Source organism: Nostoc sp. (genome assembly GCF_036917095.1).
GTDB lineage: Bacteria > Cyanobacteriota > Cyanobacteriia > Cyanobacteriales > Nostocaceae > Nostoc.
Map to the genome: position 1 here is coordinate 173015 of NZ_JBALFH010000045.1, position 57671 is coordinate 230685.

Sequence of the window (57671 nt, forward strand, 5' to 3'; positions counted from 1 at the left end):
TTGACAGGCACTCAGTACAAGCAATTCAATAGCTTCAGGTCGGTTTTGCTCGATAGTTTGTACTAACTGATTAAACTGCTTGACATAAATACGGTCTTTCCAAGCGACTATAAATGTCTCCTCAGCTTTGGAGCTAAACTGACCATGAGTTGCAAGATGAACGACTGGGAAAGGTAGAGAATTAATTTGGTTTTGCAAAGCCAGTCTGGTAAATTCTTGATTGAGAAGTATACTGCTAGGTATCTGAGAGCGAATTTCTTCTAATTCACGCTTGACGTTGGGTAGTGCAGAAAATCCGGAACTTGGTTCGCTCAATCCTGCGGCTATTACCTTTAATTCTTTTTGTAATGGTTTGGGTTCAATCAGTTGCAGACCTGGGGTCAGGGCAATGCTATACTTCTCAATCAAATACTGTTTGCCATCATACAGAGCTGCCATCGGGATATTCCGCAACCACCCATCCAGCACAAATACTAAAGTAGGGGTTTTACTTTCAGCTAAAGCAGCTTCAGCAGGTTGAATCAGCCAGTTGTATACCTTTTGCGATAAAGACTGAACTTGTCGTAGTGTGTGAGGCTTTGTTATATTTTGCTGTAATTGTTTTAAAGTAGTTTGCACTTCATCTTTACTTACAGCAGTAGCATAGTGCAGCCAACGCTTTTGCGGTAACTGGAGAATTACCTCTAGTCGGTCTGGCAAAATAAATGGATAGATGACTGTAACACCCGTTTGGTCTTGTTTTTTAGTCTGAATCTGTGCATTTAAACAGGTGTTGCGAAAAAAGTTATCGAGTTCTGCGACTTGCAGCAATTCGATTGTTTCGCTTGCTTTTTCGATGTTTGCTGGATTTTGTTGGGAATTTTCCCCAGGTTGTAAAAGTAAATCTACTAATTCGCGGTATACAGGTTCGACTTCATCCCGAAAGGAAAACTTCACCTCTGGATTGACGGCAGCTAAATCATAACGGAGAGACTGGAGGCTATTGACTGCTTCATTGTAAGCTGCGATCGCACCTCCCATATCTCCCTTAGCTCTTAGCAAACGTCCTAGCTGCCATTGCCAGCGATAGCTAATATCTTTAGCATCAATAGCTTGAGCCATCACCAACGCTTGTTGAGTGAGGTTTTGAGCATCAGTCCACTGTTGAGTTTGTTCGTACAGCCCACCCAAAACACCAAGAGCATAAGATTCTGTGCGTCTATCTTGCAGGCTTCTGGCTTGCTCAATCGCAGGTGATATTAGTTGGGCAATATCCAACCATGAGGGATTATCTGTGGTGGTTTTTTTTCTAAATTGCGTTAGAGTTTGGGCAAAGTTGATACGCGCAGAGATTGCTGTGCGGCTGGGGGGTAAGTCGGCAAGCTGTGTTTGGATTTGGGAGGATAACGCTGGGAACGTATCAAATTTATCGGTTTCCACCATTAGTCTGAGTTGATTAACTTCAGCTTGAATGCGGGTAGTTGGTGAATTGGCAGTTGTGGCAGCTTTTCGGTAAAACTCCATAGCTGCTGGCACATCTTGTTGGGCACGGGCGGTGTTGCCTAAACTTAGTAAAATATCACCTATTGCTTGCTTCGCTGGCAACGATGAAGCTATTTCTAAACTTTGCTGCAATATCTGCCGAGATGTTTCTAAATCACCTGTGACTTGCACGACATTACCTAGACTACGCAACCCTGCGACTTTCAAAGGCGAGTTAGGTTGATTTTGCAGTATTGTATTAGTTTCCTTTAAACTTTTTTCAGCTTGACGATAAAACCCCAAAGCTTGCAAAGCTTGCGCTTGGTTAATGCGGTTACGAATAACCGCTTTATTATCTCCTATTTTTTTGTAGATATCACCTGAGAGTTGCCAAGTATTTAAGGCATCTTCAGCTTTGTTTTGAGCTAATTGCAAGCGTCCTTTAATATCTAAAACTTGGGCGAGAATTTGTGAGGAATCTTTGCTATCTATATTTTGTGAGGTTTGTAATAAGTTGAGACTTTGAGCGATCGCATTTTCTGCTTCACTCCAACTTCCAAGTTGCTGATAAGCTAATGATAAATCGCCCAGCGTCATCGCTTGTCGTAGTTCATCTCCATTGGCTTTGAATCCAGAGATAGCCTGCTGCCATACTTTAACAGCCTCAGCAAACTGTTCGGCTTCATAGAATTTTCTCCCCTGTTCGTACCAGTTTTGAGCATCGGGCAAGCTTTGAACGCTAGAGTTTTCCGAAGTTATCTGTGCGAAAGTAGGCGGCAATAAAAGAGCACCTAAGAATATAGCCAAAAGCAGCAGTATACTTAAAAACCGTTTGAGTTTCCGTAATCTAGATTTTTTTGTCACCATCTTTTGCCTCACTTGCACTGCATCTTGACTGAAAATAGACAGTGTAAGTTGCTATATCAACCTCCCTGGTGTTGATTTAAGGCAGGGCAATCGGCTGTCTTTTGCCAGGAAGAATGAGGTGTGATGGGGGCAGAGCTAGTGAGAATTATATCGCCATTAGCAAAGGGTAAGGGATTTAAAACCTTTCCCCCTGCCCCTTTATCTCGCAAAGTTGTCTTGAGCGCAAGTACCCAAGCGGCAAGTCGAAGAATTAGCGCAAACAAGTACAGGTAACTTTGACCAGTTTTATAAATACCAACAAGCACAATTAAAGCAATTAGAACAGACCAAAGAAATCATCGTCAACGCCTTGAGTTCTGACTGTGCTTGAGTTCTCAACCCCTTAAATACTGATTAGACAGCCGAGGCTCTGTCTGCAAAGACGATTTTATAAAGAAATTTTAAGAAATTAACATCCTTCAGAAAAGGAAAGAATTAATGCTGAAGTAATCCTCAAAAGTTCAGAATCATAGATTTTGTAGTTTACAGACACGCCCTAGTGTTAGGAGGTAATTATGGCATCAGGAATGATGATCGAAGGCAAATGGACAACCGATGAGAATAAATCAGATAAGGGCAGTAAGTTCAATGAGACACCGACAACGTTTCGCGATCGCGTAACCGCCGATGGTTCTAGCGGGTTTAAGGCAGAAGCAGGACGCTATCACCTCTACGTTTCCTTATCGTGTCCGTGGGCGCATCGCACCTTAATTATGCGAGAACTTAAAGGTTTGAATGATGCAATTTCTGTCTCTATTGTCGATCCGATTATGAGCGACAAGGGATGGATGTTTAGTGAAGCACCGGGAGCTATTCCTGACTGGGTGAATCACACTCAATACTTGCAAGATATTTATCTGAAAGCCGATCCAAAATACACAGGACGAGTTACTGTTCCAGTGTTGTGGGATAAGCAAACTCAAACAATCATCAATAACGAATCTCGCGAAATCATGCGGATGTTTGACGTAGAGTTTGGGGAATTTGCAACACAAAAAATAGACTTATACCCACGCGATCTACAAGAGAAAATCGATCGAACGATCGATGCAATTTATCTGCCAATCAATGCTGGTGTATATCGCTCTGGTTTTGCCAGAGAGCAAGTAGCCTACGAAAATGCGGTAAGTGAACTTTTTGAGAGTTTAGATCGTTGGGAAACCGTTCTGAGCAAGCAGCGCTATTTATGTGGCGATCAACTCACTGAAGCCGATATTTGTATGTTTGTAACTCTGTATCGCTTCGACTCAGTATATTACGGTCACTTTAAGTGCAATTTGCGGCGAATTATCGACTATCCAAATCTCTGGAATTATCTACTAGACCTATATCAGTATCCTGAGTTCAAAGCGACTTGCAATCTAGACTATACTAAGCGCAGCTATTACATGAGTATGACTGATATTAATCCAAATGGAATTGTGCCGAAGGGGCCGATTGTTGATTTTGACCAACCGCACGATCGCGATTGCTTCGCTAAGACTCCCGTTGCGATCGCAACTTATTCGCAACCATAGCATGAAAGGAAATTGCCCAATCTAACTGGAGTAACGCTATGAATCTTGTATCAGGTATTCACCATGTTGCAGTGGTAACAGCAGATATCGACCGATTTATCGACTTCTATACTGATGTATTCGAGATGCCAGTAATCTTTCAAGAGACAACCCCAGCCTTTCGTCACGCACTTCTACGGGCTGGCTCACAGTGCGTGCTTCACGCAGCAGAGATGCCTGATAATGTCCATAGCTTTGGGTTGCCGGATATGTTTGCACGAGGACACATCGACCACTTAGCTTTGAATGCCTCAACAGAATCAGCATTCCAGATTATCCGCCGCAAACTCATAGATCGGGGCGTGACTGATGGCGCGATCGCCGACCTTGGCCCAGTACTTAACCTGTCATTTTCCGATCCTGATGGTATGCATATCGAAGTTTGCCTCATCGTCGATGCCTCACTTCAGGGTTTTCACCAACCGCGACCATATGTAGAAACTGTCAACCAATAGGATAAAAATCAGACTAAAATGACTTGCATTGAGCACTATCGTTTGCGAGAAGCTTAGAATAGCACCTCGCAAACTATACCGCTTGGTAATGGCAGAGTGCTAATAAAGATTAAACAACCACAAAATTCTTTTCGCTTACTGACAATCCAACAGATAATTGTGCAAATTGTACCTGAGTAAACCCAGACGCACTGCCATCAAGGTCAAAATACAGTCCACCTGTAACACTGTTGTAAATAAATCGCTGAGTGTTAGTAGTTGCAGATGTTCCGATGGTAAACTGAGTTGCCTGAAGTGAACCTATTGATAAGCGGCTATCAAACCCAGCAGCCGATACTTGAATGAGTTCATTAGTCGCGTTGAAGTCATAAAGATAATCAACACCTTCATAATCATTCCAACTATTGAAAACAAAGGTATCAGTACCATCCCCTCCATAAAGTGTATCGTTATCTGAACTGCCAGTATAGGAAGTATAATCGCCATAACCATAGCCCCCGGAGAGCGTATCGTTGCCATTACTCCCCACAATATTGTCATCGTAGGCTGTACCTAAGATATATAATCTTTCGATATTGTTGTAGCTAACCTGATTCGTTCCCGCCGTAATCGATCCAATATGACTAGTGGCATCAAAAGTCGAAGTGATTCCCTTGGCAGTACCATAATAGTTATAGTACAAAAACAAATCGTCACCTGTATCCCCATTTATCGTATCATTGCCACGATTGCTACCATAATCATAGCCCACGGAGAGCGTATCATTCCCACTACTCCCCACAATATTGTCATCGTAGCTTGTACCTGAGATATTCAATCGTTCGATATTGTTGTAGCTAACCTGATTCTTGCCCGCCGTAATCGATCCAATATGACTAGTGGCATCAAAAGTCGAAGCGATCCCTCCTGTTACATTACGGTAATTGACGGACAACACATCGTCACCCTTCTCTCCATCTATCGTATCTTTGCCACCATATCCCGTGGAGAGCGTATCGTTCCCACTATTCCCTACAATGTTGTCATCGTAGCTTGTCCCTGAGATATTTAATCCTTCGATCGACTTATAGTTAACCAGATTCGTGCCCGCCGTAATCGATCCAATGTTAGTAATGGCATTGAATGTTGTTCTAATCCCCTCACCAGCATTGGTGTAATCAACGGACAAAAAATCGTCACCCTTACCCCCATCTACTGTTTGAGTCACTAAATAAGAGACGCCAGAACGATACGAGGATGGGGCGCTTACATAGATGGAATCATTCCCATCGCCCCCAGAAAGTAGGTTATTGCCTGTTGAACCGCTAGCATCCAAGGTATCGTTACCAGCGCCACCGTCAAGGGTATTATTGCCTAAGGAGACAGTTTCGTAGTATGAATCGTAAATATATTTAGGAAAGCCAGAGACAATAAGAGAATCATTGCCATCGCTTCCAGAGAGGAGGTTATTGCCTTTTGAACCGCTAGCACTCAAGGTATCGTTACCAGCGCCACCGTTAAGGGTGTTATTGCCCAAGGTGCGAGTGTCTTTGTACCGGAAGTAGTCACCACCAGGTGATGAGTAATAGCCAAAAACAGAGACAGAATCATTGCCATCGCCTCCAGAGAGGAGGTTATCGCCTGTTGAACCGCTAGCACTCAAGTTATCGTTACCTGCACCACCGTTGAGGGTGCTATTGCCTAAGGTGCGAAGGTCACCGCCTTGTTCGTTGTAGCTGGAATAGTACTGGTAGCCAGAGGCAAAGAGAAAGTCATTGCCATCATCACCATCGAGCAGGTTATCGCCTGATGAATAATCCGCATTCAAGGTATCGTCACCAGTACCACCAGTAAGAGTATCATTTCCCGCACCACCTCTGAGAATGTCGTTGCCACTCAAACCGCCAATAATGTCATCACCCTCTTGACCATTGATTACATCATCTGAGTTGTCAAAGCCGTTGACATTGTTGGAGAGGTCGTTAAGAAAGGTGACTGTGTTCTTTTTAAAGATAGTGCTTTGAGTGGAGTTGGCATTGAAAACATCAAAGTTGTCCGTGATGCTAGGAAGCCCATCAAACAGGATATTACCTAAATCTACAGTGGCTCCTGTCGATTTGCTGAGGTTATTCAGATTTTCCAGAGCAAAGTTTTGCAGAATGACTTTGGCATCATCTATACCTTCAAAGGTGATTTCCAAATTGTTACCATTCTGGGTAAGCAGCATATTTTGGGCAGTAAAACCTGCACCTTGTTGGAATTTTATGCTGTCCACTTCGGCAATGATTCCTGCCGAGGGATTTACGCCTTTACCTACGCCACCGAAATCAGTAATGGTATCAATCCCGGTGTCGTAGTTGTAAATAAATTGATCTTTGCCACCGTTACCAGTTAAGGTGTCATCCTTAGTTATGTCCGTCCCGTCACTGCCCTTCAAGGTATCATTACCGTTGGTTCCAATGATATTTGCCACAATTTTTACCTAACTAATATGAACCTATCTTATTATTCTAAAAATCCATACTTATTTTCATAAAATGTGCTTGAAAATCTTGATTTTTAGTTTTCAGTTCTCAATAAGCTTAAGCTTTGTAGCACAAATATCATTAGTGGGATAGGCTCAATATGGAATGCATGGGCTGAGAAAGTTGAGCTTACTATTAACTTATTTACTTTTTAGGTTACAAAATGCTGCTTGGTTTGATATGATGTCCGGCTGATTAGTTATGATTCCTCCATCTGTGCAAAAATCTGAAAACTCTTTCTCCCCTGCCCCCTTGCGGTCTTAATGATAAGTCTTTAACCGAACAAACACGATATGATGGGAGTGAGGACGGTGGCAAGCTACGTCCCAAAGATTGGCGAGGTGCTCGGCATTGCTGACGGTGAACCATTTTGGAACGGGTTCGCGGCTGGCCCCCGGTGCGATCGCTCACAAAACCGCAAACCCAAAGACTAGTGGCGAACTTCAGTCCGTGAATTATTGATTTTAAATTCTTTTTTAAAACTTGAGTATTTCCCAATTATAGTTGTCGGGAAAAGGTTCTATTTCCCAGACTATGCTTTCTCCTGCTTCTAAGGCAACCTCTACGTAGAGTTGTTCTACAGCCGTTGTGGCTACATCTTCGTTATTGGGGAAAGGCTGTAAATCTTCGGTAAGTAAGCGGAGTTTAAAACCACCGGGAATAGCTGCACCGATCGCAGCGTTACGTAATTCAAAACGCCAAATAGTTGCATCTGGCTCATCTTGTGGTATGATCAAAAATTCGTAAATTTGACCTGCGATCGCCAACTGACGAGAGAGAATAGTATTTGGTTGTGTGTCTTCCACACCCCGCGCCCCAGCAACACTGAGTTGTAAATCAAAGCTTCCCCAACCAACAGCCTCAGCAACTTGAGAAACACCGCTTTGCAACCATTGGAGAACTGACCACTGTTCTGGTAATCCTAAGCGTCGTTGATATAAGTTTTGTCGCCAACCGCCATGTTGAATTAATCCGCCCCACAGTTGAAAAGGGATTTCTTGGCGGGGTGTAAGTATTTCCGGGTTTGCCAGACGGGCAATTAAATTTTCTGCTTGTTGTGGCGATAAGCTGGGAATCTCTGCAATTACGCTACGAGTGGGTTCTTCTGGACACAATTGACGCGCCATCGCTAAAACGCTGATGTCGTTGATTATATCAGTAGCATCCAGGGAATAAGTGCGATCGCTGGCATCATAACTGCCTTGAGTTTTCAGTTTTTCATGGCTACAATAACCCCAAATCCTGACATACCCTTCATCTGGTTCAACTTGCACAGCTAAATAATAATCACCTACCCAACTAGGAATATCCACCCATTCTTGGGGGACTCGCAATTCACTTAAATCAATTGCTTCACTAGGAACTAAGACTAATCTTGTTGTATCAAACGTGAGTGCAATTCCATTAACCAGTTCCCAGAAACTGGGTAAAGCAGTGGTAGTTGGCCAAACTTTTGTCTGTGGTGTCCAGTCTTCTTGCAACCATAGCAAGATAGCACCCAGGCAAAGTTGATTAATATAAGCTTGATAGCGAGAATTAGCATTAGAAAAAGCTTGATTATTTAAATCCGCTTGGTTTTGGGTAATTACAGGGATTTCCAAAACCATATCTGTTGGGTTAGTGAGAGTAAATACAGTAGTCATAAAGATTGGGGATTGGGGTTGGGCAGAAGGCATTGGGCAGGAGGCAGAAGTTTTTTAATTTTTAATTTTTAATTTTTAATTTATTTCTCCCCCACTCCCTTGTCATACACCATAGTAATTTTTCAACCATTCCTCCATTAGTATGTTTATATTCTTGAGTAGGTCTGAAGTAATGGAAATATGCAAACTATCTTTACTCCAATTAGCTAAAAAGCGTAACAAAGTTTCTTGGGCTTTTTTTAGTCGCCGTGAGACAGTATATTGCTGTATTTGTAATTGTTTGGCAATTTGGTCTTGAGTTAGTTCTTTAGCATAATAAAGTTGCAACATTTCTTGTACTTGCGGTTCAAGTTGAGCGATCGCAGCCACTAAAACTTTGTTAATCTCAGTTTGTTGAAAGTTTCTTGTTTGTTCTTCTTCTTGAGCAAGAATTTCATTAATTAGAGATTCTTGTTGTGTTCCGGGAATATTATCAAGCCACTCCCACGAATCATCGCCCCCTTTAGGGATATTGAGAGAGTCAACAGGAAAATAACGATAGCGGCGTGCGGCTTTAGCAGCAGTTAAAAGCCACTTTTCTAGGGTTTGGGAATTGACTTGCTGACCACTTTGTGAATTATAAGCTTTAGCGATCGCCTCCCAAATCTCGTTATCTGGTTGAGGAATTTGGCGAGAAGTACCTTTTTGTGTTGGGATATATAGAGTTTTGAAACAGTTCCAAGCGAGAACGTAATCGTTAATATCTTTTAGCAACAAACCTGCATTTTGTAAAGACTCCACCAAAAACTTTTTAGTAATTTTTCGTAATAATCCCCAATCTGTACAAATATCAATTTCACGATTTTGGCGTAAATTTTCCCGAATAGCACTGCTAAAGAGGGCAGTAGCGTAGTTTTTTAAAATAAAGCCTCGATCTGGATTAAATCCTTTGAGGACTTTATCAACTTGAGCGATCGCAATTTGAAAACAGTCTGATAACTTATACTGAGTACTCGCAAAACTGTTAACTGTTTTTTGGGATGCCCAATAACAGGATTCTTGCAAGTAAGCTACCAGATGCTCTTTAGCCAGTAGCTTCGTTTCAGATATCAGCCAAAATTTATACCAATACAAAGCCCAAAAATGTTCTGAAGTTTCTTGAGGCGTGCGGTTGAGACAACTTTGCATACTGCGACGTAGCTTTGATTCCGTCGCCCAACCACTGAAGCGATCGGCGTCAAATTGCACAAAAGTTGAAAATATTTCAATGATGCTTTGCCGAGGATGCATAAAAAATTGTCACCCAACCTATAGGAAGACTGAAAGCGTTAGACAATACCTACACAAACTTTACTACAAGGGGTGAGGATTATATTTCGACTTCACAGAAATTTTGAGTATTCGGTATATTTCTCTTCTTGTGCATAGGTTTGAGGTTTTTCTGCCTCATAAATGTTTAATTACCGTTAGAAAATTCAAGTATTAAACCTCACTTATGTGGGGTTTTTATGTTTACAGTCAAATTGAATTGTTCCAGGAAAAGAACTTTGATAAAATTCTCAAAAAATTTCCAAAGACTGCATAAAAAAATCAAAGTAAACCTATTGGTTAAGTGAAAGGTGAAAAAGCTGAAACGTAAGTAGCCTTTCAAACTTGACAAATTCAGTCACAGTAATAAAAACAAGAAATAAACTTCAAGGAGAATCAGAATGAAAATTACAAGTTCAACTTCTACACGTTTAGCATTAGTAATGGGTTTAGCAATTGCTAGTTCAATTATTAGTACTGTAGCTAAAGCTGAATCTATCCCAGATTTAGTAAATTCTCATACTAGCATATCCAATAAACCTTTTATTAGCAATGCTGTCCGTCGCGATACTCTTCATAATTTGAACCAACGACCGTTGAATAGTGTATTAGACACTGACGGTGGTAAAACAAAAGAATCCAGCGATAAAGGCAAAGATGCTAGTGATAAAGGTAAGGATAGTAAAGAGACTTGCGAAAGTGGTAACTGTGGTGGTGGTCTTATAGATAGAGTTAATCCAGTTATTTTACCAGCAGAGCAACTGAAAATTCCTGTACTACAAAATGTGCGTCCTCAAACTTTAATTAAAGTTAACAAGCCAATCTTCTAAAGAATAGAGATTGTGAAAAAACAGATTCTCGACTTCTTCAAAAAGTCGGGAATCTAAGCCTCCGATGAGAAAAATGATGGACTAAATATTATGGATTTATTAATTATTGGTTCAAGTGATGACATTTTTTGCCAAGCAGTTAACGAATTGGTTAGAGAAAAAGGTTATACGAGTGCAGTTTTAGATGTTTGCAATGCTGCAAGAATGTTTTCTATCAGTGTTACTTCTGAAAAACCAGATATTACACCAGAAATCCCCGTTATTTTACGAATTCCGCCACAGATGCCCATTCGCACTAGTTTTGATGATTCTTTTATTTATGATGAGTGTCTTGCTACTTTATGGGCAGCGATGACATTATCTAAATCACCAGTAATTAATCGTCCAACTGCAAACAGTCTTTGGGGTAATTTATCATATTCTTCTAACTTGACTAAATTAAAGGCTGGTTATACTAGCAATTTAGAAGTATTCTCTTCGCAAGTTCCACCATCACCGCAAGCATTACTCGATAAACAATGGTATCTCCAAGATTTAACTACTTATAATACTGCTGCATATCCAGAAATCCCTGAAGGGGTGGGGCCATTTCGCGCAAGTTGGGTTTCGGCTAACCTGGAATATGAAATTGTTGTTGTTTTAGAAGATAAAGCATGGCGTTGCACCAATACATCTCTAGAACATTTGCAGCTAGAAGAAAAAAGTATTTCGCTGCTGAGAAATTTAGATTTGGTATTTGGCACTGTAACTTGGAGTATTGATAGCAACCTAGAGAGTGCCAATATTGCTCGTATTAACCCTTATCCATCGCTGGAAGAAATACAGTTTGTTTGGTCAGATTTTGCTCCCGCACTTTTGGAGACTATTTTCTCATGATTTATGCAATTGGTCTTGATTCAGATCGTACTTTTTGTCATTTTGTTAACTATGCTGAATCTCGTGGTGCCGAAGTCCAAGTAATTAATTTACGCGAAGTGATTCAAAATGGAGATTGGAGACTAGCATTACCCGATGATAATCAAAGCTGGATAAGTTGTTCTAGCCAAAAGTATCTATTAAATCCTCATGGTTCTTATTATTGTCGCTTGATTGACCTTTCAACCGTACAATCAGATGTACAAGATGCGATGCGATGGAAAAGTCTTCTTGCTGCACTTTGCTGTTGGCTAGAACATATTCCCGGTAACGTAATTAATCGTCCTGGTGCTGGTGCAAATAATTTCTCAAAACCGCTTCATGAATTTCATCTAAAATCTTTAGGTTTTCAAGTTGCTGATAGCTTTACTAGTTCCAATCCAGAAGTTCTAGCTGAGTTTGCTAACGCTGGATTAACAATTGTTAAGACAACATCGGGTGTTCGTGCCGATAGTAGACTGGTAAAATCAGAGGAGTTTCTCGATTTCCACCCAGACGCTGGCCCAGTTCATTTGCAAAGATATATAAAGGGCGCTGATGTGCGGGCGCATGTAGTGGGTAATAGAGTTCACGCAGAATTGATAAAATGTCCACAGGTAGACTATCGCAATTTTCATGAAGAAGCTGAGTATATTGAGTGGGAGTTACCAGAAGCTTTACACCAAAAAATTATTAATGCAACAGCTGCGTTGGGGTTAAAGTTTGCAGGTTGGGATTTTAAAGTTACTGACTCTCTAGAGTACTGGTGTTTAGAAGTTAATCCAATGCCGGGATACGATGGATATGATATTCGGGCAGATGGGAAAATCACAGACTCGCTATTAGCTTTGATTACAGAAGATATTACAGGAAATAGTATTAGTTGGTGTACAGATTCGAGTGATGAAATTTTCTCAGAACAAATTGTGACATTTGAACAGTGTAATGATATTTGTTCTGTAATTCATAGTTTAAGAGAATTATGGATAAAACGAGGAAACTCCCCAAAGTTTTTCTATACTTTAGGCACAGCTAGTTACTTAGATTTTTTAAATCAACCTAATTTTTCTAAGGATTATTATACTATAGCTCATGAATATAATCTAATTCTAGAACTACACTTAGGTTGGCTTTATAAGTTAATCAAAGAATATTTAGAGCAGACGCTTAAAAACCCTGTAATGTATAAACCAGATGCAGCGTTGCCCGGTTTTCATATTTGGCAAGATTCTAATCTGATCACGAAACCAAATGCTACCACACACTTCGATTTGCAATACCGAAACCTGAAATGGGATGAAGATAAACTCGATACTGTAAACACAATATCCTTTACTTTACCAATTAAACTGCCTAAAAGTGGGGGTGGGTTGAATGTTTGGGATTTTAACTATATAAATGATTATAGTCAAGCGATCGCAGGTGATGTAGAGATTCTTAAACGATTTAGAACCAAAACTTTTCATGATTACAAAGTTGGTGAAATTGTCTTGCACAGTGGACACACACTTCATCAGATTGCACCAACTACTTGTATTTATCCTGACGATGAAAGAATAACTCTGCAAGGTCATGGATTGTTTTGCGATGGTCAATGGTTACTTTACTGGTAATACGACACCCCAACATCCGACAAGTGTTTGTATAGAAAATTTATCGGTTTAGGATTGCAATTCAGTTATTATTAATTTTGTATAGCAATCTTATCTGAGTTGTAGTTTTATCCTAAAGTATAAGTCACAAATCGTTAGGAATGAAAGACTTTTTGATCAAATTTTGGCATCTTTGCAAATATTTTGCTGTTGTTAAGCGGTTATTTAGCTTCTTGAATAATTATCAACAATTTTATTTTCCTAAGTTACAACAGTATCTACCTTGTTTACCTGACTTTTCACGGTATCTGGAAAACCTCTCTCTAAATCTCTCTCCTTTTAGGAGAGAGACTTTGAATTTTCCCCCTTCCCGCGTCGGGAAGGGGGTTAGGGGGTTAGGTTAATCGTTGGCTTTTCCACATAATGTGAAAAGTCAGCCTTGTTTACAACGCATTTAGGACTACTATAATGCCACCAATTGGGATCGCTAGTCGCTCAACTTCAGTCAAACAAACTGCAACTCCTAAGCTATGGCTAATCTTGGTGGGAGTCAATCAATATCAAGATGACGGATTACCCAGCCTGAGTTATTCAACAGTAGATTGTCAGGGTTTAGCAGAAGCATTGGTAGATGCATCTGCACAATTTACTCAAACAGAGGTAACAATACACCATGATTTTGCACCGCAACCACCATCTTTAGAAAACATCCGTGCTAGTCTGCGGCAAATTACCACTGCGGCTCAACCTATTGATACTATTCTATTTTATTTTTCTGGACATGGAATTGTAGAACCAAACACGCAGCAAGCATTTTTGTGTTTGGCAGATACTGAAAAATCTCATCTTCAAAACACAGCTTTAGCTTTGCAAGAACTTTTGCTGTTGTTGGGTAATAGCGGAGCGCAAAATCAGCTTGTTTGGCTAGATGCTTGTCATAGTGGCGGTATGACACTCAGAGGTACAACAATAGAATCATTGCTGAATGCTACACCAAAAATGGTTGAAGTATTACAGCAGCGTGCTGCTAAAAGTAAAGGTTTTTATGCCTTGCTTTCCTGTGATGCTAACCAGCAATCTTGGGAGTTTCCCGAATTGGGACATGGGGTGTTTACTTATTATTTAATGAAAGGATTGCAAGGTGAGGCAGCAGATAGCCAAGGCTTAATTTATGTAGATAATTTGTATCGATATGTATATCATCAAACTCTCCAATATATAGATAAAAGTAATCAACAATTGCGGCTGATTAATCAGCAGAAAAAAACTAAAGGAGAAACTCAACTTTTTCGAGAATATCCGTTGCAAACTCCTAAACGAATTGTTGAGGGAGTTGGGGAACTAATTGTAGGGAAAAGATTAACCCAGGCAACTCTTGGAGTGCATCGCCGGATAGGAATAGTAGTAGAGGGATTATCAGTCAGCAAAATAACACTAGATATTAGCAAATTTCTCGGAAGTACTGGAGATTTTGCACTAGAGTATTTGCCAGCAACAAAAGTATCTGCCGATCGCATCAAAGAAGCGATCGCTCGTCATTTACAAAAACCAGCATCAGAAGTGATTCTCCTTTATCTGCGGGGACGAATTGAAGAAACCGACGCAGGCGAATGGTTATTGCTGGGAGAAAATATCCGCATCAAGCGTTCCTGGTTGAAACAACAGCTACGCCTCTGTACCGCTCAACAAATTATTATCCTCGATTGTCCTGTAGCTAATACATCCTTGCAAAATTGGGTAGAAGATTTGCACATTGACTCCCACCAAGGACAATGTTTAATCGCCTACGCCTCACCTGCTGAGGAACCAGAACGCTTTGCCCAAAAATTTCTTGATACTTTGATGGCGGCAACACATACAGATGGACTCTCAGCCGCCGGGGCGATCGCTCAACTACAATTATCCTTGGCAGGTAGCGGTGTTCCTCTTTACATCTGGCTATCAGGCACGCAAGGCATTATAGAAATTCTCCAAGCAAAAACTTACACGAACACATCAGAACCAGCCACAGGATTGGATTTGGGGGTATGCCCATATATGGGACTAAATGCTTTTTTGGAAGAAGATAGTCAATATTTTTACGGCAGAGAAGCTTTAACTCAGCAGTTAATTCACCAACTACGCGATCGCTCTTTTCTAGCCGTCATCGGTGCTTCTGGAAGCGGCAAATCTTCAATTGTGCAAGCTGGTGTAATTCCCCAACTGCGATTGGGCAAACAAATACCCAGCAGCGAACAATGGTGGATTAGAAGTATTCGTCCAGGGGGAAATCCTCTGGAAGCTTTAGCGCGGCGGCTTGGGGGAGCGGAGGGGCAGGGGAGCAGAGGGGCAGAGGGGCAGAGGGGCAGAGGGGCAGAGGAGCAGGGGGAGCAAAAGAATTATTCTTACCCTTTTGCCAATCACCAGTCCCCAATCACCAGTCCCCAATCCCCCTATCTCTTGTTAGAGGGAATATTTCACCAAGGGGTAGAGGGATTTGTTTACTGGATACGCAACCAACCGCATCGAGTTGTGGTGCTAGTGGTAGATCAGTTTGAGGAACTCTTTACTCTAGCTGCAACCGCAGACAGAGAGCTATTTTTAGAATTATTGCTGGGAGCGGTGCAATATGCTGGCGATCGCTTCAAATTAATTATTACTTTACGGGCAGACTTTATTGCCTCCTGTTTAGAAGTACCAGCACTGGCTAAAGCTTTGCAGGATTTGAGTGTGTTAGTTCCACCGAAGCTAAGTTTGGATGATTATCGGCGGGTGATTCTTAACCCGGCTCAACAAGTCGGGTTAAAAGTAGAACCAGAACTGGTGGAAGTATTGTTGCGGGAGCTAAATCACTCGCCAGGAGATTTACCGTTATTAGAATTTGTTTTAGAGCAATTATGGCAATATCGAGTTGCTGGTGAGTTGACTTTACAAACCTATCAAGAGCAACTAGGCGGAATTCAAGGAGCATTAGAGCGATCGTCTCAGGCTGTTTACGAAAGTTTAGATGCCCAAATGCGAGAGTGTGCTAAATGGATTTTTTTATCCTTGACGCAACTAGGTGAGGGTACAGAAGATACCCGCAGACGGGTACATAAATCAGAGTTAATAGTCAAAAAATATCCCGCCGCATTGGTAGAAAAAACCCTCAACGCCCTAACTGCTGCCAAGTTAGTGGTGATGAATTTAGAAGAAGAAGTAACAAAAGGACAAAGTAGACAAGGAGAACCAGAAAACATTTCTCCCCCTGCCTCCCCTGCCCCTCTGCTCCCCTGCCCCTCTGCCTCCCCTGCTCCCCTGCTCCCCTTCTCCCCTTCTCCCATCACAGTAGAAGTCGCCCATGAAATCCTCATCCGTCATTGGTCAACTTTACGCTGGTGGTTAGAAGAAAATCGCGATCGCTTGCGAAAACAAAGGCAAATTGAACAGGCTTCCCAATTGTGGCTGCAACGTAGTCAGCAAGCTGATTTTTTGTTGCAAGGAGTGCGACTAGCAGAGGCAGAAGATATCTATATTAAATATACCGACGAACTTTCTGCTGATGTACAACGGTTTATTGAAGCTTGTTTAGTACAAAGAAAACAACAGCAACAACAAGAGAAAAGAAGACTCAAGCAAGCCCAAAGGGCTGTAGTTGCACTCAGTGTTTTGGGATTAGCGGCAGTCTGTTTTGGCTCTTTAGCCTATTGGAAATCCCAAGCAGCTCAATTGCGAGAAATTGAAGCATTAAATGCCTCATCTCAAGCTAATCTTTTATCACATCAGCAGCTAGAAGCGTTAATTGCCAGCGTCAAAGCAGGTAAACAGCTAAAAAACACTTTTGGCGCACCAGCCGAGTTGCAAACTCAGACTCTCAATGTTTTACAACAAGTAATTTCTGGAACCCAAGAACGCAACCGTTTGGAAGGGCATAGTGCTGAAGTATCGAGCGTGAGTTTCAGTCCTGACGGCAAAACAATTGTATCGGCTAGCAACGACAAAACGGCCATAATTTGGGGACGGGATGGCACAAAGTTACGAACATTAACAGGGCATACTGATATTGTGCGGAGTGTCAGTTTCAGCCCAGATGGTCAAACGATCGCAACTGCTAGTTTCGATCGCACCGTCAAGCTGTGGAGAACTAGCGACGGTGGTTTAATTAGAACACTAAAAGGTCATACTGCGGAAGTTCTGAGTTTATCTTGGTCTGCCAACGGTAAGACGATCGCCACTGGTAGCGCCGATCGCACTGCTAAAATTTGGCAAGTTAGCGATGGTCATTTGCTGAGAACTTTTAGTGGTTATAAAGATTTTGTTAATAGTGTCAGTTTTAGCCCTGATGGTGAAACTTTGGCGATCGCTAGTGCAGATAAGACTGTTAAACTTTGGAGGGTTAGCGATGGATTGTTGCAAAAAACTCTACTTGGGCATAGCGCCGGAGTTTCCAGTGTCGCTTTTAGCCCCGATGGTCAAATAGCTTCAGCCAGTGAAGATAAAACCGTGAGACTCTGGCGCAGAGATGGTACCCTGCTAAAAATTATTGCAGCGCACAATGCAGGAGTTCTCAGCGTCAACTTCAGCCATGATGGTCAAACCTTAGCTTCCACCAGCGCTGATAGCACAATCAAACTTTGGAGTTCTAAGGACGGCTTTTTACGCCAAACTTTACTAGGACATAGCATTGCAGTCTATAGCGTCAGTTTTAGCCCAGATGACCAAACTTTAGTTTCGGCTGGCGCTGATAAAACTGTTAGACTTTGGCAGCGAGATAATCCTTTATTCAAAACTCTCACAGGATATCAAGGTCAACTCTATAGTGTGAGTTTTAGCCCCGATGGGCAAACTCTAGCCACCGCAGGTCTTGATACTACGATCAAACTTTGGCGAACTCGTGACGGAACTTTGCGCCAAACTCTGGAAGGTCATAGTACTTCAGTTTATGGACACAGCGATGAAGTCTACGGTTTAGCCTTCAGTCCTGACGGCGAGACATTAGCCTCAGCGAGTCTTGACCATTACATTAAACTTTGGCGGACTCGTGACGGCTATATGATTAAAACCCTCCAGGGTCATCGCAGCAATGTCAATAGTCTCAGCTTTAGCCCTAATAGTCAAATTCTGGCAAGCGCCAGTGCTGATATGACCATTAAACTTTGGAATATTCAAAGAAAAGCTTTAATTAAAACTCTCCAAGGACACACGGCTGAAGTTTTGAGCGTTCGTTTCAGCCCTGATGGTCAAGTATTAGCCTCAGCTGGTAGGGATAACAAAGTTTTGCTTTGGAGAGTTAAGGATGGCAAGTTACTGTATAATTTGCCAGGACATACTAATGCTGTCAACGCCATCAGTTTTAGTCCTGATGGTCAAGTACTCGCCTCGGCTAGTGCTGATAAAACTATCAAACTCTGGCAAGTCAGCAATGGAACTTTACTACAAACTCTTACAGGACATACTGATGGCGTCTACAGCGTTAGCTTTAGTCCTGATGGCAAAATGATCGCCTCAGCTAGCGGTGATGGAAGCATCAAACTTTGGAACCGTGATGGCAGAGAACTCAAAACTCTTCCAGGTCATACTGATGCAGTATTGAGCGTCAGTTTTAGCCCTGATGGGAAATTTTTGGCTTCTGCCAGTTTTGATGGTACAGCTAAACTTTGGCGTCTTCTGAGCACAGAATTGCAAACCCAAGATTTAGACAATCTACTGATTCGCAGTTGTCATTTGCTAAAGGATTATCTCAAAACTAACCCGAATATTAGCGACCAAGAACGGGTTTCTCTATGTTCAGATTGACGGAGCTAGAATTGATCGTATTTTGTAAACCTGTACCCAGGTTTTGCAACAATGTATCTCTGCGGGGAGGTCTGGGCCCTGGGCCTTTTATCGGCGAGTTCCCACCGGTTGGCCCTGGTGATTGGTCATCTCCTGGGTTCCTGAGTTGATTCTCAATTACAGGAGTTTGAAACTCCCCTTGTACCAGAACTGGTTGTAAATTACCAACTTTGGGTGTAATAAGTTGTACAGGATTTGCCAAAGTAGGTAATGCAGTGAATAATATCGTTGGTAATGCGATCGCTAAACCCAAAATTTGCTTTTGCATATCAAGCCTTTTTCCTTTTAATATATACTTTCAGCTGAACTACTAGGGAGCCTGTACCTCTGTAGATACTTAGCTACAAACGCAAACAGCAGCATTCCAGATTATGGGTTTAAAACCCTTCAGTGACTTAATAGATCCAGTTGAGTGTTTTTATGCAGTTTTCTGAGTAGTGTTTCCAGAACTTATGTCCATTAATATAGTTAAAGCGATCGCCGCTTCTGGAATTCTCTAAGTACAATCGGTCTATCAAGTTATTGATTTTACATAAATAGCCTTAAAAACTATTGATGCTGTTCAGTACGCATAGAGGTAGTATTTGCTAGCCAATTTTGAAAGAGGGATTTTAAGACTTGCTCTCGGCTTTCACTGAAGTCACTAGGGAACCGCTTCTCAATTCTGAGAATGTGATAACCCAGTTTTGTTTGTATTGGCCCAATCACCTCGCCTTCTTTTGCTTGAGAAATAGCTTGTACAATCTCTGGCATTAATTCTGATAGAAAGTGAACACCAACAAAGCCACCATTTTGTTTAGACTGTTTACCCTTGGAGTATTCTAGTGCTAAAGCACAAAAGGAAACATTTGATTCTTGAATTGCGTAAGTTACTTTACTCGCGTCTGTTAGGTCGCTGACTAGAATCTGAGATAGGGCAACACGTTGATAATGTTGACGATTACTCAAATAATTAGCATCAACAGCATCTCCAAACAGATATTCTTTTAACTTATTTTTAAGTAATTCTAATCTGATACCCCTAGACCAATCTTCTACACTAATTCGCTGTTGTTGTAGCCAAGTTAAGGTTTCAGAAACTCCTATTAATTTGTGTTCGAGTCGAAATGCATCTCCGGCTGTCTGCAATTCATCATCAGTAACGGTCAAACCAAACCGTTGGCAAACATTTAAAATAAATGCATCCTGTTCAGCTAAAACTGCATATTCAGCTATTTTGTGAGAAGAGCGCAGGTAAGCAATCACATCTACATCGGTTGCTTGGGTAATTTCTGGCAGCACAAATTCCTGAACGGACTCTAATTGTGTATTTTCCAAAGTTTCTGTCATGGTTTTGTTCTCCTATGAAAATTGATTTGGGTGAGATTGTTGCTGATTAGTTGCGATAAATCAGTTTTTCAGAGGTAATTTCGGGAACTGCCAGTTTATTACGATGTAAATCACCGTAAAGATTTAGATATTCAACTTCAGATGCCGTTAGTTTACCTCGTTCAATGCCTGCGATCGCTGCATCAATTTCTTCGCGCCGAGTCAAACCTGTTAAGCAAACATCGACACACTTCTGTGTTAACGAGTATCGGTATAAGTCAGGAACAGTAGGCCGCCAGCATTTTTCTGGTAAACCAACTGGAACATCCCAGAGTGCGCCTGAATGAGAACCTGTAGACTTGAAGGTGACAATACCTGGTCGAGAAGGGTCTTGGACATTCAATTGATTAAATATCTGACTCTGAGCAGACCGATGAGCGACATTGTGCCTAACCATTACCACATCTAACAGGTCGCTATCCAACCACTGTTGCGCTAAATTGATATCGTGGAACGATGCACCGATATAGCGGACGGCTCCCATGTTCTTGAGTCTTTCTGAAGTGCCAAGCATTCTTTCAATAGCACGCTGATAAACGCTATTAGGCCCTCTTAAATCGGGAGTAAGCTGCAAGCAATCTTGTAAAGCTGACCCATCATTCGACCCAATCCAGCCCCAAAACAACACATCAATGTAGTCAATTCCCAGTTCCACGAACTGATCTAATAAAGCGGCAAGTGCCATTTCTGGACTTTTGATATAAGTCACAGTTGCCAGCACTACTTTCTCTCGCACCGAGGAACCACGTCCACAAAGCTGGCGCAATGCTCCAGACATCGGACTGTAGATATAGTGGTGTAAGTCGCTAGAGTAGAAAAAGTAGTTAATTCCTCTGTCAAAAGCGTAAAGTGTATCTTCGCTGGAGATGCTACCGCCGCCACCTAGACCGAGACAGCTGACCGTTAAATCAGTCCGCCCCAGTTTACGGTAAAACGGTAAATCCGACTCAGGGAATTTCTCTGCTGCACGGGCAACTTCGCTTGCTGAGACTGCTGGCGGCGCGAGATCGGTTAGTTTCATAGATTTAACGGGGTGTAGATGTCTTCAGAGTTGGCATTGAGGTAGGCACGCTGCCAGTCAATCTCTAAAACAGAGAAGTGTTGGCGGATAAATGCCATCCGAGTTTCTGGAGATTCATCGCCTTTCTGTCTAGCTGACAGCAAGCCATTGGCAACAATTTGACAACGATTCATGCCAAAACTTTCTACAGCAGCAAATTTGCAATCTGGTTCTTCTGCTAAAGCAAGTCCAGGCGCAAGTAACTTTGTAAATAGGGGTACTTCTGTGCGAAAATGCAATTGCTTTTCTGCATAAACGCTTTTTAGCACTTGTCGGATTGCTTGATAATTGCTTTTCTCAAAGTACAGAACCCCACTGTCATAGCGTCCGTAATCAGAAGGGTTGTATAGGACTTTAAAGGCGAAAGGAATTCTGATTTGGTTTAATTGCCGTGTCAGGCTTTCCATGAGTGCGATCGCACCTTCAGGTGTCAAGTTAAAGTAAACTCTAACTGTCTGAGGATGAGTGTCTGGGCCGGCATCGCTAACAGCCATGTAAAACCCGTTTTGAACTAGATTACGAGGCATACGGATAGCCACTAAATTGCCTACAGATGCTGATTGTTCGGTAGGTTGTAAATGGCGATCGCGTTCAATATGTAAAGTCAAACCACCCTTTTTCACGGCGAGGCTATTATCAGATTCTTGCCGCAACACCTGCCAACCTGGGTCAAAGTAGCCTTCTCCGGTATTGCTTTTATGCAGGCGATCGTAAAACTCTACATCTACTCCTAGAAAAGTATTGTTCTCTAGATTCTGATGCAGTGCTAGGTTATCTGAACTTGCATCTGCTGCCAGGGCAGCTTGCATAGAGCCGTTGTAATAGATGCCGTAGAGAAAACTTTGCAGTTGTAGACTCAGATACTTATTCTGGAGATCCGAAGGTATTCGTTGAAAACGAGTTACTACCTCGGCAGGAATTTCAAAAGGTTTGTAAGCTGGATGGCTAATACAAAAATTCGACTGGATTTGAACATGATTAGCAATATCTTGAAGAGAATCCAGCACTCGATTTGGTACAGAAGTTAGCAGTTGGGTTGGAAGAGAATTCAGTAATTGCATTATATTTTAGTGTCAATAAAAATACTTAAGCAAGAGAATGGCTTCGGTGAGTGAGTTCAGATTCTGCCACTCTAAAAACAGTTGGGATTGATTGTTCAGGGCGACATAATAAAGTTTTAGCAACCTGAAGCATACAGATACCTGCATTGCCAAAGGATTTTTGGTATTGAAGCATTGCCTGAATTTGTTGAATCAATGCAAGACCAGAAAATTGCACGACTCGTTTCAAAAAATCAGGGCGATGCTCTAGAATTTCTGGAAAATTAGCCAAATAAGTTTTAGTCAAGGCTGCAATTGAAGGTTGAAGCTGTTCGAGCGGTGTCATAGCTAATCGCAGAGATTCTTCGACATCAATAGATTTACTCACAACTAAGCTATTGAGCCAGAGTTGTAAATAACTAGCGATGAGCATTCCTAGGTCAAATGCAGGATCTCCCCAAGCGCCTCGCTCCCAGTCAATGAGTCGAATGACACTGTTAGTTGATTGCTCCAGAACTTCTTCCCAATTGCTATGTAAGAGGATATTGTTCAGCTTGAGGTCATTATGCGTTAGGCAGCAAGGCACTAATTCAGTGGCAAGTTGTGCGATCGCCTTCCCAAGGCTGTCGTATCGCTGATAGAGTGCAAAGAATTTCAGTGCGTCTGCGGGAACCCGACCGAAAACTTCAGGACTAATCCGTTCTAGCCCAAGATTAAAGTTAAGAGCTTGTTCAGTAGATATATCCTCAGATGTTTGCGAGAAAAATTCTTGATACTTTTGACAGTTGAATGTAGCACGATGGATTGTAGCTAAAGTTGCGCCGATTGAAGTTGCGATCGCAGTCGGAAATACATTCTCCTTTGTGTAAAATTCAGCTAAATCACAATAATCATTCAAGTAGTTAAAAATAATGACTGAATGCTCTGCATCAAAATGCACAACCTCTGAAAGCAATGGGCGAATATGGCTGAGTTCAAGAGTTTGTTGTAAAAACTCATGAATTCGCCATTCACTCAAAAATTCGCCAGCAGTTTTCCCTTCGCGATTGTGACGCTCCTGTTTAACGAGGAGTTGGCGGCCATCTTGCAAGCTCAGTAATAAATTAAAGTTTTTGGCAAATTTAAGTTCGACTTGGCTTAAATCTTCCTCTTCTTGAGTAAAGATATTCTGTGTCGCTAAATAGTTAAAAACGTTTTCAGAGCTTAATACAAGTGTCATGTGTCTCCTTCAATATCAAGGTTAAAAAGTAATTCTCAAATAAATATCATTGAAAAAGCGATTAGTATTTTAAAATATATTTTTAAAATAAAGATGATGAAAAGTGGGCAGTGCCCACCCTTTCATTTTATTTTTCCCAGTCTATAACCAGGCTATTATCCCCTTATTCTTATCATGAATTTCCCTGGCAGCTTTAGATGCCTCATAGCCCGCAGAAAATGCCAGACTGATACTCACTACAGCCGCCACAGGAGTGAATCCACCATAAGTAAAATTCAACTCATCATCGTTGATTTCATTAAGATAGCTTTCTTCATCTGAAATCAGAGCAAATCCTGATAGATTCAGATCGTTAATTAGAATGTTTGTCATGATAGATTTCTCCAAGCAATACGTTGCTTCATTAACTCAGTTGCTAGTTGACTTTAGTTAATCATTTGCCGGCAGTGATCCAGCCAGAAACAGCACCACCTACGGCAGCGATCCCTGCACCTACAGAAACCGCACATTTAGCTGAGGAAATTCGAGCAGCAGCAGTAGCAGCAGACCACACAAGCGCTGGTGTTAAACCACCGTAGATACTTTCAAATTCACTGTCACCCAGATCATCCATATAGCCTTCAGAATCAGAAAATAGTTCAGAACCAGTCGGACGCAAATCGTAAATATTGATAGTAGCCATTGTTTTTCCTCTTGAATGAAATTCATTGAAATGGAATTAGCTGTAAACTGCTTTGTTACAAGTAGTTAGCTTTTCCTGTTTGTGCGTAACTTCTGTATTAAGTGCTGTACGTTTTGTACGAATTCGGCATATGGTTTGGAAACAGGAACACACAAAGGACTAAACGGATAAATCAATCCACCCTGAATGTTGAGTTCTTCTTCAGATAAGTAGTGGATGAACTCAGAATCAGATAACAATTCATAACCAGCAGGATGCAATTCAGAAATTGCAATATTAGGCATAATTTTCTTCCTCATCGGAAAAATAGCGTTTAGCCTTGGTTCTACCTAGGCAGTCTTTTGGATCTGCCTATGGTTTTATCACTTAGTTAGATGACGTGTTAAGTGGGGACTATTTACCCTTGGTTAGATAACGTGCTACCTGACGTGTTAGGCGGGGACTAACGATCCTAGAAACGATAGCAGCGCAAACAGGTGAAGTTAGAATTCCACCATTAACAATATCAAGTTCACTATCACCCAGTTCACTAATGTAGCTTTCAGAATCAGAAAATAGATCAGAACCAGTGGGACGCAAATCGTAAATATTGATAGTAGCCATTGTTTTTCCTCTTGGATGAAATTGCTTGAAATGGAATTAGCTGTAAACTGCTTTTTTACAGCTTAGTTAGCTTCTCCTTGACCAAGAAATAACGTTGCACTAACGATGGTTATCCCAATAGTTACACGAACCAATATCAGAGAGCCACCCTGTATAGCGCCAATCTCACTATCAACTAAATCATCCATATAGCCTTCAGAGTCAGAAAATAATTCAGAACCAGTAGGACGCAAGTCAGAAATATTGATAGTAGCCATTGAATTTCTCGTCTGAGATAAAGTTTTTTTGAATTGGATTAGCTCTATATCGCTTAATCACATTTCAATTTTCGGAGATTAAATCTATAATTTCAAGACTGAAAAACTTCTTGTTTATGCAGAATTCAATGAGTTCTGTTTTAATTATTCAAATATTTAATATTCAAAAATAGAAGTACTTTTATCTGAAAAATTACAGTGCAGTAACGCGTCATTACTCCGAATTAGGCAATTTGAAACTGAGGCTATGTTTTTTGTTGTATATAGTGCTGTTTTTACCCTGTAACACCACCAAAGCCTGAAAAGCAACACTTGTGACTGTTTCCCAGATTATTGTAAAGCTTTGTAACGAGTTGTGGAATTCCCGGAGTTTTGATTCAGAGAAGTAACAGAGGTTCTCAAAGATTATCCAGATTAATTTCTATCTGGGCATTGCAAGTTATACCAGGAGGAATTGCCGTGGACAAGCAAGGTCTATATTTAACAGCGTTTCAGCGCAAGCTTCTATTGAAAAGTCTAGAAACAGATTTACGTCCAGAATACCGCCGTCGCATTGAAATTATGTTGTTGGCAGATGCAGGCCAATCTCAGACTCAAATTTGTGAAGCTTTAGGATGCTCTCAGGAGACGGCGCGGCACTGGATTACTATGGCCCAAACAGGTCAAGCTCACCATTGGAGCGATCGCCCGATGGGTCGCCCTAAGACCGTGAATGAGCAATATCTTGTTCGTTTGCAAGAACTGGCTAGCCATAGTCCACGTGAGTATGGCTATTCATTTCAAAGCTGGACAGGGCAATGGTTAAGCAAGCATTTGGCAAAGGAACTGGGGATTAAGGTTAGCAGTTGTCACATCAACCGTTTGCTCAAGGAAATGGGGCTTTCTACTCGACCAAAAGACAACACTACTGAGAAATATTCCTCAACTCAACAAGGTTCCGGCATTAAGATTGGCGATTTGCCATCGAACGTCCAACCTAGTTTCTCGTGGCAATTCAGTTTGATGAAAACCAGTAATTAATTGTGCACCTGGAAAGCTATGATTCAGAATAAATCTACGTTTCAAAAGCAACAGCTAGGTCAACAACTCACCCAAACCTTGGGTCAACCTCTTTCAGAACAAGAACTTTCAAATTGCTTTCAACAAATTGAAATCCTAGAACCAAATGCAGGTAAACTATTTTGGCAAACATCAGACGCTACGGTTGGTATTTATATCATCCTGGCGGGTAAAGCCAGGCTGCTCAATAGCACAGATAACTTAATCGCTTCATTGGGTGTGGGAGCATCATTTGGTGAGCTAACCCTGTTTCCATCAGGCTTTCAGCCTTATACTGCTAGAGCTTCGGTAAACCTCAAAGTTTGCTATATTCCGGGAGATTGTTTGCGATCGCTGATCCGCAAATATCCCTCAATCGCAGAGCATCTTCACTCCTCAGCAGTACTTTGGGATCTACTGGTGTTATGTCGTCAGACTCCTTGCCTTGCCAATGCTCCTGTAGAAGGATTGATGCAAATATTACCATTACTCGAACAGCGTAATCTCCAAATTGGTAAACTCCCATCTTCTCTACTCAAAGGCCAGCAACTTTGGTTACTGCGGCGAGGAGAACTATTGCACACATCAGGATGCAAGCTTACCGTTGGAAATATTTACGCTGTTGAGCAGTTACCCAAAGAACGTAGCTGGCAAGTGACTCAACCAAGCCAAATCTACAGCCTCAGTCGTTCTGATTGGGAAAGTGCGATCGCAAAAGAGCCACAACTGGCTGAACTGATTAACTCTGACACCCCGCTTGAAGATGGAAAGACGAGGAAAGAAGACACGGGGATGCAAAGACAAAGAAGGCGGGTTCCAATTGACGCGGCTGCCGTGGATACCCGAACACCAATTTCTAATTCCCAATACTCAAGTTCCCGAAAAAAAATCAGTAAGGCTTACTTCCCAAACCCAACAGTAAAAATCGGTCATTTTTGGCAACACATCACCCGGCGATATCCATACTTTGAACAGCAAAGCGCCTCTGACTGTGGTGCAGCTTGCTTAGTGATGGTTGGGCGTTATTGGGGCAAGCATTTTAGTATCAATACATTGCGAGATATTGCCAATGTTGACCGCAATGGGGCATCCCTGCGAGGTTTAGCTGCTGCGGCTGAAAGTATTGGCTTTGCAACTCGACCTGTAAAAGCCAGTCTCGACAAACTTGCCTTACAAAGCCTACCCGCTATTGTGCATTGGGAAGGAAGACACTACATAGTCGTCTACGAAGTGACAGGCGATCGCGTTATCGTTGCAGACCCTGCTATTGGTCAACGTACCCTCTCTCATGCAGACTTCAAAGCGGGTTGGACTGGCTACAGTTTATTAATACAACCTACCGCCCTACTTAAAGATGCAAAGGAAGCCAGCACTCCTTTTTGGCAGTTCTTTGAATTAGCTAAACCTCACTGGCTGGTGTTGTTGGAAGTATTCATCGCTTCCATCCTGCTTCAGATTTTTGGACTAATTACACCGCTATTTACTCAGCTATTGTTAGACCGAGTAGTTGTACAACGCAGCGATCTGACATTAACAGCTGTAGGGATAGGATTACTCATCTTTAGCCTATTCCGAGTCGCCATGACTGGACTGCGGCAATACCTTCTAGACCACACAGCTAACCGAGTGGATCTAGCCTTGATTGTAGGTTTTATTAGCCATACCTTCCGCTTACCCTTAAGCTATTTTGAGTCCCGTTACGTGGGAGACATCATTTCTCGCGTACAAGAAAACCGCAAGATTCAACGTTTCCTCACAGGTGAAGCACTCTCTATAGTTCTCGATTTACTGACAGTATTCATCTACGTAGGATTGATGTTCTGGTACAGTTGGAAAATGGCACTGCTTGTGTTAGTAATTGTGCCACCATTCGTATTACTGGCACTCGTTGCTACACCCTTCTTACAGCGTGTTTCTCGTGAGATTTTTAGTGCTTATAACGAAGAAACTGGTTATTTGATTCAATCTCTCACTGGTATTCGCACTGTCAAATCTATGGCAGTTGAGCAGTCTGTGCGCTGGCATTGGGAAGAACTTTTTGGTAAGTCAATTAAAAAGAACTTTTCTGGGCAAGTAATTGGCAACACGCTGCAAATATTTAGCTCTGGCATTGAAGCTGTAGTCACTACAGCATTACTGTGGTTTGGGGCATGGCAAGTAATACAAAACGAACTCACGATTGGGCAACTTGTCGCTTTTAATATGTTGCTGGGAAATGTAATTAATCCTTTTCAGCGACTGATTTTGCTATGGAATGAATTGCAAGAGGTGCTGATTGCTGTTGAACGTATCAATGATGTAATTGACGCTGAACCAGAAGAAGATTTGCACTCGTCATCTCGGCAATCTTTGCCACCAATTCGCGGTTACATTGTCTTTGATAAAGTGACTTTCCGTTACCATCCAGAAAGCGATGTCAACACACTCGAAAATATTAGTTTTGAAGTGCAGCCAGGGCAAACGATCGCACTGGTTGGGCGCAGTGGTTCGGGAAAAACGACCATTTCCAAGCTGGTATTGGGGCTGTATTCTCCCACAGAAGGGAAGATTTTGATTGACGGCTATGATACAAGCAGCCTTTCATTGCGATCGCTCCGTTCTCAAATTGGTGTGGTTGACCAAGATACTTTTCTCTTTGGTGGTACGATTCGGGAAAATATTAGTCTAGGTTATCCCGAAGCAACTTTAGAAGAAGTGATAGAAGCAGCGCAACAAGCGGGGGCGCATGAATTTATTAAAGAATTACCGATGGGCTATGAAACACAAATCGGTGAGGGCGGAGGAACCCTGTCTGGCGGACAAAGACAACGGCTAGCGATCGCCCGTGCCCTTGTCGGAAATCCCCAACTGCTGATTTTAGATGAAGCCACCAGCAGTCTTGACGCTGAATCTGAACGTATCATTCAGACTAACCTCAACAAAATTCTTCAAGATAGAACAACGCTGGTGATTGCTCATCGCCTTTCAACAGTACGCAATGCTGACAAAATTTTGGTGCTAGATAGAGGCCTTTTGGTTGAAAGTGGAACTCACGATGAATTAATGGCTAAACGCGGTCACTACTTTTACCTGAATCAACAGCAACTTACCATAGCAATTTGAACTAAAATGCCCCTTCAGGTTTCGTTCTTTAGCTTTGCTAGAAACTAGAAAAATCCAATATTTGAAATCCAAAATGGTATGACCAATTATGCCAAATGAATTTACTACTCAAGAGCAATTCAATCAAAACGGTCACAAACCTAGTAGTCAACTGGACTTAAATGACTCTAAAAAAACACTATCCTCACGAGAGCCAAAATCCTATGCACCTCTAAGTGAAGACTGGTCTTCTTTAACAAAAGAACTAATTGATACCTTACCACGGATTTGGACACGCGGCTTATTGTATTGGCTAGTAGTATTTGCTGCGATCGTCTTACCTTGGGCAATGCTATCTAAAGTAGACGAAACAGGTAGCGCCAGAGGACGACTTGAACCTCAAGGGAGAACTGTGAGATTAGATGCACCCGTTACCGGAAAAGTTACAGCTATCAAGGTAAAAGAAGGCCAAACTGTAGCTTCAGGGCAAATTTTGCTAGAATTGGAATCAGAATTAGCTCGTACTGAACTGCAACAAACTCAGGTAAAACTTGAAGGTCTACAAAACCGAGTTAATCAGCTTCAGTTATTAAAAAATCAACTGGAAATATCTTTACGCACTCAGCAATTGCAAAATCAAGCTCAAGAAGCTGAACAACTTGCTCAACTTGACCAAATACGGCAAAGGTTTAGTTCCAGCAAACAAGTATATGCCCTAGAATTCGGTCGGATAAAATTAGCTAAGAATGAGGTGCAACGTTATCGATATCTTTTACAGAAGGGCGCTATTCCCAAGAGTAAATTAGAAGAAATAGAAGGCGTAATGTTTGAGCGTCAAAGACTTTTAGAACAAGCTCAATCAGATATTCAACAGGCTAATACCGAGATTGCCAAACAACAAAGCACCAATCAACGTATTAGACGCACAGGTGAGCTTGCTGTTTTGGATAGTCAGAAACAACTTAAAGAACTCCAGGCTCAAGTTGTAGATTTACAATCAGAAATTTCTCAAACAAAAACACAAATTCATTCTTTGCAATTTCAATTAAAACAGCAAACACTCCGTGCTCCGATTGATGGCACAATTTTTGAGTTGTCTATCAATAACGCCGGAACAGTTGTACAACCAGGGCAGATGGTTACTCAGATTGCACCTAATGGAGTACCTCTAATATTCAGAGCACAGATGCCTAGTCAAGAAAGTGGTTTTCTGCGTGTAGGAATGCTAGTGAAAATTAAATTTGATGCTTATCCTTTCCAGGATTATGGAGTGATAGAAGGCAAACTCCACTGGATTTCACCAGACTCTAAAGTTGTGGAAACTGCCCAAGGTAAGATAGAAAACTTTGAATTAGAAATTGCAGTGCCACAGACTTATATTCAAAGTGGAAACAAACGTATTGCTTTAACGCCTGGTCAAACCGCAACTGCTGAGGTAATTGTTCGGCAGCGCCGTATTGTTGATTTTGTACTAGATCCATTTAAAAAGCTGCAAAAAGGCGGTTTGAAACTATAAAACAAAGGAAACTTCAAAAAGTTACTCTTTCCTGTTTCATTTTTAATATTTCCAAACTTAACTTTAATTTATCGATCGCTAAGGAGTTCTCCTATGTTAGAAGTGCCAACTGTTTCTCAAAACGAAATTCTCAACCAAATCAAGCTTTCATGCCAAATCCCTTCTGTGATAGAAGGGATTCTTACTCGCAAAATTATTTCTCATACGGCACAAGAGGTTGGTATTAAAGTGGAGCCAGTAGAACTACAGCAAGCGGCAGATAGCTTGCGTTTGATGAATAATTTGACTAGTGCTGATGTTACTTGGTCATGGCTACAAAAACACAGTTTATCTTTAGACGAGTTTGAAGAATTAGTTTATTACACAGTAATTTCTTCAAAATTAGCTCAATATCTGTTTGTAGACAAAGTTGAACCTTTTTTTGTAGAACATCAGATTGATTATGCTCAGGTAGTTATGTATGAAGTGGTTTTAGATGATTGCGATTTGGCTATAGAAATGTTTTATGCATTGGTTGAAGGTGAGATGAGTTTTCATGAAATTGCTCATCAATATATTCAAGATACAGAACTACGCAGAAAAGGGGGATATCGAGGGATATTAAGCCGTGCAGATTTGAAACCAGAAATTTCTGCTGCTGTCTTTGCGGTAACTCCACCGCAAGTTGTCAAACCAATATTGACATCCATTGGGGCACATCTGATTTTGGTTGAGGAACTCATCGAGCCACAATTGGACGAGATGTTGCGCTTAAAAATTCTCTCAGACTTGTTTTCTGAATGGTTAAAGCAACAAATTGAGCTAATTTCTAGTTCTTCCGCTGTTTTTATGGTGAATTAATCGTAAAATACCAGTTTAATAGACTGCGTAATTTAAATTTTTCAAAGTTACGAAATCTTTTGCAAACTGCTGAAATCACAAACATTTCAGCTTTTCTTAGTGCCATTCGGCCTTGACTGATGTCACTTCGATGATTTCATTTGCAGGCGGCGAGTTTAGTGTTGGTGACTGAACTATGAACAGGTAAAAAACCTGAAGCTAGAGGATTTGAAACGCTTGTGTGGAGCGCGTCCAGAGACTTTTATCTCAAAAGGCTTGAAGATGAAGAACAGAAAATCGCTTAGTCAATTTATTTTTTCTGGCGATCGCTTACAACGCACTCTCCAGGAATAGCGTTTTGCCCACTGTAGGCAAAACGTGTCCTTAGAATGATATTTGATAGCTACTCCTGCACCAGGGCTATTTCGTTCTAGACATAAACCGCCCAGAACTAAAGTTCCGAGCTAATAGCCCAACTCCACTAAAGTGGACTAAAAGCCTTTATTAGTCGTCTTTAGACGACTTTTGCTATTAGCCTTAGAATTTATTCTGAGGCAGGCTAGATGAGAATGAAATAGCCCTGCACCTGATAAAGCTAAACAGCGAGCTATAGCAATCCTATCTGAGTTGTGAAAAATACTCTTTTTAAGGAACCGCTTTGAGCATGTAAGGGGAATAGCTCATAATTCTTTCGATACTTTTAAAACTTGTATGTGTTGTAAGTAACTGAAGACTTGCATGATATTTTTGCCTTATGGGCGTTAGTATTACCTTGGCAATTTAGATGGTCAAATGGGTCAATTCTTGCTTAAAAAAGCAAAAAGCCTTTTTATTTTAAAAAATCTCTACTATTTTTATAATCTATCCAGAGAAAGATAAATAATATATTGTTTGACTGACGAATATTTCCATTATTTGTCATTTCTGTGACAATAGTATGTCTTTATTTTTTAAGATTTGCAAAATTGCAATTTTAAAGCTAATATCAATCTCAAGAAAGATTTATGGTATATTCAGACCAACTTGGGTTACTAGTTAAGGTAAAATTCTTAGTTAATCAATGTAAATGACCTAAAATAAGATAAGCATGTAAGATTTAAGGCATTTTTAGCCATCTCTAAAGTGTTTGGATTGGCTATATGATAATAGCTAAATTAATCAAGCTAATCAACAATAACTAACAATTTTGGGGCTTGTATAAATGTCAAAATAGATATGATATAAATTAAAACTATGGTTAGTATAATAAGTTTTGATGTAGAAAAAAGCTAATTCATAAAAAACAGTAAAAATGGAAAAAATATTCTATTTAAAAAGCTATTTACCAAATCAAAGCGTATCGCAAATATTCAATGTTTTTTAATAAGTTTAGCTGCGGCGTTAGCAGCAGTATTATTGACAAGATGAATGGTGCATTAGGTGGATGACAATTCCATGCAACGCATCTAGATATTTAGACCCACTAAGGAGAAAGCGATGCCTGCTCTGTCTCTAAATAACCAAAATTTACCATACCCTGACCCTCTACACCCGATCGTTGTCCACTTCGTAATTGGGATGGTGCTTTTTTCTTTTGTGTGCGATGTGCTGGGCTATTTCACCCGCAACGTGCGTTTGTATGAGGTGAGTTTCTGGAATATGTTTGTTGCCTCAGCAGCCATTTTTTTAGCGGTGATTCTTGGTCAGTTTGAAGCAGGTCTGGCGAACATCTACCCAGCAGTTCAACCAACACTGAATTTTCATACAGTGATGGGTTGGTCGCTGGCGGCTATTGTCGTTGGCATTACAGCTTGGCGTTTTGCGATTCGCAACAGCACCCCACGCAAAGTACCGCCTGCTTACCTTGGTGCTGCAACGTTTTTAGTCTGCTTAGTGTGCTTGCAAGTCTATCTAGGAAGCAAGCTAGTTTGGGTGTATGGGTTACACATCGAGCCAGTTGTGCAAGGGATGAAGCAGGGAGTTTTGCCATGAACTCGCAACTCATCGACCAGTTGAGATTGAGGCTGAATGCTAACGGATTACCTTATGAGATTCCTATACATCCACAACTGGTGCATCTAACATTGGCTTTGCTGATTATTGCCATCATTTTTGATATTGCAGGAGCGCTTTTTCCTATAGAACGACCAATCTTCAAATTTTTAGGTCTGGCTACCCTCCGTTCTGGTTTCTTTGATGTCGGCTGGTACAACCTCATAGGTGCAGCTTTTATCACCTTTTTCACCGTTGCAGCTGGTTTTTTCGAGCTACTGCTAGCAAATCCACCAGTCGATCAAAAGAGCGTTTGGGGGTTAACTGCTGGTTGGACGATGCTTTTGCATGGTTTGGGTGGCATTTCGTTGTTGGGGATCGTCGTTGCCATGACTGTATGGAGAGGTTTGCAACGCTATCGCTGGCGCAAGGATGCTTCTAGACAAGTGCAGTGGAGTTACTTATTAGCAGGTATTGCAATATTGGGCATCTTATTTGTCCACGGAACTTTGGGAGCGCAATTGGGAGAAGAGTTTGGAGTTCACGTTACTGCTGCGAAGTTACTCCAAGAAGGTAGAAGCCCAAATTTACTACCTAAATAATCAAGCGGGAAGTACTCTTACATGAAATTATTATGTTTAGTTTTTTTGAATATGTACTTATAGCCTTTTATGTAGCAGCGCTGCTGATTGTCAGTCGGTGGATTGGGCAGCAGGCGTTTTCTTGGATGCCTCCCCAGGCTACAACAGAAGCACAACGGGTAGATGATTTATTTAGCTTTTTAGTCTCAATTGGAGCATTTATCTTGCTGGGGCTTGTTGGTGTTATGGTGTATGCGATCGCCTTTCATCGCGCCCGCCCGGAAGACTACAGCGAGGGACACCCTTCGAGAGGTGATGCGAGGCTAGAAATATTGTGGACAGCCACCCCAACTCTGCTAGTAATATGGATTGCCTTCCAAAGCTTCAATATTTATCAGCAATTAGATATTTTGGGTCTAAACCGAATTGTGCATTTGCACGCGCCCCTAGAATCTGCACCCGCCTACGCCGCAACCGTTAGCGATGTCCCCAAACCTGCATCTGAAACAATTGATGTTTTGGTTAAGCAGTGGGATTGGTCTTTCCGCTATCCAAATAATTTTACCAGTAAGGAATTACACTTGCCGATCGATCGCAGCACTCGCTTAAATATGCAAGCACAGGATGTCATCCACGGTTTCTACGTTCCTGAGTTTCGCTTAAAACAGGATATTGTTCCAGGGCGCAACATTGACATTGTGCTAACACCCATTCGCCCAGGCAAATATCGACTGAAAGATTCTCAATATAGTGGTACTTATTTTGCCTTGATGGAGACAGATGTATACGTTGAATCCCTTGATAAGTATAATCAATGGCTCGCGCAAACAGTGTCTAGCGGTGAAAGTGCGATCGCCTCTGGTGTTGGCGTAGCGATCGCAAAAAATCAGGCAGTTGCCGAAAATATCCAACCACCAAACACTTTATTCAAAAGCGGCTGGCACACCGTCGCACCTGCTCAACCTGCTATAGCAAATGAAAGGAAAATAAATAATGACACATGATTTGAGTGAAGCTATAGCCAAGGATAGAGAACCTGAGAATAACTGGCGGGAATATTTCAGCTTCAGCACCGACCATAAGGTAATCGGTGTTCAGTACATGGTGATGACCTTCATTTTCTTTCTTCTGGGCGGGCTGTTAGCGATGATCATCCGGGCTGAATTGCTCACCCCGGAATCAAATTTAGTTGACCGCCCCCTCTACAATGGTTTGTTCACCATGCACGGGACAATCATGATTTTCCTGTGGATTATTCCCTTCAATGCAGGTCTTTCTAACTACCTAGTGCCACTGATGATTGGAGCGCGGGACATGTCTTTTCCCCTGCTCAACGCCATCTCTTTTTGGATTCTGCCACCAGCAGGTCTTCTACTAATATCTAGCTTCTTGCTACCTAACGGGACTGCACAAGCTGGCTGGTGGTCTTATCCACCAGTTAGTCTGCAAGTTCCAGGCGATCATTTTATTAACGGTCAATTTATTTGGATAGTTAGCTTAGTACTGATAGGTATCTCTTCAATTATGGGGGCTGTCAACTTTGTCACCACTATATTTTGGATGCGATCGCCAGGGATGACATTTTTCCGAATGCCAGTCTTTGTGTGGTCAGTTTTTAGCGCCCAGTTGTTGCAGCTGATTAATTTGCCTTCCTTGACGGCTGCATTGATACTGCTGTTACTTGACCTCTCCTTCGGTACACAATTTTTTAAACCTGAGGGAAATGGCGATCCCATTATTTACCAACATTTATTTTGGTTCTACTCTCACCCAGCAGTTTATATCATGGCGCTACCAGCCTTCGGTATTATTGCGGAGGTTCTGCCAGCATTTTCTCGCAATCCCCTATTTGGCTATCGGTCAGTGGCGATCGCTACTTTAGGTATCGCTGTGATTAGCATCTTCGTCTGGGTGCATCATATGTTCACCAGTGCTACCCCCGACTGGATGCGGATGACCTTCATGGCCACCTCAATGTTAGTTGCCATACCCACTGGTGTTAAAGCCTTCGCTTGGACTGCCACAATTTGGAGGAGCAAGTTGCACCTAGAGACACCAATGTTATTTGCAATGGGAGGTGCAGCGATGTTTATTTTTGGCGGTGTCACTGGTGTGATGCTTGCCGCCACGCCATTTGATATCCACGTCAATAATACTTACTTTGTAGTGGGTCACTTTCACTACATCGTTTTTAATACCATTACGATGGCAATCTTTGCCGGAATTTACTTCTGGTTTCCCAAGATAACTGGAAGGATGTACGCCGAGGGTTGGGGCAAGCTGCATTTCTGGTTGACCTTTATTCCTGCCAATATCACCTTCTTCTCCATGCACCCATTAGGTTTACAAGGGATGCTACGCCGAATTTCTTCCTACGATCCCCAGTATCAGGGATGGAACGTCATCTCTAGCCTTGGGTCATTCTTGTTGGGAGTATCCACGCTGCCATTTATTGCTAACATTGTCGGTTCCTGGCTATATGGAGTGAGGGCAGTTGATAATCCTTGGCACGCTACGGGGCTGGAATGGACAACTTCCTCACCACCTCCGCGAGATAACTTTGAAGAGATTCCTGTTGTCAGCAGACCTCCTTACGACTATGGCGATCCAAAATATTCATTCGTGGAAAATTCTGATAATGGTGAGTAATTCCGTTTTTTTATAAAGCTGCGCTAAATTTTAGCTTTTTTTTTAACGCAAAGGTACGCAAAGGTTAGCGCAAAGGTACGCGGAGGTTTTTTAAAGATAATTCGCTATGTCCGAAAAATCAGATGGAACCTGAATTTATTAATTACGAATCATGCAACGTCGCAGCATCCATATCGATGAAAGTCCAATCCGTTTTGACCAGTGGCGGCGACGCTTACCAAATTGGTTACAGCGCTTTTTGCCAAGTGGTGGCGGGAGTCATGAAGATCATCATGGCAAGGGAATGTTCGGGTTTACTGTATTCCTGTTGTCGGAAAGTATCATTTTTTTGAGTTTTATTTTTACTTATGTTGCTCTGCGACTGAATACTACTAACTGGTTACCACCCGGTATTTCTGGGCCAGAATTGTCTACACCCGTGATTATTAATACAGTAGTATTACTTTCTAGTAGTTTTGTTATTCAACCAGCAGAAAATGCCCTCAAACGTAATCAACTGGGTAAATTTCGTTGGCTATGGCTGATAACGATCGCAATGGGAACCTACTTTTTAATTGGTCTATTAATTGAGTGGAAAAATCTTGATTTCAAGCTCACTACAGGATTAGTTGGTTCTACATTCTACTTGCTAACAGGTTTCCACGGTTTACACGTTCTGGCTGGTGTTCTGCTTCAGATAATTATGCTGATTCGCTCATTTATTCCAGGCAATTATAATAAAACTCACTTCGGTACAAGTGCCACAACTTTATTTTGGCACTTTGTTGATGTGGTTTGGGTCTTCCTTTTCTCGCTTATCTACCTTTGGCGGGCATAAAGATTTTCAGTTCACCAAATATTTTCAGGAGTAAGTTTATGAATTTATTCATCCAAGAACTACCAGCATCAGAACTCGCCCCAAAAGCAGTTCAAGAAACTCCAGCACCAGGTAAAGATCCGCTAATTGCACGGGGGTTGCAAAAAGAGCAATATGTTGGCATTATTGGGCTAGCGATCGCTCTAATTGCTGCTGTAGGATTTTTTAGTCGCAGAGTTGAATACGCTATTGCGTTTGCTATTATCCTTAGCGTTGGTTTAATAACTTTATTTCTATTCTTATAACGAATTCGTCATTAGTCATTTGTAAATACAAATGACTAATAGACTAATCACAAAAGTCTTAATTTGAGAATCGTGATTTGCGCCTCTAATTGAGACAAAATAATCTGAATTTAAATGTGTAACATCCGAACAAGTTCCTGACTTCACAAGACTTTGGAGATATTTTATGAGCAGCCCAGTTTATCAAACTGTTATTGTCGGTGGTGGGTTCACTGGCTTATTTACAGCCTTACACCTGGCTCACGAACATTATCCTCGCTCTGTAATTTTGATTGACAAAAACGAAAGCTTTTGCTTTAAGCCGTTACTCTACGAATATTTCAGTGGCGAGATGGATGCTTTTCAAGTAGTACCGCGTTTTGTAGAATTGCTTAAAGGCAGTGGTGTCATCTTTGTTCAAGATGCAGTGGAATCGATAGACTTGCATCAACAACAAGTTAAATTAGCTTCGGGAAATTCCTACAACTACAGTAACTTAGTATTAGCCTTGGGTAGTGTTACTGGTTATCATCATTTGGAAGGTGCTAAAGAACACGCTTTCCCTTTTTGGACACAAGAAGATGCGATCGCTATCGATCGGCATTTGCACGACTGTTTGCAACGAGCTGTGCAAACTGAAGATCCAGAACAACGTCGTCAACTGCTAACAATTGTTATAGTTGGTGGTGGTGCAACTGGTGTAGAAATGGCAGCTACTCTAGCTGATTTACTCCCACATTGGTATAGCGCTTTGGGAGGTAATTCTAGTGAAATCCGTGTAGTACTGCTCAATCACGGTAAAGAAATCCTCAACAGTGATATCAACGATCCTCTGCGCCCAATTGCCGAGAAAGAATTACAAAAACGCACGATCGCAATTGAGATTCTTACGGGAGCAGAAGCTACTAGCATTCATGCCAACGCCATTGAATATAAGCGCAATGAGCAAATTGAGATATTGCCAACATATACCACAATCTGGACAGCTGGTACTTCTATTAATCCAGTAATTAAAGATTTACCAATTTCCCAAGAACATCGGGATCGTCGCGATCGCCTTTTAGTTACTCCCACAATGCAACTACCCGACTTTCCAGAAGTCTTTGCAGGCGGGGATTGTGTAGCAGTTCAGGATAAATCCCTACCGGCAACAGCCCAAGTTGCTTATCAACAAGGAGCCAATATTGCTCGGAATTTGAAAGCGATCGCTTTAGGCGAAGACCTCAAACCAGCAAAGGTAAATATTCGCGGAACTCTCTTAAAATTGGGGTTAAATGATGCTGCTGCTAACTTTTTCAATATTTTGGAAGTTGCAGGCGAATCCGCGCATTTAATCCGTCAAGGCACTTATTTAACGCTATTACCAACTCCGATTCATGATTTTAAAGCTACTAGTGAATGGCTGGATGAAGAGATTTTTCACCATCACCTTGACCCCCATGATGTGGGCAAAAAAGTTGTACAAGCGGCGGAAGTGGTTGGTGCAGGAGTTGTAGGCGTATTAGTTGCAAGAAAGTTATTGAAAATGTTGGGTTCGGAGGATAAAAGGGACTAGTACTCGACCAACTCAAAATGATGGGAGCAGGGGAAGAAAAACACTTGATTTTCTTTCCATAAATCTCACAAAGTTAATAAATTCTCCAATTTCTCTTCTTTTCTTCTTCCTTCTCTTCGAGACGCTACGCGAACGCGCTCTTTGCGTCCTTCTCTGCGAGACGCTACGCGAACGCGGTTCGTTCTCTTATCTCTCAAATTTAATGAGACAGACTACTAAGCTAAAAAACATCTAAATTGCATAATTCAGATTAAATCAAACTCTTGTGGGGTGGGCATCTTGCCCGCCCTAGCTATGCAATTTAAATGTGGAACAGCTTAGAGAGTCAAAAGTGGGGGAGATGAAGGATATTAGAGGAATTGTCTAATATCAAGAGCGCGACCTCGCATGACATAAATTTTAATTCATTTAGTCATGCTTTTGTCACAATTTTGCAATAGCTCTGTCAATACTACGTGTAATGCTATAGCTCTGGCTTAGGAAATAGTCTCATACTAAACCCTACACACCAGAGTTTACTGAGGAGAATCACTATAAGGCACAAACCCTGATAAAGATAACTCTTCAAATCAAAATTGCAAAATCTCATATAGTTGATAGGAACAAAAAGATGAATTGGAAAGTACTTGCTTTGCTCCCTGCTCTGGCTCTAGCTACTGCTTTGCCTGCTTACTCTTTAACCAATAATAAAAGCCAAAATGCGGCTACTGCTACCCACATTGCACAAAGTACTCAGCAAGGTAAAATGGCAAAAAAAGCTAATGCTGTACCAAAGGTTAATGCCAAGCGCAAGTCTAATAGTGTAGCAAAGCGTAGTAGTGGTACTGTACTTACAGTAGGCAGCAGGGGAGAGATAGTGAAAACTGTTCAGAATTCCTTAAAACAGCAAGGATTTTATACAGCAAGTGTGAATGGCGTCTTTGATAACAAAACTCGTGCAGCGGCGATCAAATTTCAGAAATCTAAGGGATTAAGAGCAGACGGAATAATTGGACGCCGGACTTTAGCTGCTCTTAAATAAAATAGTTTACTCAACTTTTTCAGTAGATTTCAAGTAAGCCCACTAGATATCGACGATTTTGATGCATGTAAGAGCAGAATGGGGCAACAAGGAAGAATCAACAGACAAGCATCTGTTTAATTCCACATTCTGATTGCTGAAATGCCTTAAATACAAAAGGCTAGAAAATAAATTCTAGCCTTAAAATAGTAAACTAACTTTTTCTATCTCAATAAAGAGATATGCTTCTATAAGTATCCCAGTAAGCGTTCTTTGGGAGCAATTCCTTGGAATGTGCCTGTACCCAAAGGCAACCACAGGAGTGGCTCGTCCGCGCTTGCGATCCTTGTAATAAACCCGCCCGAAAATTAAGTTAGCCTAAATTAAGGAAATAAAATACTACCTCTATTAGCTAAACCTATGTAGATTCTTTTTTTTCATCGGTACTTAAGACATCAACACAAAAGTTCAAAGCTGATGGTTTGAATCTATTTGGAATTTTAAAGAAAAACTGTTTGTTTGCAAGGAAGTTAACTTTCCCTTAGAGAACTCCAAAAAATAAATTATCCAATTTTTGGAATCAAAACGACTTTTCCTCCCCCAGCTAAGTGCCCTAAAAGCGATGGGATATTTTTTTATTTGGGAGTCCCTTACGTCCTATCGGCACACACATTGGGGTTCCCAAAATTGGGTCAGAAATAATCCGACACTCCAACTCAAAAACCTCCTGTACCATCTCTTGGGTCATCACTAGCTGTGGTTCCCCAGCCGCAAAAATCCGACCATCTTTGAGAGCAACTAGATAATCAGCATAACGGCACGCCTGATTCAAGTCATGCAATACCATCACAATTGTCCTTCCCTGACTTTGGTTCAACTCATACAACAAATCTAAAACTTCTATCTGGTGTGCCAAATCAAGAAAGGTAGTCGGCTCATCTAAAAGTAAAATGTTTGTATCCTGTGCTAGTGCCATCGCAATCCAGGCTCGCTGTCGTTGTCCACCAGATAAAGTATCTAATGCTTTATCTGCCAACTCCAACAAATCTGTAGTCAAGAGCGCTTGCTGCACAATTGTTTCATCTTTTTCTGACCACTGCTGCAACCAGGTTTGATAAGGGTAACGCCCTTGTGCTACCAAATCTCTGACTGTTAAGCCTTCCGGTGCGGCTGGCCCTTGGGGCAAAATACCCAACTGTTGAGCCACTTCCTTAGTGGAAAGCTTCAAAATAGACTCCCCATCAAGATATACTGTACCGCTATGTGGTTTAAGCAGTCTTGCCATCCCTCGTAACAAGGTTGACTTACCGCAACCATTAGCACCAACTAAAGCGCTAATTTGTCCGGTGGGGATTGCCAAATTCAAGTCACGAATAATCGACGCACCGTTGTAACCTAAAGAGAGACTTTTGGTTGATAATCCTTTCATAAGCTTTATTTTTGACGATTACGAATTAATAAGTAAAGAAAATAAGGAGCGCCGATAGCAGCAGTTACCACCCCACAAGGAAGTTCTATAGGTGCAAACAGCGTTCTCCCTAGTAAGTCTGCGACCAAAACAATCACTCCCCCCAACAGTGCCGAAGTGGGAATTAACCCCTGATGATTTGTACCTACCAACTGTCTGCCTAAATGAGGTGCAATTAACCCAACAAAGCCAATCATTCCCGCAGTGGCAACTCCTGCACCTGCTAAGGCTACGCCCACCAGCACTAGTAAACCGCGCTCCCATTCCACACGAGTACCTAGACCTTTGGCAACATCATCTCCTAAATTAAGAGCGTTTAAATGCCTTGCTAGTATCAACGCCATCGGGACAAAAACAATCAACCAGGGTAAAAAGGAAAACACTTGTTCCCAGGTGCGTCCGTAGACACTGCCAGCTAACCAAACCAAAGCATTACTAACATTACTAATTTCCCCAAAGGTAATCATCAAGCTGGTGAATGCACTGGCGATCGCAGATAAACCAATACCCATCAAAATTAATAGAATCGGAGAACTACCTTTGTTCCAAGCCAAAACATAAATTAAAACAGCCATTAATAAAGCACCAATAAAAGCTGAAAGAGGCAAAGTGTAAATCGGTGCTGATGGAAATAGCACAATGACTGTCACTGCTGCCAAACTTGCCCCTGCATTGATGCCAATAATACCAGGGTCAGCCAAGGGATTGCGTGTTAGACCTTGAAAGATAGTGCCAGAAATAGCAAACGCCACTCCTACCATAAAAGCGACAAGGGTGCGAGGTAGGCGCAGATCGTAAATCACGAAAGCATGGTCTGGGTTGCCTGTATCTATACCGAATAGAGTTTTAATAATGTCCAAGGGCGAGATCGGATATTCACCTTTACCCAGATTCATCACCATTGCCACCACAATTACTACTGCCAAATATAACAGCATCAGTGGTATACGTCGGTCAAGCCGAAAAGATATCCCCTGAGAACGAATGACTAGCCAATTAAGCTTCATTTCTTCACCTTTGACTTAGCCAGGTACACAAAAAAAGGAGCACCAACCAGTGCTGTCATCACACCTACAGGTAATTCCTGCGGTTTGAGTAATACACGGGCGGCAATATCTGCAACAAGGAGTAAAGTTGCGCCCACAACTGCGGAGTAAGGCAAAATCCAACGGTAATCAGCTTTGATGAAAAATTTCACCATGTGAGGAACAACTAAGCCAATAAAGCCGATTGGCCCGGCAATAGATACGGAACTTCCCGCCAGTAAAACGACGCTAATAGCTGTGATGATTTTGACCCAAGCTGTTTGTTGACCTAAACCTTTGGCCACATCGTCACCGAGGCTCATGGTAGTAATTTGTCTACCAAGGGCAAAAGCAACGACTAATCCAAGGGCGATGAAAGGCAATGTTTGCAAGAGCATATTGATATCGCGCCCAGCTAATGAACCAGCTAACCAAAATCTAATTTCTTCTAGCGTTCGTTGGCTGATAATGAGGATGGCAGTGGTGAGAGAAGAAATTAGAGCCGTGAGCGCCGCACCTGCTACTGTGAGATTCAATGGGGTAGCCCCTCCTCTTCCTAGAGAACCAAGCAAGTAGACTAATATCGCTGTGACTCCTGCACCCAAAAAGGCTACAACGGTTAAAAAACTCAAGGACGAACTGCCAAAAACAAAAATTGTGCCAACTACAGCCAATGCGGCTCCCGATTCAATACCTAAAATCCCTGGATCTGCTAAGGGGTTGCGTGTCAAACCTTGCATCAAGGCTCCTGATACTGCCAAGGCTGCTCCTACAAAAATAGCAATGAGCGATCGCGGTAATCTCACTGTCTGAATAACTAAGTGTTCATAGGAAGCGTCAAAGGTGAAAAAAGATGCCAAAGTTTTACTTAGAGGTATTTCTGCTGCACCAAGCGTGACACTGTATACCAAGCAAATTAGTAAGATCGTTAGTCCTAGAAGCAGACGAGCTAAGGCTGATATTTGGGGTTTTTTCCATTCTCTAGGCGACGTTGTGGACACTTTTGTCATTGTAATTTATGTATCTCAATTAACTGTTTATTAGCCATCAGATTGATAATAATTTCTGATAATTTGATGAACTATTTGGCTATTAACCTTAACAAAGTAACCAAATATACTAGTTTTGGGCTGGCTATTTTTTAGGTATCGCATGAGAAATTAAAATATTACTTTAAACTTATTGCGAGTATTTTTCAACTCATGAGGTAAGATAAAAAAGATCGGGATACTTGGTTACGGTGCTTTGGGCGCTTTTTTTATTAGAGCCAGAAAGACTTCTATAATTTTGAGTAAATTTCGTATCATTGAAAAAGGTTTAGTGGCTCTGATGCTTTTTCTAAAGGGAAATACCAATACTTATTTTCTCTAGAAAAGTGCCATCCTGTCATGAACTTTGCTTTGTGTTGATAGTTGTCAATCTCATATTTTGGCGTACAAACTACAACCTTGCTCCACAATTTGACCGCAATCCATCGCATATATGCAATGACTGTGACGAATCGTGGAAAGATCGCGAGCGATGCCTACGGCGGGCTTTGCCTACGCTATAGTTGTCCGATTTTGAGCGATCGCAGCTAGGGACTTCTGAATAGCCGCTTCCCCTTCCGTTTCATTATCTACCGCAGAGGTTGCCTCATTCAAAATCAAAATTGGTGGATCTTTCAGAATACCACGGGCGATGCCTACGCAATTTGCTATTGTTGACCACCAGAAAGTTTCCGATCGCGTTGCCGATAATAGATATCTCCAATTAGGTTTTAGCCTAAACAGGGTAAGGGTTTGAGGTTCTTTTTCACAGATATTTAACAGCGAATATTTGCCAAAATTGTAAACAAAAATTGAGGGATCTTTGGGATTTCCAAAAATCAAACGAAAATTGCAACCAATAGCAAAACTCAAGCAAAAACAAGCTTTAAGCTTAATATAAAAGTTGATTTTTTGTTTATACCCAGTTGTTAAGTGATTATCATTATGATAAAATTCCAAACTAAATCTAATTTATTTGGACAGGAAAAAACACTGATAGATTTGCTCTGCCATAGAGTGAAAAACCAGCCGCATCAGCAAGCTTACATATTTCTTCAAGATGGGGAAATAGAAACTAGCCGTCTAACCTACCAGGAATTGGACTATCAAGTACGTGCGATCGCAGCTCATCTCCAATCCCTCTCTTCACCAGGAGATAGAGCTTTGCTACTTTACCCACCTGGATTAGACTTTATCACAGGCTTCTTCGCCTGTCTCTATGCAGGGATTGTTGCCGTTCCCGCCTATCCACCCAAACGAAATCAAAAACTATCTCGATTGCAAGCGATTATTCGAGATGCTCAGGCTAGCTTGTTATTAACCACCGCAGATATGTTCCAAGTAATTGAGCAATATGGAACAAATGAACCGACATTTAAACAGTTGCATTGGATTTTAACCGATCGAATAGTAACTTCTTCCCACGACTTCACCCCTGTAGCGGTGGAATCCAATACCCTAGCTTTATTACAATACACCTCTGGTTCAACTGGTACTCCCAAGGGAGTCATGGTTTCCCACGGCAATTTGATCCACAACTGCGCCGCCATCGGTCAATTCTTTGAAAAAAAACCCGATATTGGATTCTCTTGGTTACCGCCTTACCATGACATGGGATTAATCGGAGGTATACTCCAACCTCTATCTGCGGGATTTCCTTTAATATTCATGCCACCGATGGCATTTCTGCAAAACCCGATGCGTTGGCTAAAGGGAATCTCAACTTACAAGGTAACGGTGAGTCCAGCGCCTAACTTTGCTTACGATCTCTGCGTGCAAAATATTAAGCCAGAGCAATTAGACAACCTCGATCTCAGCAGTTGGGAAATTGCCCTCAATGGTGCCGAACCGATTCGAGCCGAAACTATAGAGTCTTTTACCAAGCTATTTTCGCCCTACGGATTTCGCCCCAGTAGCTTTAAAACCTGCTATGGAATGGCAGAGACAACCCTGCTAATAACTGGAATCAAGAGGGCAGAAGTACCGACTATCAAGGTTTGCGATGCCAAGGCTTTAGAGCAAAACCAAGTCGTTAGCTGCACCGCAACCGATGCCGATATAACCGACCGGAAACTAGTTAGTTGCGGTCATCCTTGGTTTAATCAAACCGTAGCGATCGCTAATCCAGTTTCGTTAACTAAATGCGAAGCAGGGCAAGTAGGAGAAATCTGGGTTGCTGGTGAGAGTGTAACACAGGGATATTGGAATCGATCTGAGGAAACTCAGAAAACATTTGGTGCTTATCTGGCTGATACGGGAGAGGGGCCGTTTTTGCGAACCGGAGATTTAGGGTTTTGGGAGGATGAAGCCGGGTTATTTATTACGGGCCGTCTCAAGGATTTGTTGGTGATTCGAGGACGAAATCACTATCCTCAAGACATCGAACAAACAGTGGAAACTAGTCACCCAGGGTTAGGCTTTCACAGTAGTGCAGCCTTTACTGTGGAGATGGATGGAAGCGATTGCTTGATTGTTGTTTCTGAAGTGAAGCGAACTTATCTGCGGAATCTCAACGTTGACGAGGTTGTGAAAGCCATTAGAAAAGAAGTCTTAAGGGAACACGATTTACAAGTTTATCAAGTCTTGCTGCTAAAACCTGGAAGTCTCCCCAAAACCTCCAGCGGCAAGATTCAACGCTTGGCTTGTCGTGAAAATTTCTTGGCGGGTAGTTTGTCATCTGTAAACTCAGCGACAGATATTCCTCAACCCATTAATCTAGACAAGTATTCTCAGCAGTATAGTGTGGAGTCAATCCAAGATTGGATATCCCAATGGCTAGCGACAAAATTAAATATTCCCTGGCAATCTATTGACCAAAAAGAATCTTTTGAAACCTATGGTTTGGATTCTCTGCAAGTAGCAAAATTTATTCAAGACCTGGAGGTTTGGTCAGGATATTTACTGAATATTTCTACACTGCAAACATTTGGGGAAATCGCTACTTTAGCACAATATCTCACTAAAGAACTTGCTCGCCATAATGGCCAGCCTTTGGCTCAGATTCCACCTGAATATTATCAATTTGAATGCTTTCCAGAATACGCACAACTCCAGCAACGATTAACCCAAATTCAAACTCTGGAAATCGCCAATCCTTATTTTCAAATGCAGGAATCTATAACTAGGGATTCCACTCAAGTTCAGGGACGTACATTAATTAATTATTCAACCTACAACTATTTAGGCTTGTCAGGAGATCCGGCAGTTTCCGCAGCAGCTAAAGATGCGATCGATCGCTATGGTACATCGGTTGGTGCTAGCCGTTTGGCATCAGGCGAACGTCTTCTACATCGGGAACTAGAACAAGAAATCGCAGAGTTTCTTGGCGTAGAAGACTGCATTGTTTACGTTAGCGGACATGCAACTAATGTTACTACCATTGGACACCTGTTTAATTCCCAGGATTTAATCTTTTATGATGCTCTGAGTCACAATAGTATTTTGCAAGGCTGTGCTTTATCCGGTGCTAAGACAGTGCCTTTTCCCCACAATGATTGGCAAGCTTTAGATCGGATGCTGCAAGACCAACGTCAACATTATCGGCGAATTCTGATTGTTATTGAAGGCATTTACAGCATGGATGGAGATATCCCAGACTTGCCTCGGTTTGTTGAGCTGAAGCAACGGTACAAAACTTTACTCATGGTAGACGAAGCCCATTCTATTGGCGTACTGGGCCAGCAAGGGCGGGGTATTCGGGAGTTTTTTGGCGTGCAGCCAGCCGATGTGGATCTGTGGATGGGAACTCTCAGTAAAGCTTTTGCCAGTTGTGGGGGATATATTGCCGGATCTAAAGCCTTGGTTAATTATTTAAAATACACTGCCCCTGGTTTTGTTTATAGTGTGGGATTATCCCCCGCCAATACCGCCGCCGCTTTAACAGCCTTGCGTTTGCTTAAGGCTCAACCCACACGAGTTAAAATCTTACAGCAGCGATCGCAATACTTTTTACAACAGGCTAAAGCTAAAGGTTGGAATACAGCCACAAGCCAAAACTCTGCGATTATTCCCATTGTCGTGGGGAATTCTTTAACCTGTATTCAGCTTTCTCATCTTCTCTTCCAAGCAGGTATCAACGTTCAACCAATGATTTATCCAGCCGTCGCCAATCATGCCGCACGTCTGCGATTTTTTATCAGTTGTCTTCACACAGAAGAACAGATTAACACCACGATCGCAGCCTTGGCGATCGCATTTACCCAAGTACCTCACAGCAGAGAAGATGTATAAACATGCAATTATTACTGGTGGTTCCAGTGGGATTGGTAAAGCGATCGCTAAACTTTTGGTGCAATCTGGTAGTAGTATCTCCATCATTGCTCGCACTCAGACTAAGCTCGACTCTACCAAAGCAGAACTCGAAACCTTTAAAATTCATCCCAATCAGCAAATATTAGTTATTTCCGCAGATGTATCTCAACGCGAACAAGTGGAAAGTGCGATCGCATCTGCCATTATTGGGCTAGGTGTACCAGACTTATTGATTACCTCTGCGGGGATTGCCCATCCAGGGTATTTTGCCGAACTACCAATCGCCATTTTTGAACAAACAATGGCGATTAATTACTTTGGAACTCTTTATTGTATTAAGGCTGTCTTACCCAGCACGATCCAGCAGGGAAAAGGCCATATTGTCGTAATTTCTTCGGGAGCCGGATTGATTGGTTTATACGGCTATACTCCCTATAGTCCGAGTAAATTTGCTGTGCGAGGATTAGCTGAGTCGCTGCGGGGCGAACTCAAAACCGCAGGTATCCACATTTCCATTGTTTACCCACCAGATACCGATACACCTCAACTGGCAGCCGAAAATAAAACTAAGCCAATGGAAACAAAACTGATTACCCAATCCGCCCAAATCTTGACAGCAGAGAAGGTCGCCTTTGATATCTTACTGGGAGTGAAACGAAAGGTGTTTGTAATTACACCAGGAATAGAAATGACTTTACTGTTGCGGTTTCACAGCCTTTTTGCTCCCATACTGCAATGGTATTTTGACCGTCTTGTGTGGCGATCGCGCAATATCAAGGAACGCGATAATAATATTTAAAAAGTAAGATCCCTCAGCAGTATCAAAGCTGAACTCGCTCGCGCAAAGATACTCTACGCTAAAGGAGGCACGCTCTCAGTTTGCGTCGGGTGCAGTGATTTATTAGACCAACGTTTGATCGGAAGTTTTACAACTTTACGCCCATGAGCAATCTGTTTCTTTCGTAGATCGTTAAAGATTGCGTTCAGGTCATAGTTCAAGGAGCTAGCGTATTCCTCTCTGTACTTGTGAATTTCCTCTATAATTTCGTCTTTATACATGGATCATTCTCCTGTAAAATCGTATCCCATTAACTCATAGGGTGTACAGATGACTGGTAATTCATATCCAAGTTCAGAGCTAATTTGTGATAGCTTTCTCTGGATTTGGGCGTTTGCCATATGCTTACAGTTCCATGTTAGCAGGTAGTCCAAACCGTAAACTGTTGCCAATGACATATGCAAAGCATCATTAGAGGCTTTTGGTGGTAGATTGCTTTGTTGCAAAAACTCTTGTGCAAGCTCTATCGCTTCTTCAGTGAGATCGAGAAATATTAAAGACTCTAACAAATTCAGCCTTTGATCCGCGATCGCTGCATCTCCTCTAGCCGCTTCATCCTCTACAATTTCAGAAGTATAAAGGACAAAAGAACCGCGACGAATATTCCACCAATCTTGCGTGATTTTCATGTTTGCTGCCAGAATCAAGTTTTCTGTCGATCTGGCAGTCAAGTATCCTAAAATGCTGGTTTCGATATAGACAGTTTCGCTCACAGAAATCTCTAAAGTTTATTTTTCCCTTATCCTACAGCGTTTAATCCTCCTTCTGAGGGTCTTGGATTTCCCTATGTCAACCCAATGTATAAGATCGGCGATCGCTTAGTCACGAAACTACCATAACCTTTTCATAGGGAGGGGATTAGCGCGTGTTTTCAAACCCCAAATTATACTTAATTGTAGGTTAGGTTAAGGGATGAAACCCAAATTTTCAGTATTTCAAGCTAAAACATAGAGATTATTTGTTCGATCATCAATACATATAAAATGTATCGGCTGAAGTATAAGATAAGTTAACCAATAGCTAAGACGATGTAGACCTTTTAATTGAGTATTAGTAGGCATTAAAGACAGGCACTCCACACGTCTTTCAATTTTAGCACTCACATAATAAAGCTTATTTTGATATATTCAAATGTATATAAAATATTCAAAACTTATTGGTTTTCATCTATTCATTCAGAATTGCGTTGCTAGCCTTCAATTACAGAAAAAGCCGCTAGCATTTCGGACGCAATGTTAACCAGTGGACGCCAATGCTTCGGAGGCTCCGACCACCAATGGAATCGCCAGGACGAGAACAGGTCGCCGAAGACCGCAAACTGATGCATTGTGCCATCACAACCGCCGTAGCCACTGAGGTCTGGCGCGATCGGCAGCGAAAGCGCCGTGACCCTATCGAAAAACGACGCCAACTGGTCTGAGGGGAATGACACAGCGTCATAGCCGAGCAATTGCACTACTGGCTACGACCGTAAAACTTGCGTCCGAAATAGGTGCCACCCTTGTGGCCCGTGTCGTACCTCCCATGCCAGCGCATCCGCGAAAGACGGACATACAATCAATTGCATCCGTCGTTGGCCGATTCCACTGACATGGATATCCCCAGTTACCGAACGAGGTTCGGTGCGGATGCGATGCCAAAGCGCATCCTGTTGCTGCTGCAATATCAGTTCTCGCGCCTTGCGATTGCCCATTAGAAGAACTCGCCATCGAACTAATTATTATACAGAAACTTTTCATATAATTATTCAACATAGGATATTTATATACAAAGTTTTCCGCATAACTGCCTAATTCGGGATGATATGCTCAATAATTCTAAATATCACCTTTTAAAAATTCGTGTAGGCGAGCGCCTCGGAGACATCGCTTGCACGTCATAAGTTACCGCGTCAACAAATCCCACAGTTACAATTTGGATGAATTATGAGTTATGAAAAAACCTTTTCACTGCATATTTTTACACTCAATGCAGGTGGAGGTCACTACGCCACTCTAAAAGCCTTAAGTGCGATCGCACAACAACAAAAACGACCTTGGCAAATCACTATAACAGATATCGGTGAACTATCAGAGCCGATAGACCCCTATAAAAAGCTGTTTGGTTCAGACGGTAATGAACTCTACAACGAGATGATCGGTGCAGACTGGACATGGCTACATCCAGTGATGATGTTTCTTGATAAGTTTTTCATTCGCCTGTTGCATCCCATTGGTGTCAAATTAGGCGAACAACATTGGCGACAGCAACTTCCCCCCGATTTAGTCATTTCTTTAATTCCCCTCTATAACCGAGCAATTTGGGATAGTCTACAACGAGTTAAAGTCAACACACCTATGGTTACAATCATGACTGACTTTGCAGATAGTCCCCCTCATTTCTGGATAGAACCTAAAACTAAAAGTTACTTAATCTGCGGAACCGATCGCGCCACTGAACAAGCGCGTTCTTTAGGTGTATCAGAAGAATACATTATGCAAACTTCAGGAATGATTGTACATCCTAGTTTCTATCAACCAATGTCTAGCGACCGCCGCGTGGAAAGACAGCGTTTAGGATTAGATCCAGACCGAGTAACGGGAATTGTTTTGTTTGGGGGAAAAGGTTGTACAACAATGCTCAACATTGCCCAATCTTTAGATTGTATCAGCGAGCGAGTACAGTTAATTTTTTTATGTGGTTATAATCAGAAACTGGTAAAAACATTGCAAGAACGTCCAACTCAGTTAAAGCAGCACGTACAAGGTTTTACTGATGAAGTGCCATATTTCATGAGTTTGGCTGATTTTTTTATTGGTAAACCTGGTTCTATTAGTATTAGTGAAGCGATGGTGATGAATTTGCCTGTGATTGTCGAACACAATTCTTCAACACTCATCAATGAAAAATACAACGCTGAGTGGATATTAGAGAAACAAGTTGGTATGGCAATTAAAAGCTTTCGCAGAATTGTTCCAGCTGTTGAGGAACTTTTAAAACCGGAAAATTGGCTTCGCTACAAGGCGAATCTTGCAGCTATTCAAAATCAGGCTGTATTTGAAGCTCCTGATATTTTACAGCGCATTCTTGATAAAAAGTAAAAGTTTGTGTTATCTCAAGTCCGTCTAACTATTGATTTTGGGACTTACGTAAAATTATGAAAAACGAACCGCAAAGGGCGCAAAGGAATAAGAGTTTCAGAGAGTTCTTGCTTAACTATTATTCTTAGAATTTCCCTGCATTAGTTCTCTAATTCTCAAGCGATCGCAGTAATATTTTGCACAAGGTTGTCTTTTGTTCTTCAAAAGTAGATGAATAGTTTTTGAGTAATGCATCGATCCGATTTTGGTACAGTTCTTTTTCGTCTAACAAACGCCTGATTTTCAAATTCAAATCCTGGCGATCGCTAAAGCATTCACCTAATTGATATTTTTCGACAAAGCTAATAGCTCCCCGGTCGTTAGCTGCTGCTTGTCTGGGAAGCAGTAATGGTGTGCGAGCAAGCATTGATTCCAATAAAATACCTGCTGAAGGACGAGCCAGAATAACATCTACAGCAGACATCCATTCATCAAGATTATCTACAAAACCTAGCGTTCGCGTCTCGCGCACCGTAGGTGTTCGCACTTGGTAATTTTGCTTTTTTCCAGCTATCTGCTCGATTTTTATCCGCAGATTTTCATCTCGACCACAAGCGACAATCACAACTAATGAGTCTAGAAATAGGTTTTGTAAACTTTTCAAATATTTTGTACAAAAGTTGCCGCCGAAACTGCCACTAACAATCAAAAGACAAACATCAGTAGAGGATAGTTTAAAGCGATCGCGGAGTGTTTTTTGCTCTCTAATTTTAAAATGCTTGGCTTCACGCAGGGGGCCAATTACCTCACAACGGGCCTGATTTTGGGGTTTGTAATTTATATCTATATTTCGATATATCCGATTCTGTGGATAGCAAATCACAAAATCATAAAGGTATCTACCAATAAATTGGATCTGCTGAGATAATTTGGTGGAACGGGTTAACTGATAAGACCAATAAGTAAGTGTAAAGGGGAAACTTTGTACAGCGTTCGCAGTTTCCGGAAAATAGCAAATATGGGTAGCATCTGGGGAAACTAAATCTATAAAAACAGACAAATCTGTAATTACGAGAAAAAAGGGAATTTGCTTTTCTTTAGCCCAACTACCCAAGCTTTTACCAGCAGTATCGGCAGTACAAATTAGAATATCTGGTGCAATTTGGTCTAAAGTCTGGTGCATGGCTGCAACTGAGCTAACTTCACCAATTGGCAATAAAATCAAGCGCATCAAATAATTAATTAATATATCCGCCAACTCGATCCAGTTATGGGATATGAAAAAGTTCCATGCACTAACCCAGGCTTTTGTCAATAGTTCGCTGAATGGGTCTTGTAATAATTCAGTTATGGTGTATGTGAGAATGTCAAAATCAGCATCCTGTAAAATTTCCTTGGCGAGAATATTAGCCATAACTTCATGACCCATTCCCGATCGCTCATAGACAATCAAAATTTTAATTTTGGCGGCATTAGACATATAATGTGTGCGATCAAGCTTCTTCAATTCCTGGTAAACTAGTCAAATCAGTCGGATCTAATCGCTCTGATACCGGGCAGAACCATTGTTCAATAACCGTTAATGTACCTGCTAAAAACCGATCTCGACAGCGACGGCGTTGTACTTTGCCGCTTGAGGTTTTGGGAAGGGTGGCAGGTTTTAAAAGGGCGATCGCATAAACTTCGACTAAATGCTCCAGCAAGATGGTTTGCCGAATCGCACCAATTATCTCTGCAATCTGCTCGGAATTTAATTTGCGGAAGGCGTGGCGATCGACTTCTTGAGCAATTACCAGTCTTTCTTCTCCCTCCACATCTACGGAAAAAGCAGCGCTGGCATTAGCTGATAAAGCTGGATGGCTCTCTTCTGAGGTTTGCTCTAGAATTTGAGGATAGAAATTGCGTCCCCAAAAAATCATCATATCTTTGAGACGACCAGTAATAAATAGTTGGTCATCATGAATAAAACCTAAATCCCCAGTCCTTAAAAAGGGGCCGTCATTACTATCTGCCAAATAACCTTGAAAAGTTTGCTCAGTTTCTTCCGGCCGCTGCCAATAACTGCTACTTAGTCCCAAACCTTGCGCCCAAATTTCTCCTACACCATCAGGTGGACAAGGAGCGAGAGTCTGGGGATTCACAATCCTAACTCGATTTCCTGGAAAAGCACGACCACAACTCGCTACTGCCCGCGATCCGGCTTGCCCTTTTGCTACCATCACCACTCGTTTTTCTTGCAAAGCTTGCTCATCTACAAACCGAACGGTTGATGTTTCGTTGACTGCATCTCCAGAAATCACTAAAGTTGCTTCCGCCATGCCATAGGATAAATAAAACACCTCCCGCCGAAAGCCATAAGGTGCAAACATTTCTGTAAAGCGTTCCAAAGTTTCAGGGCGCACTGGTTCTGCTCCATTCCCAGCAACTTGCCAATTACTGAGATCGAGGTCTGTAATTTGTTCTGGTTTAATCCTTTGCACGCACATATCGTAAGCAAAATTTGGGCCGCCACTAACTGTTGCTTTATAGGTGGAAATTGCTTTAAGCCAACGACTAGGATTTTGAAATACGGCTATTGGTGACATTAAAACAGTAGAATTTCCCGCAAAAATAGTTTGCATGATGCCAGCAACTAACCCTAAATCGTGGGTTAAAGGTAGCCAATTTACTCCCCAATAGTCGAGATTCGGTAATGCTTGCTGATAATTGCTGCATTGTTGCAACACGTTACCGTGGGTAATCACCACTGCTTTGGGAATACCTGTTGAGCCGGAGGTGTACTGAAAATAGGCGATCGCATCACGATCGATTTCTCGTTTTTGCCAGTTCAAGCCACTATCTAAGGAAATTCGATCCGTTGCTATCCAAGACAGTTTCTTGCTTTCTGGTGGCAGATCCGCAGATTCAGCCAACCACCCTAACCATGAATTTTGTAACTTATCTATGAGTGCGGCAGAAGTCAGAGCAATATCCACTTGGCATTCCTGGATGCGAAAGCCAAAATCTGCCCATTCTTCTGCATTTTGAGGCGGTCTTGTGGGTATAGCGATCGCACCAGCATAGAAGCAGCCAAATAATGCTGCAATAAACTCTAGAGAAGCGTTGAAAGGATAGACTAATAAAACCCGGTCGCCAACTGAAGTTATAGGCTGAAGACTGGCAGCAATAGCACGAGCCTGGCGATCGAGGGCTTGATAGGTAAGGCTACCTGACTCGATTTCCCCATCTTTAAGAAATGTGAAAACTTGATTATCTGGTTGTTTTTGAGCGCGATCGCTCAGGAGTTCAATTAGAGATTTAAAGGAATTAGATAACACTTTAACGAAACTTTTCTACTAGAGAGGAACGCCAGGAAATATAATCTTTACAAACCATACCTTATATCTTTTCTCTAGCTATATTAATTAATATTGCTTAGTTGGGTAATCGGATACTTTCTTTGGCTATACAGTATTTGCAGGTTACGCCCATCAACTCCAACATGATTACCCCAAACTCTGTTTCTGGATGACGATGCTAATTCCCTATGTCAATTGCAAATAGTTTTAAAGAGCTTATCCTAATTTATTCTCCCATTTAATGAAGTTATTTTTTCCACTTTGGACGTAAGGAGACCAAGAAATTAACTGAATTATCAGTTGATTTAGGAGTGATAAAGGAAAATGTAGAGGTCGGATGAAATCTAAAAATAAAATCACCCGAATCTCATCTGTATCGTTCCAAACTTCATGAGAAAATGTATCATCAAAAATCAAGCTTTTTCCTTCTTCCCAATAACGGAAATCTTGACCAACACGAATTTTACAGTCTATTTTGTTCTCAGGAACTTTTAGGGCTAGGTGATATCTAATCACTCCTTTGTATGGGCCTCGATGCTCTGGAATATGTTTGTGAGGTAATAAAATAGAGAAGAATGCCGTCTTCATCCCAGGAATTTGTTCAACGATCCGAGTTGTTTCAGGGCATCTCTGACAATTTTTTTCGGCTTTAATTCCATAGGCATAAAAAAAGTAAGTCTTCCAGCGATCGTCAGCAGTGAGGCTCAATTGGTCGGTCGAAATATCTTGAAAATTGGGAATATTATCAAGCTGATTTAATAGCAGATTCATCTCATCCCTAATTTTCATCCAATTTGCTTCTACATTGTTAACCCAGCTAAAATCTTCAGAATTAAAAAATGTTGAATTGCCAATTTGAGAGGATTCACCAATCAGACTTTCTAAGCTACGTAATATTTTTTCACCAATCTTTAATAAAAACTCTCGAATTTGAGATTTTTTTTGAGTTAAAACCATTAGCTTCTCTCCTAAACTATAGGGGTTTTTCTTATTCGACGCAGTTGAGGCCAAATCAGTATACAATTGAGAATCAGGATTAAAGCTGTGGACAATAAGGTTGCTATTCCTGTACCGACGATGCCAAAATTTGGAGTTAGAATCAGCAGCAATGGTAAATAAACTCCCAAGATAGCGATCGCATTTACTCTTAAGGGGAAAGTGGGTTTGCCGATTGCATAAAAAGCCGGTTCTAAAGCACAGTTCCCCATTGTGAAAACTTCTGCTGCCACTAACAGCACTAAGATGTTATAGGCGGAAATAAAGGCTTCGCCAAAGGCATAGTTCAAAATAATCTTACCCATAAACAGGCTCAGGAGTAAGATTACTAACCCAACTACTATGGCGAGCAAAGTTGATTTGAGCAGCAACGCCACGAACGAGCGCCACTTTTCCTGAACATCTAACCGAGCCAGTTCTGGATATACGGATTGCGTCAAAATCTGAGCTATATCCTTGAGTGGAGTAGACAACTCATAGCTTACCTGAAATAGTCCTGCTGCTGCGGGAGTGGCGAAAATCCCCACTGCTAAGGGGCTGGCTTGTCTCATAATCGTTGGTAGGGAAGAATCAAAATTAGAGACAATGCAAAACTTTAATAAACCGGGATGAGCTTGGCTCAAGTTGCTCAAAGACCAATTCATATTTTGTAACATTCCTCGTTTCCAAGCAATGCGCCAACCAACAAAGAACAACAACATCCCTCCCAATGCTTCAGAAATAAGCCAAAGGCACAAATATCCCCATAATGGAGCATGAAAAATACTAGCAACCATCGCCCCAAACATCCGAATCGAGGTAGGAATAGTAATCTGTAAGGATAGTAAATCAAAGCGATCGCAAAGCTGTAGCAAACCTCTGGGTGTTGCTGTGCTGCTAAACAGAATAATCAAGCTATACCACTGAACTTGAATTATCATTGCCTGATTCCATCCCAAATAAAAACCAATATCAGGAGCAATGATAATTGCGATCGCTAAACCAACTATTACCCCCAGCAGATCGAGTCCAGTGGTAAATTTTAACAACTGTTGCAGAGCTAGTTTATTCTTCTGCTCAAGACAAATAGCACCATAACGAATTACCGCTTGAGAGGATTGAAAGGTAGTTAACTCTGTAACTATCTGAACATAAGTTAAAATCAGAACCAACATCCCAAATCCCGAATCACCAAGATGATGTGTGGCTAAACTTAAGTAGACTAAACTGGTGAATCCAGTTATTACCC

General features: G+C 41.6%; 49 protein-coding genes and 1 pseudogene (2 of these 50 running past the window's edge). 23 read left to right on the forward strand and 27 right to left on the reverse strand.

What is annotated here, in order from left to right:
• Together V7L01_RS29005 and V7L01_RS29010 are read right to left on the reverse strand one after the other, a co-directional pair.
• On the reverse strand, window positions 1-2328 hold the 5' portion of the coding sequence (locus tag V7L01_RS29005; protein WP_335041042.1) for a CHAT domain-containing protein. Its footprint begins 264 nt before the window's first position; only the first 2328 of its 2592 coding nucleotides appear in the window; the start codon lies at window positions 2326-2328; its stop codon lies off the left edge, out of view.
• A 56-nt stretch (window positions 2329-2384) separates the two neighbouring features.
• The gene (locus V7L01_RS29010) at window positions 2385-2633 is read right to left on the reverse strand and encodes a hypothetical protein (protein ID WP_335041044.1); all 249 of its coding nucleotides are present in this window, start codon (window positions 2631-2633) and stop codon (window positions 2385-2387) included.
• A 249-nt stretch (window positions 2634-2882) separates the two neighbouring features.
• Here V7L01_RS29010 and V7L01_RS29015 point away from each other — a divergent pair, with 249 nt between their 5' ends.
• Both V7L01_RS29015 and V7L01_RS29020 read left to right on the forward strand, forming a co-directional pair.
• Window positions 2883-3884 (forward strand): glutathione S-transferase family protein, encoded by a 1002-nt coding sequence (locus V7L01_RS29015; RefSeq protein ID WP_335041047.1) that lies wholly within the window; start codon window positions 2883-2885, stop codon window positions 3882-3884.
• 38 nt (window positions 3885-3922) lie between these two features.
• On the forward strand, window positions 3923-4378 hold the full coding sequence (locus tag V7L01_RS29020; RefSeq protein ID WP_335041049.1) for a VOC family protein: 456 nt from the start codon (window positions 3923-3925) through the stop codon (window positions 4376-4378).
• Between the two features lie 109 nt (window positions 4379-4487).
• Here the strand turns inward: V7L01_RS29020 and V7L01_RS29025 are convergent, their stop codons facing one another.
• Window positions 4488-6830 carry a beta strand repeat-containing protein gene (locus V7L01_RS29025; RefSeq protein ID WP_335041050.1) on the reverse strand — a complete coding sequence of 781 codons (2343 nt, stop codon included), beginning with the start codon at window positions 6828-6830 and terminating at the stop codon, window positions 4488-4490.
• Window positions 6831-7193: 363 nt separating this feature from the next.
• On the opposite strand from V7L01_RS29025, the gene V7L01_RS29030 reads away from it, so the two are divergent.
• Window positions 7194-7316, forward strand: a complete 123-nt coding sequence (locus V7L01_RS29030) for a hypothetical protein (RefSeq protein WP_335041052.1) — start codon at window positions 7194-7196, stop codon at window positions 7314-7316.
• A 42-nt stretch (window positions 7317-7358) separates the two neighbouring features.
• Here the strand turns inward: V7L01_RS29030 and V7L01_RS29035 are convergent, their stop codons facing one another.
• Window positions 7359-8525: a DUF1822 family protein gene (locus V7L01_RS29035; RefSeq protein ID WP_335041054.1), complete on the reverse strand. Its 1167-nt coding sequence runs from the start codon at window positions 8523-8525 to the stop codon at window positions 7359-7361.
• A 102-nt stretch (window positions 8526-8627) separates the two neighbouring features.
• The gene (locus V7L01_RS29040) at window positions 8628-9794 is read right to left on the reverse strand and encodes a sigma-70 family RNA polymerase sigma factor (protein WP_335041056.1); all 1167 of its coding nucleotides are present in this window, start codon (window positions 9792-9794) and stop codon (window positions 8628-8630) included.
• Between the two features lie 419 nt (window positions 9795-10213).
• On the opposite strand from V7L01_RS29040, the gene V7L01_RS29045 reads away from it, so the two are divergent.
• From V7L01_RS29045 to V7L01_RS29060, 4 genes are all read left to right on the forward strand, one after another.
• On the forward strand, window positions 10214-10642 hold the full coding sequence (locus tag V7L01_RS29045) for a hypothetical protein (protein WP_335041058.1): 429 nt from the start codon (window positions 10214-10216) through the stop codon (window positions 10640-10642).
• A gap of 90 nt (window positions 10643-10732) precedes the next feature.
• Window positions 10733-11518 (forward strand): hypothetical protein, encoded by a 786-nt coding sequence (locus tag V7L01_RS29050; protein ID WP_335041061.1) that lies wholly within the window; start codon window positions 10733-10735, stop codon window positions 11516-11518.
• Window positions 11515-13149 carry an ATP-grasp domain-containing protein gene (locus V7L01_RS29055; protein ID WP_335041063.1) on the forward strand — a complete coding sequence of 545 codons (1635 nt, stop codon included), beginning with the start codon at window positions 11515-11517 and terminating at the stop codon, window positions 13147-13149. The genes V7L01_RS29050 and V7L01_RS29055 overlap by 4 nt, the downstream gene beginning before the upstream one ends.
• A gap of 447 nt (window positions 13150-13596) precedes the next feature.
• A complete protein-coding gene (locus V7L01_RS29060; protein ID WP_335041066.1) occupies window positions 13597-18882 on the forward strand; it encodes an nSTAND1 domain-containing NTPase in 5286 nt (1761 codons plus the stop codon).
• Here V7L01_RS29060 and V7L01_RS29065 read toward each other — a convergent pair.
• From V7L01_RS29065 to V7L01_RS29110, 10 genes are all read right to left on the reverse strand, one after another.
• Window positions 18845-19189 carry a hypothetical protein gene (locus tag V7L01_RS29065; protein WP_335041069.1) on the reverse strand — a complete coding sequence of 115 codons (345 nt, stop codon included), beginning with the start codon at window positions 19187-19189 and terminating at the stop codon, window positions 18845-18847. The genes V7L01_RS29060 and V7L01_RS29065 overlap by 38 nt on opposite strands.
• Window positions 19190-19470: 281 nt before the next feature.
• Entirely contained in the window at window positions 19471-20250 is a 780-nt protein-coding gene (locus tag V7L01_RS29070; RefSeq protein ID WP_335041071.1) for a peptidylprolyl isomerase, read from the reverse strand.
• A gap of 46 nt (window positions 20251-20296) precedes the next feature.
• Entirely contained in the window at window positions 20297-21310 is a 1014-nt protein-coding gene (locus tag V7L01_RS29075; RefSeq protein ID WP_335041073.1) for an aldo/keto reductase, read from the reverse strand.
• Window positions 21307-22410: a T3SS effector HopA1 family protein gene (locus tag V7L01_RS29080; protein WP_335041075.1), complete on the reverse strand. Its 1104-nt coding sequence runs from the start codon at window positions 22408-22410 to the stop codon at window positions 21307-21309. Before V7L01_RS29080 ends, V7L01_RS29075 begins: the two co-directional genes overlap by 4 nt.
• Before the next feature lie 25 nt (window positions 22411-22435).
• Window positions 22436-23608, reverse strand: coding sequence for an aminoglycoside phosphotransferase family protein (locus tag V7L01_RS29085; RefSeq protein WP_335041077.1), 1173 nt, complete (start codon window positions 23606-23608; stop codon window positions 22436-22438).
• Window positions 23609-23749: 141 nt separating this feature from the next.
• Entirely contained in the window at window positions 23750-23980 is a 231-nt protein-coding gene (locus V7L01_RS29090) for a hypothetical protein (protein ID WP_335041079.1), read from the reverse strand.
• Between the two features lie 61 nt (window positions 23981-24041).
• Window positions 24042-24290, reverse strand: coding sequence for a hypothetical protein (locus V7L01_RS29095; RefSeq protein WP_335041081.1), 249 nt, complete (start codon window positions 24288-24290; stop codon window positions 24042-24044).
• Window positions 24291-24355: 65 nt separating this feature from the next.
• Window positions 24356-24574 carry a hypothetical protein gene (locus V7L01_RS29100; protein WP_335041083.1) on the reverse strand — a complete coding sequence of 73 codons (219 nt, stop codon included), beginning with the start codon at window positions 24572-24574 and terminating at the stop codon, window positions 24356-24358.
• 109 nt (window positions 24575-24683) lie between these two features.
• Entirely contained in the window at window positions 24684-24893 is a 210-nt protein-coding gene (locus tag V7L01_RS29105; RefSeq protein ID WP_335041085.1) for a hypothetical protein, read from the reverse strand.
• Between the two features lie 62 nt (window positions 24894-24955).
• On the reverse strand, window positions 24956-25150 hold the full coding sequence (locus tag V7L01_RS29110) for a hypothetical protein (RefSeq protein ID WP_335041087.1): 195 nt from the start codon (window positions 25148-25150) through the stop codon (window positions 24956-24958).
• Window positions 25151-25609: 459 nt separating this feature from the next.
• On the opposite strand from V7L01_RS29110, the gene V7L01_RS29115 reads away from it, so the two are divergent.
• The 12 genes from V7L01_RS29115 (at window position 25610) to V7L01_RS29170 (ending at window position 40461) form a co-directional block, all read left to right on the forward strand.
• Complete coding sequence (locus V7L01_RS29115; RefSeq protein WP_335041090.1) at window positions 25610-26170, forward strand: helix-turn-helix domain-containing protein; 561 nt, start codon at window positions 25610-25612, stop codon at window positions 26168-26170.
• A gap of 18 nt (window positions 26171-26188) precedes the next feature.
• The gene (locus V7L01_RS29120; RefSeq protein ID WP_335041092.1) at window positions 26189-29290 is read left to right on the forward strand and encodes a peptidase domain-containing ABC transporter; all 3102 of its coding nucleotides are present in this window, start codon (window positions 26189-26191) and stop codon (window positions 29288-29290) included.
• An 88-nt stretch (window positions 29291-29378) separates the two neighbouring features.
• Window positions 29379-30785, forward strand: a complete 1407-nt coding sequence (locus V7L01_RS29125; protein ID WP_335041094.1) for an HlyD family efflux transporter periplasmic adaptor subunit — start codon at window positions 29379-29381, stop codon at window positions 30783-30785.
• Window positions 30786-30878: 93 nt separating this feature from the next.
• Window positions 30879-31625 carry a peptidylprolyl isomerase gene (locus tag V7L01_RS29130; protein ID WP_335041096.1) on the forward strand — a complete coding sequence of 249 codons (747 nt, stop codon included), beginning with the start codon at window positions 30879-30881 and terminating at the stop codon, window positions 31623-31625.
• 1455 nt (window positions 31626-33080) lie between these two features.
• Window positions 33081-33575, forward strand: a complete 495-nt coding sequence (locus V7L01_RS29135; protein WP_335041099.1) for a DUF2231 domain-containing protein — start codon at window positions 33081-33083, stop codon at window positions 33573-33575.
• Window positions 33572-34177 (forward strand): DUF2231 domain-containing protein, encoded by a 606-nt coding sequence (locus tag V7L01_RS29140; protein ID WP_335041102.1) that lies wholly within the window; start codon window positions 33572-33574, stop codon window positions 34175-34177. Before V7L01_RS29135 ends, V7L01_RS29140 begins: the two co-directional genes overlap by 4 nt.
• A 32-nt stretch (window positions 34178-34209) precedes the next feature.
• On the forward strand, window positions 34210-35160 hold the full coding sequence (locus V7L01_RS29145; RefSeq protein WP_335041104.1) for a cytochrome c oxidase subunit II: 951 nt from the start codon (window positions 34210-34212) through the stop codon (window positions 35158-35160).
• On the forward strand, window positions 35150-36805 hold the full coding sequence (locus V7L01_RS29150; protein WP_335041105.1) for a cytochrome c oxidase subunit I: 1656 nt from the start codon (window positions 35150-35152) through the stop codon (window positions 36803-36805). The genes V7L01_RS29145 and V7L01_RS29150 overlap by 11 nt, the downstream gene beginning before the upstream one ends.
• Window positions 36806-36956: 151 nt before the next feature.
• On the forward strand, window positions 36957-37622 hold the full coding sequence (locus V7L01_RS29155; protein ID WP_335041107.1) for a cytochrome c oxidase subunit 3: 666 nt from the start codon (window positions 36957-36959) through the stop codon (window positions 37620-37622).
• 38 nt (window positions 37623-37660) lie between these two features.
• Window positions 37661-37906 carry a hypothetical protein gene (locus V7L01_RS29160; RefSeq protein ID WP_335041108.1) on the forward strand — a complete coding sequence of 82 codons (246 nt, stop codon included), beginning with the start codon at window positions 37661-37663 and terminating at the stop codon, window positions 37904-37906.
• 166 nt (window positions 37907-38072) lie between these two features.
• Window positions 38073-39440: an NAD(P)/FAD-dependent oxidoreductase gene (locus tag V7L01_RS29165; RefSeq protein ID WP_335041111.1), complete on the forward strand. Its 1368-nt coding sequence runs from the start codon at window positions 38073-38075 to the stop codon at window positions 39438-39440.
• Between the two features lie 610 nt (window positions 39441-40050).
• Window positions 40051-40461: a peptidoglycan-binding domain-containing protein gene (locus tag V7L01_RS29170; protein ID WP_335041113.1), complete on the forward strand. Its 411-nt coding sequence runs from the start codon at window positions 40051-40053 to the stop codon at window positions 40459-40461.
• A gap of 592 nt (window positions 40462-41053) precedes the next feature.
• Here the strand turns inward: V7L01_RS29170 and V7L01_RS29175 are convergent.
• From V7L01_RS29175 to V7L01_RS29190, 4 genes and pseudogenes are all read right to left on the reverse strand, one after another.
• Window positions 41054-41869: an ABC transporter ATP-binding protein gene (locus tag V7L01_RS29175; protein ID WP_335041114.1), complete on the reverse strand. Its 816-nt coding sequence runs from the start codon at window positions 41867-41869 to the stop codon at window positions 41054-41056.
• 5 nt (window positions 41870-41874) lie between these two features.
• Complete coding sequence (locus tag V7L01_RS29180; protein WP_335041117.1) at window positions 41875-42915, reverse strand: FecCD family ABC transporter permease; 1041 nt, start codon at window positions 42913-42915, stop codon at window positions 41875-41877.
• Entirely contained in the window at window positions 42912-43943 is a 1032-nt protein-coding gene (locus V7L01_RS29185) for a FecCD family ABC transporter permease (RefSeq protein ID WP_335041120.1), read from the reverse strand. Before V7L01_RS29185 ends, V7L01_RS29180 begins: the two co-directional genes overlap by 4 nt.
• Before the next feature lie 411 nt (window positions 43944-44354).
• Window positions 44355-44665 (reverse strand): annotated as a pseudogene (locus tag V7L01_RS29190) (hypothetical protein); the annotation flags it as partial.
• A gap of 241 nt (window positions 44666-44906) precedes the next feature.
• Between V7L01_RS29190 and V7L01_RS29195 the strand changes: the two are divergent.
• Together V7L01_RS29195 and V7L01_RS29200 are read left to right on the forward strand one after the other, a co-directional pair.
• Window positions 44907-48191, forward strand: coding sequence for an aminotransferase class I/II-fold pyridoxal phosphate-dependent enzyme (locus V7L01_RS29195; RefSeq protein ID WP_335041123.1), 3285 nt, complete (start codon window positions 44907-44909; stop codon window positions 48189-48191).
• Window positions 48184-49011: an SDR family oxidoreductase gene (locus V7L01_RS29200; protein ID WP_335041125.1), complete on the forward strand. Its 828-nt coding sequence runs from the start codon at window positions 48184-48186 to the stop codon at window positions 49009-49011. Before V7L01_RS29195 ends, V7L01_RS29200 begins: the two co-directional genes overlap by 8 nt.
• A gap of 53 nt (window positions 49012-49064) precedes the next feature.
• Here the strand turns inward: V7L01_RS29200 and V7L01_RS29205 are convergent, their stop codons facing one another.
• The 3 genes from V7L01_RS29205 to V7L01_RS35520 form a co-directional block, all read right to left on the reverse strand.
• Window positions 49065-49271 carry a hypothetical protein gene (locus tag V7L01_RS29205; protein WP_335041127.1) on the reverse strand — a complete coding sequence of 69 codons (207 nt, stop codon included), beginning with the start codon at window positions 49269-49271 and terminating at the stop codon, window positions 49065-49067.
• A gap of 3 nt (window positions 49272-49274) precedes the next feature.
• Window positions 49275-49763: a type II toxin-antitoxin system VapC family toxin gene (locus V7L01_RS29210; RefSeq protein WP_335041129.1), complete on the reverse strand. Its 489-nt coding sequence runs from the start codon at window positions 49761-49763 to the stop codon at window positions 49275-49277.
• A gap of 222 nt (window positions 49764-49985) precedes the next feature.
• On the reverse strand, window positions 49986-50111 hold the full coding sequence (locus V7L01_RS35520; protein WP_442937038.1) for a DUF6888 family protein: 126 nt from the start codon (window positions 50109-50111) through the stop codon (window positions 49986-49988).
• Between the two features lie 191 nt (window positions 50112-50302).
• Between V7L01_RS35520 and V7L01_RS29215 the strand changes: the two genes are divergently transcribed.
• Complete coding sequence (locus V7L01_RS29215) at window positions 50303-50470, forward strand: hypothetical protein (protein ID WP_335041131.1); 168 nt, start codon at window positions 50303-50305, stop codon at window positions 50468-50470.
• A gap of 16 nt (window positions 50471-50486) precedes the next feature.
• Here the strand turns inward: V7L01_RS29215 and V7L01_RS29220 are convergent, their stop codons facing one another.
• Complete coding sequence (locus V7L01_RS29220; RefSeq protein ID WP_335041132.1) at window positions 50487-50759, reverse strand: hypothetical protein; 273 nt, start codon at window positions 50757-50759, stop codon at window positions 50487-50489.
• Between the two features lie 216 nt (window positions 50760-50975).
• Here V7L01_RS29220 and V7L01_RS29225 point away from each other — a divergent pair, with 216 nt between their 5' ends.
• Complete coding sequence (locus V7L01_RS29225) at window positions 50976-52130, forward strand: MGDG synthase family glycosyltransferase (protein WP_335041134.1); 1155 nt, start codon at window positions 50976-50978, stop codon at window positions 52128-52130.
• Between the two features lie 148 nt (window positions 52131-52278).
• Here the strand turns inward: V7L01_RS29225 and V7L01_RS29230 are convergent, their stop codons facing one another.
• The 4 genes from V7L01_RS29230 to V7L01_RS29245 all read right to left on the reverse strand — a co-directional run.
• A complete protein-coding gene (locus tag V7L01_RS29230) occupies window positions 52279-53589 on the reverse strand; it encodes a hypothetical protein (protein WP_335041136.1) in 1311 nt (436 codons plus the stop codon).
• A 13-nt stretch (window positions 53590-53602) separates the two neighbouring features.
• Entirely contained in the window at window positions 53603-55426 is a 1824-nt protein-coding gene (locus tag V7L01_RS29235) for a fatty acyl-AMP ligase (RefSeq protein ID WP_335041138.1), read from the reverse strand.
• A 237-nt stretch (window positions 55427-55663) separates the two neighbouring features.
• Window positions 55664-56404 (reverse strand): aspartyl/asparaginyl beta-hydroxylase domain-containing protein, encoded by a 741-nt coding sequence (locus V7L01_RS29240; protein ID WP_335041140.1) that lies wholly within the window; start codon window positions 56402-56404, stop codon window positions 55664-55666.
• 11 nt (window positions 56405-56415) lie between these two features.
• Window positions 56416-57671, reverse strand: partial view of a lipopolysaccharide biosynthesis protein gene (locus V7L01_RS29245; RefSeq protein WP_335041142.1) — the 3' portion only. Its footprint extends 76 nt past the window's final position; the window shows 1256 of its 1332 coding nt (coding positions 77-1332); its start codon lies beyond the right edge, outside the window — the gene reads right to left on this strand; it ends in the stop codon at window positions 56416-56418.

What these genes read in the sequence shown, in the direction of transcription:
- V7L01_RS29225 (WP_335041134.1), top strand. Translation starts at nt 50,976, where the DNA reads ATGAGTTATGAAAAAACCTTTTCACTGCATATTTTTACACTCAATGCA.
- V7L01_RS29070 (WP_335041071.1), bottom strand. Translation starts at nt 20,250, where the DNA reads ATGACAGAAACTTTGGAAAATACACAATTAGAGTCCGTTCAGGAATTT.
- V7L01_RS29060 (WP_335041066.1), top strand. Translation starts at nt 13,597, where the DNA reads ATGCCACCAATTGGGATCGCTAGTCGCTCAACTTCAGTCAAACAAACT.
- V7L01_RS29130 (WP_335041096.1), top strand. Translation starts at nt 30,879, where the DNA reads ATGTTAGAAGTGCCAACTGTTTCTCAAAACGAAATTCTCAACCAAATC.
- V7L01_RS29110 (WP_335041087.1), bottom strand. Translation starts at nt 25,150, where the DNA reads ATGGCTACTATCAATATTTCTGACTTGCGTCCTACTGGTTCTGAATTA.
- V7L01_RS29150 (WP_335041105.1), top strand. Translation starts at nt 35,150, where the DNA reads ATGACACATGATTTGAGTGAAGCTATAGCCAAGGATAGAGAACCTGAG.
- V7L01_RS29145 (WP_335041104.1), top strand. Translation starts at nt 34,210, where the DNA reads ATGTTTAGTTTTTTTGAATATGTACTTATAGCCTTTTATGTAGCAGCG.
- V7L01_RS29140 (WP_335041102.1), top strand. Translation starts at nt 33,572, where the DNA reads ATGAACTCGCAACTCATCGACCAGTTGAGATTGAGGCTGAATGCTAAC.
- V7L01_RS29120 (WP_335041092.1), top strand. Translation starts at nt 26,189, where the DNA reads ATGATTCAGAATAAATCTACGTTTCAAAAGCAACAGCTAGGTCAACAA.
- V7L01_RS29105 (WP_335041085.1), bottom strand. Translation starts at nt 24,893, where the DNA reads ATGGCTACTATCAATATTTACGATTTGCGTCCCACTGGTTCTGATCTA.
- V7L01_RS29200 (WP_335041125.1), top strand. Translation starts at nt 48,184, where the DNA reads ATGTATAAACATGCAATTATTACTGGTGGTTCCAGTGGGATTGGTAAA.
- V7L01_RS29135 (WP_335041099.1), top strand. Translation starts at nt 33,081, where the DNA reads ATGCCTGCTCTGTCTCTAAATAACCAAAATTTACCATACCCTGACCCT.
- V7L01_RS29175 (WP_335041114.1), bottom strand. Translation starts at nt 41,869, where the DNA reads ATGAAAGGATTATCAACCAAAAGTCTCTCTTTAGGTTACAACGGTGCG.
- V7L01_RS29050 (WP_335041061.1), top strand. Translation starts at nt 10,733, where the DNA reads ATGGATTTATTAATTATTGGTTCAAGTGATGACATTTTTTGCCAAGCA.
- V7L01_RS29040 (WP_335041056.1), bottom strand. Translation starts at nt 9,794, where the DNA reads ATGCATCCTCGGCAAAGCATCATTGAAATATTTTCAACTTTTGTGCAA.
- V7L01_RS29220 (WP_335041132.1), bottom strand. Translation starts at nt 50,759, where the DNA reads ATGGCGAGTTCTTCTAATGGGCAATCGCAAGGCGCGAGAACTGATATT.
- V7L01_RS29035 (WP_335041054.1), bottom strand. Translation starts at nt 8,525, where the DNA reads ATGACTACTGTATTTACTCTCACTAACCCAACAGATATGGTTTTGGAA.
- V7L01_RS29055 (WP_335041063.1), top strand. Translation starts at nt 11,515, where the DNA reads ATGATTTATGCAATTGGTCTTGATTCAGATCGTACTTTTTGTCATTTT.
- V7L01_RS29230 (WP_335041136.1), bottom strand. Translation starts at nt 53,589, where the DNA reads ATGTCTAATGCCGCCAAAATTAAAATTTTGATTGTCTATGAGCGATCG.
- V7L01_RS29170 (WP_335041113.1), top strand. Translation starts at nt 40,051, where the DNA reads ATGAATTGGAAAGTACTTGCTTTGCTCCCTGCTCTGGCTCTAGCTACT.
- V7L01_RS29085 (WP_335041077.1), bottom strand. Translation starts at nt 23,608, where the DNA reads ATGACACTTGTATTAAGCTCTGAAAACGTTTTTAACTATTTAGCGACA.
- V7L01_RS29205 (WP_335041127.1), bottom strand. Translation starts at nt 49,271, where the DNA reads ATGTATAAAGACGAAATTATAGAGGAAATTCACAAGTACAGAGAGGAA.
- V7L01_RS29090 (WP_335041079.1), bottom strand. Translation starts at nt 23,980, where the DNA reads ATGACAAACATTCTAATTAACGATCTGAATCTATCAGGATTTGCTCTG.
- V7L01_RS29195 (WP_335041123.1), top strand. Translation starts at nt 44,907, where the DNA reads ATGATAAAATTCCAAACTAAATCTAATTTATTTGGACAGGAAAAAACA.
- V7L01_RS29165 (WP_335041111.1), top strand. Translation starts at nt 38,073, where the DNA reads ATGAGCAGCCCAGTTTATCAAACTGTTATTGTCGGTGGTGGGTTCACT.
- V7L01_RS29240 (WP_335041140.1), bottom strand. Translation starts at nt 56,404, where the DNA reads ATGGTTTTAACTCAAAAAAAATCTCAAATTCGAGAGTTTTTATTAAAG.
- V7L01_RS29095 (WP_335041081.1), bottom strand. Translation starts at nt 24,290, where the DNA reads ATGGCTACTATCAATATTTACGATTTGCGTCCGACTGGTTCTGAACTA.
- V7L01_RS29180 (WP_335041117.1), bottom strand. Translation starts at nt 42,915, where the DNA reads ATGAAGCTTAATTGGCTAGTCATTCGTTCTCAGGGGATATCTTTTCGG.
- V7L01_RS29185 (WP_335041120.1), bottom strand. Translation starts at nt 43,943, where the DNA reads ATGACAAAAGTGTCCACAACGTCGCCTAGAGAATGGAAAAAACCCCAA.
- V7L01_RS35520 (WP_442937038.1), bottom strand. Translation starts at nt 50,111, where the DNA reads ATGCCTACTAATACTCAATTAAAAGGTCTACATCGTCTTAGCTATTGG.
- V7L01_RS29160 (WP_335041108.1), top strand. Translation starts at nt 37,661, where the DNA reads ATGAATTTATTCATCCAAGAACTACCAGCATCAGAACTCGCCCCAAAA.
- V7L01_RS29100 (WP_335041083.1), bottom strand. Translation starts at nt 24,574, where the DNA reads ATGCCTAATATTGCAATTTCTGAATTGCATCCTGCTGGTTATGAATTG.
- V7L01_RS29155 (WP_335041107.1), top strand. Translation starts at nt 36,957, where the DNA reads ATGCAACGTCGCAGCATCCATATCGATGAAAGTCCAATCCGTTTTGAC.
- V7L01_RS29020 (WP_335041049.1), top strand. Translation starts at nt 3,923, where the DNA reads ATGAATCTTGTATCAGGTATTCACCATGTTGCAGTGGTAACAGCAGAT.
- V7L01_RS29075 (WP_335041073.1), bottom strand. Translation starts at nt 21,310, where the DNA reads ATGAAACTAACCGATCTCGCGCCGCCAGCAGTCTCAGCAAGCGAAGTT.
- V7L01_RS29065 (WP_335041069.1), bottom strand. Translation starts at nt 19,189, where the DNA reads ATGCAAAAGCAAATTTTGGGTTTAGCGATCGCATTACCAACGATATTA.
- V7L01_RS29045 (WP_335041058.1), top strand. Translation starts at nt 10,214, where the DNA reads ATGAAAATTACAAGTTCAACTTCTACACGTTTAGCATTAGTAATGGGT.
- V7L01_RS29215 (WP_335041131.1), top strand. Translation starts at nt 50,303, where the DNA reads ATGCTTCGGAGGCTCCGACCACCAATGGAATCGCCAGGACGAGAACAG.
- V7L01_RS29125 (WP_335041094.1), top strand. Translation starts at nt 29,379, where the DNA reads ATGCCAAATGAATTTACTACTCAAGAGCAATTCAATCAAAACGGTCAC.
- V7L01_RS29015 (WP_335041047.1), top strand. Translation starts at nt 2,883, where the DNA reads ATGGCATCAGGAATGATGATCGAAGGCAAATGGACAACCGATGAGAAT.
- V7L01_RS29080 (WP_335041075.1), bottom strand. Translation starts at nt 22,410, where the DNA reads ATGCAATTACTGAATTCTCTTCCAACCCAACTGCTAACTTCTGTACCA.